Source organism: Methylobacterium sp. HMF5984 (assembly GCF_045033435.1).
Lineage (GTDB): Bacteria > Pseudomonadota > Alphaproteobacteria > Rhizobiales > Beijerinckiaceae > Methylobacterium.
The window spans coordinates 2,694,401-2,735,000 of sequence record NZ_JBJFLN010000001.1; the positions used below are offsets into that span (position 1 = coordinate 2,694,401).

At 67.3% G+C, this 40,600-nt stretch carries 47 protein-coding genes and 1 tRNA gene (2 of these 48 cut by a window edge); 16 read left to right on the top strand and 32 right to left on the bottom strand.

The annotated features are described in order from the left end of the window. Window positions 1-124 carry the 3' end of a hypothetical protein gene (locus ACFZ8E_RS13050; protein ID WP_147859539.1) on the top strand. Its footprint begins 299 nt before the window's first position, so 124 of the gene's 423 nt are visible here — the last part of the coding sequence; its start codon lies off the left edge, out of view; its stop codon occupies window positions 122-124. Between the two features lie 159 nt (window positions 125-283). Beyond that, window positions 284-457: a metallothionein gene (locus tag ACFZ8E_RS13055; RefSeq protein ID WP_147843076.1), complete on the top strand. Its 174-nt coding sequence runs from the start codon at window positions 284-286 to the stop codon at window positions 455-457. A gap of 21 nt (window positions 458-478) precedes the next feature. Here ACFZ8E_RS13055 and ACFZ8E_RS13060 read toward each other — a convergent pair whose 3' ends face one another. Beyond that, on the bottom strand, window positions 479-2,611 hold the full coding sequence (locus ACFZ8E_RS13060; RefSeq protein ID WP_405042924.1) for a TonB-dependent receptor: 2,133 nt from the start codon (window positions 2,609-2,611) through the stop codon (window positions 479-481). Between the two features lie 126 nt (window positions 2,612-2,737). Beyond that, on the bottom strand, window positions 2,738-3,670 hold the full coding sequence (locus ACFZ8E_RS13065; protein WP_147843074.1) for an AEC family transporter: 933 nt from the start codon (window positions 3,668-3,670) through the stop codon (window positions 2,738-2,740). 471 nt (window positions 3,671-4,141) lie between these two features. Here ACFZ8E_RS13065 and ACFZ8E_RS13070 point away from each other — a divergent pair, with 471 nt between their 5' ends. Further along, the gene (locus ACFZ8E_RS13070) at window positions 4,142-4,315 is read left to right on the top strand and encodes a hypothetical protein (RefSeq protein WP_405042925.1); all 174 of its coding nucleotides are present in this window, start codon (window positions 4,142-4,144) and stop codon (window positions 4,313-4,315) included. Window positions 4,316-4,458: 143 nt separating this feature from the next. Here ACFZ8E_RS13070 and ACFZ8E_RS13075 read toward each other — a convergent pair whose 3' ends face one another. From ACFZ8E_RS13075 to ACFZ8E_RS13090, 4 genes are read right to left on the bottom strand one after another with little or no spacing between them, the layout of a single operon-like run. Beyond that, window positions 4,459-4,650, bottom strand: a complete 192-nt coding sequence (locus ACFZ8E_RS13075; protein WP_405042926.1) for a hypothetical protein — start codon at window positions 4,648-4,650, stop codon at window positions 4,459-4,461. Further along, window positions 4,647-4,859, bottom strand: a complete 213-nt coding sequence (locus ACFZ8E_RS13080; RefSeq protein ID WP_405042927.1) for a hypothetical protein — start codon at window positions 4,857-4,859, stop codon at window positions 4,647-4,649. Before ACFZ8E_RS13080 ends, ACFZ8E_RS13075 begins: the two co-directional genes overlap by 4 nt. Next, window positions 4,856-5,212, bottom strand: coding sequence for a hypothetical protein (locus ACFZ8E_RS13085; protein WP_405042928.1), 357 nt, complete (start codon window positions 5,210-5,212; stop codon window positions 4,856-4,858). The genes ACFZ8E_RS13080 and ACFZ8E_RS13085 overlap by 4 nt, the downstream gene beginning before the upstream one ends. After that, window positions 5,209-5,487: a hypothetical protein gene (locus ACFZ8E_RS13090; RefSeq protein WP_405042929.1), complete on the bottom strand. Its 279-nt coding sequence runs from the start codon at window positions 5,485-5,487 to the stop codon at window positions 5,209-5,211. Before ACFZ8E_RS13090 ends, ACFZ8E_RS13085 begins: the two co-directional genes overlap by 4 nt. 118 nt (window positions 5,488-5,605) lie before the next feature. Between ACFZ8E_RS13090 and ACFZ8E_RS13095 the strand changes: the two genes are divergently transcribed. From ACFZ8E_RS13095 to ACFZ8E_RS13105, 3 genes are read left to right on the top strand one after another with little or no spacing between them, the layout of a single operon-like run. Continuing rightward, entirely contained in the window at window positions 5,606-5,932 is a 327-nt protein-coding gene (locus tag ACFZ8E_RS13095) for a hypothetical protein (RefSeq protein ID WP_405042930.1), read from the top strand. A gap of 12 nt (window positions 5,933-5,944) precedes the next feature. Beyond that, window positions 5,945-6,439, top strand: a complete 495-nt coding sequence (locus ACFZ8E_RS13100) for a hypothetical protein (RefSeq protein WP_405042931.1) — start codon at window positions 5,945-5,947, stop codon at window positions 6,437-6,439. Further along, window positions 6,436-6,720: a hypothetical protein gene (locus tag ACFZ8E_RS13105; RefSeq protein WP_405042932.1), complete on the top strand. Its 285-nt coding sequence runs from the start codon at window positions 6,436-6,438 to the stop codon at window positions 6,718-6,720. Before ACFZ8E_RS13100 ends, ACFZ8E_RS13105 begins: the two co-directional genes overlap by 4 nt. Before the next feature lie 120 nt (window positions 6,721-6,840). On the opposite strand, the gene ACFZ8E_RS13110 is transcribed toward ACFZ8E_RS13105, so the two are convergent. The 3 genes from ACFZ8E_RS13110 to ACFZ8E_RS13120 form a co-directional block, all read right to left on the bottom strand. Next, the gene (locus tag ACFZ8E_RS13110; RefSeq protein ID WP_405042933.1) at window positions 6,841-7,116 is read right to left on the bottom strand and encodes a hypothetical protein; all 276 of its coding nucleotides are present in this window, start codon (window positions 7,114-7,116) and stop codon (window positions 6,841-6,843) included. A gap of 1 nt (window position 7,117) precedes the next feature. Next, complete coding sequence (locus ACFZ8E_RS13115; protein ID WP_405042934.1) at window positions 7,118-8,167, bottom strand: hypothetical protein; 1,050 nt, start codon at window positions 8,165-8,167, stop codon at window positions 7,118-7,120. Between the two features lie 128 nt (window positions 8,168-8,295). Continuing rightward, a complete protein-coding gene (locus tag ACFZ8E_RS13120) occupies window positions 8,296-8,496 on the bottom strand; it encodes a hypothetical protein (protein ID WP_405042935.1) in 201 nt (66 codons plus the stop codon). A 21-nt stretch (window positions 8,497-8,517) separates the two neighbouring features. Here ACFZ8E_RS13120 and ACFZ8E_RS13125 point away from each other — a divergent pair. Beyond that, window positions 8,518-9,869, top strand: a protein-coding gene (locus ACFZ8E_RS13125) for an IS3-like element ISMex16 family transposase (protein WP_405041759.1) whose coding sequence is annotated in 2 segments (ribosomal slippage) — window positions 8,518-8,854 and window positions 8,854-9,869 — 1,353 coding nt in all. Because the reading frame shifts where the segments join, the coding sequence is not laid out codon by codon here. A 138-nt stretch (window positions 9,870-10,007) separates the two neighbouring features. On the opposite strand, the gene ACFZ8E_RS13130 is transcribed toward ACFZ8E_RS13125, so the two are convergent. Further along, the gene (locus tag ACFZ8E_RS13130; RefSeq protein ID WP_405042936.1) at window positions 10,008-10,187 is read right to left on the bottom strand and encodes a hypothetical protein; all 180 of its coding nucleotides are present in this window, start codon (window positions 10,185-10,187) and stop codon (window positions 10,008-10,010) included. 235 nt (window positions 10,188-10,422) lie between these two features. Between ACFZ8E_RS13130 and ACFZ8E_RS13135 the strand changes: the two genes are divergently transcribed. Next, complete coding sequence (locus tag ACFZ8E_RS13135; protein ID WP_405042937.1) at window positions 10,423-10,617, top strand: hypothetical protein; 195 nt, start codon at window positions 10,423-10,425, stop codon at window positions 10,615-10,617. Window positions 10,618-11,534: 917 nt separating this feature from the next. Here ACFZ8E_RS13135 and ACFZ8E_RS13140 read toward each other — a convergent pair. The 3 genes from ACFZ8E_RS13140 to ACFZ8E_RS13150 are packed head-to-tail and all read right to left on the bottom strand — an operon-like array spanning window position 11,535 to window position 15,409. Next, window positions 11,535-12,641 carry a phage baseplate assembly protein gene (locus ACFZ8E_RS13140; protein WP_405042938.1) on the bottom strand — a complete coding sequence of 369 codons (1,107 nt, stop codon included), beginning with the start codon at window positions 12,639-12,641 and terminating at the stop codon, window positions 11,535-11,537. Between the two features lies 1 nt (window position 12,642). After that, a complete protein-coding gene (locus tag ACFZ8E_RS13145) occupies window positions 12,643-14,775 on the bottom strand; it encodes a hypothetical protein (protein WP_405042939.1) in 2,133 nt (710 codons plus the stop codon). Beyond that, a complete protein-coding gene (locus ACFZ8E_RS13150) occupies window positions 14,768-15,409 on the bottom strand; it encodes a hypothetical protein (protein WP_405042940.1) in 642 nt (213 codons plus the stop codon). Before ACFZ8E_RS13150 ends, ACFZ8E_RS13145 begins: the two co-directional genes overlap by 8 nt. Window positions 15,410-15,668: 259 nt before the next feature. Here ACFZ8E_RS13150 and ACFZ8E_RS13155 point away from each other — a divergent pair, with 259 nt between their 5' ends. Further along, window positions 15,669-15,947, top strand: coding sequence for a PilZ domain-containing protein (locus ACFZ8E_RS13155; RefSeq protein WP_405044379.1), 279 nt, complete (start codon window positions 15,669-15,671; stop codon window positions 15,945-15,947). Here ACFZ8E_RS13155 and ACFZ8E_RS13160 read toward each other — a convergent pair. The 5 genes from ACFZ8E_RS13160 to ACFZ8E_RS13180 all read right to left on the bottom strand — a co-directional run bounded on the left by ACFZ8E_RS13160 (window position 15,934) and on the right by ACFZ8E_RS13180 (window position 18,027). Continuing rightward, window positions 15,934-16,128, bottom strand: a complete 195-nt coding sequence (locus ACFZ8E_RS13160) for a hypothetical protein (protein WP_405042941.1) — start codon at window positions 16,126-16,128, stop codon at window positions 15,934-15,936. The two genes, ACFZ8E_RS13155 and ACFZ8E_RS13160, sit on opposite strands and share 14 nt — an antisense overlap. Beyond that, entirely contained in the window at window positions 16,128-16,478 is a 351-nt protein-coding gene (locus ACFZ8E_RS13165; RefSeq protein WP_405042942.1) for a hypothetical protein, read from the bottom strand. The genes ACFZ8E_RS13160 and ACFZ8E_RS13165 overlap by 1 nt, the downstream gene beginning before the upstream one ends. A 231-nt stretch (window positions 16,479-16,709) precedes the next feature. Beyond that, complete coding sequence (locus ACFZ8E_RS13170; protein WP_405042943.1) at window positions 16,710-16,982, bottom strand: hypothetical protein; 273 nt, start codon at window positions 16,980-16,982, stop codon at window positions 16,710-16,712. Beyond that, entirely contained in the window at window positions 16,979-17,800 is an 822-nt protein-coding gene (locus ACFZ8E_RS13175) for a hypothetical protein (protein WP_405042944.1), read from the bottom strand. The genes ACFZ8E_RS13170 and ACFZ8E_RS13175 overlap by 4 nt, the downstream gene beginning before the upstream one ends. Further along, window positions 17,800-18,027 (bottom strand): CopG family transcriptional regulator, encoded by a 228-nt coding sequence (locus tag ACFZ8E_RS13180; RefSeq protein WP_405044380.1) that lies wholly within the window; start codon window positions 18,025-18,027, stop codon window positions 17,800-17,802. Before ACFZ8E_RS13180 ends, ACFZ8E_RS13175 begins: the two co-directional genes overlap by 1 nt. A gap of 323 nt (window positions 18,028-18,350) precedes the next feature. On the opposite strand from ACFZ8E_RS13180, the gene ACFZ8E_RS13185 reads away from it, so the two are divergent. Then, on the top strand, window positions 18,351-18,620 hold the full coding sequence (locus ACFZ8E_RS13185; protein WP_405042945.1) for a DUF6894 family protein: 270 nt from the start codon (window positions 18,351-18,353) through the stop codon (window positions 18,618-18,620). A 47-nt stretch (window positions 18,621-18,667) separates the two neighbouring features. On the opposite strand, the gene ACFZ8E_RS13190 is transcribed toward ACFZ8E_RS13185, so the two are convergent. The 7 genes from ACFZ8E_RS13190 to ACFZ8E_RS13220 all read right to left on the bottom strand — a co-directional run bounded on the left by ACFZ8E_RS13190 (window position 18,668) and on the right by ACFZ8E_RS13220 (window position 24,014). Then, window positions 18,668-19,393, bottom strand: coding sequence for a hypothetical protein (locus tag ACFZ8E_RS13190; RefSeq protein ID WP_405042946.1), 726 nt, complete (start codon window positions 19,391-19,393; stop codon window positions 18,668-18,670). Further along, the gene (locus ACFZ8E_RS13195) at window positions 19,390-21,153 is read right to left on the bottom strand and encodes a DUF3987 domain-containing protein (RefSeq protein ID WP_405042947.1); all 1,764 of its coding nucleotides are present in this window, start codon (window positions 21,151-21,153) and stop codon (window positions 19,390-19,392) included. The genes ACFZ8E_RS13190 and ACFZ8E_RS13195 overlap by 4 nt, the downstream gene beginning before the upstream one ends. After that, entirely contained in the window at window positions 21,150-21,443 is a 294-nt protein-coding gene (locus ACFZ8E_RS13200; RefSeq protein ID WP_405042948.1) for a hypothetical protein, read from the bottom strand. Before ACFZ8E_RS13200 ends, ACFZ8E_RS13195 begins: the two co-directional genes overlap by 4 nt. After that, complete coding sequence (locus ACFZ8E_RS13205; protein WP_405042949.1) at window positions 21,440-21,643, bottom strand: hypothetical protein; 204 nt, start codon at window positions 21,641-21,643, stop codon at window positions 21,440-21,442. The genes ACFZ8E_RS13200 and ACFZ8E_RS13205 overlap by 4 nt, the downstream gene beginning before the upstream one ends. Window positions 21,644-21,646: 3 nt before the next feature. Then, a complete protein-coding gene (locus ACFZ8E_RS13210) occupies window positions 21,647-21,874 on the bottom strand; it encodes an excisionase family DNA-binding protein (protein WP_405042950.1) in 228 nt (75 codons plus the stop codon). A gap of 726 nt (window positions 21,875-22,600) precedes the next feature. Further along, window positions 22,601-23,779: a tyrosine-type recombinase/integrase gene (locus tag ACFZ8E_RS13215; RefSeq protein ID WP_405044381.1), complete on the bottom strand. Its 1,179-nt coding sequence runs from the start codon at window positions 23,777-23,779 to the stop codon at window positions 22,601-22,603. Between the two features lie 142 nt (window positions 23,780-23,921). After that, window positions 23,922-24,014: transfer RNA gene (locus tag ACFZ8E_RS13220), tRNA-Sec, on the bottom strand. Between the two features lie 146 nt (window positions 24,015-24,160). On the opposite strand from ACFZ8E_RS13220, the gene ACFZ8E_RS13225 reads away from it, so the two are divergent. The 5 genes from ACFZ8E_RS13225 to ACFZ8E_RS13245 all read left to right on the top strand — a co-directional run bounded on the left by ACFZ8E_RS13225 (window position 24,161) and on the right by ACFZ8E_RS13245 (window position 31,207). Next, complete coding sequence (locus ACFZ8E_RS13225; RefSeq protein WP_147843073.1) at window positions 24,161-26,512, top strand: PAS domain-containing sensor histidine kinase; 2,352 nt, start codon at window positions 24,161-24,163, stop codon at window positions 26,510-26,512. Continuing rightward, entirely contained in the window at window positions 26,509-27,879 is a 1,371-nt protein-coding gene (locus ACFZ8E_RS13230) for a sigma-54 dependent transcriptional regulator (protein ID WP_147726345.1), read from the top strand. Before ACFZ8E_RS13225 ends, ACFZ8E_RS13230 begins: the two co-directional genes overlap by 4 nt. A gap of 222 nt (window positions 27,880-28,101) precedes the next feature. Further along, window positions 28,102-28,356, top strand: a complete 255-nt coding sequence (hfq, locus tag ACFZ8E_RS13235) for an RNA chaperone Hfq (RefSeq protein ID WP_066925253.1) — start codon at window positions 28,102-28,104, stop codon at window positions 28,354-28,356. Window positions 28,357-28,499: 143 nt separating this feature from the next. After that, window positions 28,500-29,906 (top strand): GTPase HflX, encoded by a 1,407-nt coding sequence (gene hflX / locus ACFZ8E_RS13240; RefSeq protein ID WP_147843072.1) that lies wholly within the window; start codon window positions 28,500-28,502, stop codon window positions 29,904-29,906. A 26-nt stretch (window positions 29,907-29,932) separates the two neighbouring features. Continuing rightward, window positions 29,933-31,207, top strand: coding sequence for an adenylate/guanylate cyclase domain-containing protein (locus tag ACFZ8E_RS13245; protein WP_405042951.1), 1,275 nt, complete (start codon window positions 29,933-29,935; stop codon window positions 31,205-31,207). Between the two features lie 96 nt (window positions 31,208-31,303). Here the strand turns inward: ACFZ8E_RS13245 and ACFZ8E_RS13250 are convergent, their stop codons facing one another. The 6 genes from ACFZ8E_RS13250 to ACFZ8E_RS13275 form a co-directional block, all read right to left on the bottom strand. Continuing rightward, the gene (locus ACFZ8E_RS13250) at window positions 31,304-32,860 is read right to left on the bottom strand and encodes a SulP family inorganic anion transporter (RefSeq protein WP_405042952.1); all 1,557 of its coding nucleotides are present in this window, start codon (window positions 32,858-32,860) and stop codon (window positions 31,304-31,306) included. Between the two features lie 11 nt (window positions 32,861-32,871). Further along, window positions 32,872-33,582: a carbonic anhydrase gene (locus ACFZ8E_RS13255; RefSeq protein ID WP_243932908.1), complete on the bottom strand. Its 711-nt coding sequence runs from the start codon at window positions 33,580-33,582 to the stop codon at window positions 32,872-32,874. Between the two features lie 187 nt (window positions 33,583-33,769). Beyond that, a complete protein-coding gene (locus ACFZ8E_RS13260) occupies window positions 33,770-34,063 on the bottom strand; it encodes a hypothetical protein (protein ID WP_147729318.1) in 294 nt (97 codons plus the stop codon). 366 nt (window positions 34,064-34,429) lie between these two features. Then, window positions 34,430-36,685, bottom strand: coding sequence for a xanthine dehydrogenase family protein molybdopterin-binding subunit (locus ACFZ8E_RS13265; RefSeq protein ID WP_405042953.1), 2,256 nt, complete (start codon window positions 36,683-36,685; stop codon window positions 34,430-34,432). Then, complete coding sequence (locus ACFZ8E_RS13270) at window positions 36,678-37,760, bottom strand: FAD binding domain-containing protein (protein WP_405042954.1); 1,083 nt, start codon at window positions 37,758-37,760, stop codon at window positions 36,678-36,680. The genes ACFZ8E_RS13265 and ACFZ8E_RS13270 overlap by 8 nt, the downstream gene beginning before the upstream one ends. After that, entirely contained in the window at window positions 37,757-38,254 is a 498-nt protein-coding gene (locus ACFZ8E_RS13275; protein ID WP_405042955.1) for a (2Fe-2S)-binding protein, read from the bottom strand. Before ACFZ8E_RS13275 ends, ACFZ8E_RS13270 begins: the two co-directional genes overlap by 4 nt. Before the next feature lie 225 nt (window positions 38,255-38,479). Between ACFZ8E_RS13275 and ACFZ8E_RS13280 the strand changes: the two genes are divergently transcribed. Continuing rightward, window positions 38,480-39,625 (top strand): sensor histidine kinase, encoded by a 1,146-nt coding sequence (locus ACFZ8E_RS13280; protein ID WP_243946762.1) that lies wholly within the window; start codon window positions 38,480-38,482, stop codon window positions 39,623-39,625. A gap of 476 nt (window positions 39,626-40,101) precedes the next feature. On the opposite strand, the gene ACFZ8E_RS13285 is transcribed toward ACFZ8E_RS13280, so the two are convergent. After that, window positions 40,102-40,600 carry the end of a DEAD/DEAH box helicase gene (locus tag ACFZ8E_RS13285; RefSeq protein ID WP_405042956.1) on the bottom strand. 1,139 nt of this gene lie beyond the right edge of the window, so the window shows 499 of its 1,638 coding nt (coding positions 1,140-1,638); its start codon lies beyond the right edge, outside the window; the stop codon is at window positions 40,102-40,104.

Sequence of the window (40,600 nt, forward strand, 5' to 3'; positions counted from 1 at the left end):
GTACGATTGCCTGGCCCTGCAGGGCACCGCGATCTGCCAGTGGACGGCGACCGGCACCGTCGACCTGCCGGTGCCGGCCAAGTCGCAGCCGAAGCCGTCGGCCGCCGACAGGGGCCGACGCTGAGGCACCGTCCGGCGCGCGCGGCGGCGATGCCGGGGACGGCGCCGGGAGCGCGTTCGCGACCGGGCCCGGCTGCGCTCGCGTCCTGGACCGGATGCACGCGCCGGTTGTAACGTTCCGGTCCCGGCCGCATTCCGCGGCGCGGATCAGGACGCGAGACCGATGGCACCGACCGACTCCGAGACCGTCCCCTGCGCCTGCCCCGACTGCGTCTGCGAGGTCGCGCCGGGCCATGGCATCGCGCGCGCGGGCAAGACCTTCTGCTGCGAGGACTGCGCCGCCGGCCACCCGGACCATGCCGGCTGCGGCCATTCGGGCTGCGCCTGCCACGGCTGAGGCCGCGGGTTCCTGAGCCGGTCAGAACCGCGCGGTCAGGAAGATCCGGACGTTGCGCCCGGCGAGCAGGATCTCGTCCTTCTTGAACGAGGCCGAGTTGCGGATGCGGTCGTCGAGCAGGTTGCGGCCGGCAAGGCCGAGCGTCACCGCGCTCGCGCCGTAGACCGCCGGGTCGAGGGGCTTGGTGTAGCTCACCTCGGCGCGCAGGTCGTCGAAGCCGGGCGTCGTCGTCTCCAGCGGCGCGACCTCGGTGTGGGCGAAGGCGTGCAGCAGGAAGACGCGGGCGTACCAGCCGTCCGCCCGCACGAACGCGCCGCCGCCGACCCGGTGGGGCGGGATCCGCGGCACGTAGGTGTCGTCGTCGAACTGCGCGCGGACGAAGTCGTACTGCGCCTCGAGGCCGGCCCAGCCGTCGCCCACCGGGATCAGGTCGAGCTGCGCGCCGATCTCGGCACCGTAGAAGGTGGCGTTGCGCTGGGAGTAGACGATCTGCTGCAGCGCGTCGTCGGAGCCGCAGGAGGCGAAGTCGTCGCCGCAGCGGGTGCCGGTCTCGCGCTTGTAGATGAAGCCGGTGTAGCGGGTGTAGTAGCCCGTCGCGTCGAGGCGCAGCGGACCTTCCGCCCGGCGGATGCTGGCCTCGACGGTGCGCGCCCGCTCCTTCTTGAGGTCGGGATCGCCGATCTCGAAGGTCGCGGTCGCGTCGTGCGCCCCGCGCGAGTACAGCTCGAAGGCGGTGGGCGCGCGCTCGACGTAGGACCCGTTCAGGCTCGCGACGAAGCCGTAGGGCAGGTCCTGCAGGGCGCCGAAGCTGAGGCTCTTGGGGGCGAACTTGCGCCGCCGGCCGAAGGCGAGCGGATCCTCGCCCTTGACCGGCAGGTAGCTCCCCGGGAACTGCGTCGCCGTGCCGGTGGAGCGGTCGCCCTCGATCCGCCCGGCGGCCTGGAAGCGCAGGCCGTGGCCGACGTTCAGCTCCTCGAACAGGTAGACGGCGTTCGAGCGGGAATCGGTCGGTGCCAGCAGGGTGCCGGCCTCGCCCGAGGTCCCGATCTCGCGCCGCCCGGCCTGGAGCCCGAGCGCCCCGGTCAGCGTGCCGAGGGCGGTGAAGACCGGCACGTGCTGCAGCTCGACGCGGCCCTCGGCCTCGCGGTTCTTGAAGGTCGCCTGCACCCCGTCGAGCCCGTCCTCGCCGAGGCCGATCTCCTGGTGCTTGTAGACCGAGCCCCCGGCCCAGAACCGGATCACCTCGAACGGTCCCTCGAGCGGCCGAACTTCGCCGCGCGCCAGCACCCGGTCCTGGTTCGGGTTCAGGCGCGTGCGGCTCTCGGCCGCCTCGCCGCCGGGGATCTGGTAGAGCGCGTCGTAGTGGCTGTACGAGATCCCGACGAAGCCGCGTTCGCCGATCACCGACATGCCGACCGCGCCGCCCTGCGAGCGGTTGGCGGAGTTGGCCTGGATGCCGGCGGGCGTGTCGTAGCTGTCGGCGCCGGTCCGGAAGCCGTCGGCATGGGCCGCGACGTTCTCCGAGCCCGCATCGACGGTGCCGGCCACGAGCCGGCCGTTGTCGACGCTGGAATAGCCGGTGGTGACCTGGCCGGCATAGCCGCGCGGCGGGATGAAGGTCGGCACGCGGTTGTTCTCGGAGGAGACCACGCCGCCGATCGCCTGGCTGCCGTAGCGCAGGGTCGCGGGCCCGCGGATCACCTCGATCCGGTCGGAGACCAGCGGATTGATCGGCACGCCGTGGTCCTCGCCGAGCTCCGAGACGTCCTGGATGCCGACGCCGTTCTCCTGGATCCGCACCCGGCTGTTGTCGAGGCCGCGGATGATCGGCCGGCTGGCCGCGCCCGGCGCGTAGGTCGAGGCCGAGATGCCGGGCCGGTCCATCAGCGCGTCGCCGAGCGTGCGCGGCTGCTCGCGGGCGATCTGGTCGCGCGTCACCACCGTCACCGGCGAGAAGGTGTCGACGGCCACCGGCAGGATGCCCGCCGGCAGGCTCGCCTCGGGCGCCGCCTTCGGCCCGGGCTGGATCGGGCTCGCCGTGGTGACGCTGAGCTCGGACAGGGCGACCGCGTCCTGCGCCCGCGCCGCACCCGGCAGCAGGCTCAGGCTCAGTCCCAACAGCGTCGCCCGGAATCTCGCTTGCCCGCTTCGCATCACGCCTCGTCACATCATGTTATAATGTTTCATTATGCGGATGTAACACAATAACAAGACAGGAATCGAACCGTAGCGCCGCTCGCGCCCCGGGCGTTGCGGTGCGGCCACAGCCGTATCCCCCGGTCAGCGGATGGCGGCGAGGTAGCCCGAGACGGTGAGGATCGAGACGATCGTCGAGACCAGCACGACGTTCGAGGTCACGGCGGCCTCGCGCCGGTAGAACTCGGCGAGCATGAACGGCCCGGTCCCGGTCGGCAAAGCCGCCATCAGCACGGCGGTGTGCAGCAGCAGCGGCGGCAGGCCGAAGGCACGCGCGAGGCCGTAGGCCAGCAGCGGATGCGCCACGAGCTTGAGCCCGACGAGCAGGGCGGTCGCGGCGACCGGGCGTTCGTCCGACACCCTCGGGCGGGCGAGGAACAGGCCGAGCGCGACGAGCGCGCACGGGGCGGCCGAGCCGCCGAGCAGCTTCAGGAAGGTCTCGGCGGGAAGCGGCACGGCCGCGCCCGAGAGCGGGACCAGCGCGCCGAGGGCGGGCGCGATCAGCAGCGGGTTGCGCACGAGCGAGCGGGCGACCTTCAGGGCCAGGTCGGAGCGCCGCCCCTCGGCCTGAAGCCCGATCTCGATCAGGACGATGGCGAGCGCGAACACCACGCAGACGGTCATGATCGCGGCGATGGTGGTCGGCGCCAGCGCCGCCGGGCCGAGCGCCACCAGCGCCAGGGGAAAGCCCATGAACCCGGTGTTGGCGTAGGCCGCGTTGAGGCCGTCGATCGCCGCGTCCGCGAGCGGCAGCGGCCGGCGCAGGCGGAACGTCACGGTGGCGGCGAAGACGATCACGCTGCTCAGGCCGAACACCGCGATGAAGCCGGGCTGCCAGATCTCGGCGGCATGGGTGTGGGCGATCACGTCGAAGAGCAGCGCCGGCAGCGCCAGGTAGACGACGTAGCGGTTGAGCTCCGCCGTGGCGCCGTCGCCGAGCACGTCGAGCCGCCGCACCAGCCACCCCGCGAAGATCAGCGCGAAGATCGGCAGCACGACCATCAGGGTCGAGAACATCAGGAAAACCGCGTCCGGGACAGGTCCGTCGCGTCCTAGCCGCGACGGCCGTCCGCACCAAGGCGCGAGCCCCGTCCGGAGGGGCGCGTGGATCGATACGGGGGAGGGCGGTTGGCGGAAGCGGATGTCCGCCGAACTAGATGAATAACTCCTTTCTCTATCCATACTTAGCTCCTTCAACTTCAATCCTACCCACGGCTATATCCACGCTATCATCGAGAATTTGGCCGTTCGCCAGCGGACGACTGCGGACAATTTCGCGCCTTCAGTCTGCCAGACCGGCGCTCAGGACATCCGCTCGCCGCGGCATCGAACCGCCGCCTCGAACAAAGGGCCTAGGCCCGGCTTTCCCATGCGTCGGTCCGAGGATCGACCGTCCACGCCCCCATGCTCAGCTTCCCCGCGTTTCTGGGCGGGCGTGGACGACAGGTTCAGATCGCAACACGCGATCGGCCTCGGACGAGGTGCGTGATGACCCCACGGACGGTTGCGATCCTCTTCGGTGCCGGGGGTGCCTTGATCGGGCCTGCGGTGGCTAGGGCCTTCACCAGTGATCCGACGGATCAGCTCACGCTGTCGCTGATCATCGCCGGCTCGGTGGTGGTGACAATCTTGGTGTGCGGGCTTCGGTCCTGGGAGGATTGATCGAACCGGCGCGGCAATACGACCAATTGGTGATTTCAGGGAAACAACCGTCTGGTAAGTGTCGCCTGTCAGACCTCGGTCAGACCGTCCGCGCCCATTCTTGAGATGGGCCCCTTCCTGCTTCACCTTGGGCGCGGACGTCACTACTTACCGGGCGCTGTTCGGAACATGCTGTCGAGGCCGGCGCGGCGAGCCAAGCCCTCCGCGCGTCGCCGACGCGCCTCCGCCAGTTCGAGCGCAGCGTCCGACTCATCGGCTAGCCGTTCGGCTCGCGCGAGGTCGGCGACGGCCCATCGGATGTTCGCGATGGCGAGAGCGGCGAGGATGGCTTTCATCGCCTGTCCCCCTGCCGTGCGGCATCGAGGGCCGCCTCCCATTGTGCCGTCAGTTTTTTGCCGAGGTCCATGATGGCAGAGGCGACCGTGATTAACGGCTCCGACCCTTGCGCCTCCGCCAATGTGACGACGACTTGGCCCCAGCGCGCTACGTCGCGCACGTCAGGTTCAAGGTCGGCGATGGCCTCCCACGCGGACGGATTGCTCATCGGCGAGCCTCCCGCCAATCGCATCCGACCGTCGCTAGAACGACCGGGGCTCGCGCCATGGCCTCGGCGCCGACCCGCTGCCACCAGCCCTCGTTCCCGAACCGATCATCAAAATGGAACGTTGCGCCGGGACAGGTTTGCGGGATGTAATACCCCTCGCCGATCCCAGGATAGAGAGCGTTCTGCAAAGCCCTCTGTTCGTAGTGGAGCCACGCCGCATAGTTCTCGGCGCACGGGAGCGAGGTGGCTTCGGCCGCCTGTGTCGGCTTGCCAATGAGCGTCACGCCGCCGCCGATCAGCGGGAGCGAGACGAGGCCGCGGAGGAAGCCGCGGCGATCGGAGGGGGCGCTCATGCGAAGTGCCCCATGCGCGCCATGTTGAACCACATAAGCCCGTCGGCATCGCCAAGGCCTTGTTCGGCATGGTCGTGCTCGCGGTCGTCGTCTTCGAGGTCCGTGTCGCCTGCAAGTGCATCGAGCAAGGCGATATCCGCCTCGATGCGGTCGGCGACGCGCCTGCGCAGTGCCCCCAGCCGCAGCCGGTCAGCCTCAGTGAAGTGGCGATCCAAACCCTGCTGGATCGCCTCGATGGCATCGTGGGCGGCCTGGTTGGGATCGGCTGTCCGCATAGCGCGGAGGGCCAGCGTGACGGGGCCAGGCTGCCTGCCAGCCCCGCGGGGTAATAAGGCCGACGGAGCGCCAGCTAGGGGTAATAAGGGCGTGCGTGTGCTATGGGCGTGTTTAGCCATGAACAGCATCCTCCAGATGCGGTTGGTGGTCAGGGCCGGCAAGAGCACCACCTCTTGTCCGGCCCGACAGTTTCTGACACTATCAATCCAGTTGGGGTTGTCAATGTCAGAAATTGCGAAACCGAAAGTTGGGCGCCCCCGCGTAGACGCGATCCCCATCACGGTTCGGGCGCCACCAGCGCTCGTCACGCCCCTCGACGCATGGATCGCAGATCAGCCCGAGCCGAAGCCGTCACGTCCGGAGGCGATCCGACACGCGCTCACGGACTGGCTCACCGGCCAGGGCTACGTGCGGCATCGCGAAGATCCTGAAGGCGCGAACTGACGGAGACGACCGGTGGCTGTCATTCCAGGACCGGAGATCGAGTCGTCCCCGCTCAGCGGGGACATCGAGTGCGCCGACCACACTGTGCACGTGCATATCTATCGGTTCGCTGGGACCCAAGATGGATGGACCCTGAAGGTCATCGATCACGAGGGTTCGCCTATCGTGTTGCCCGAAGCCTTCGGGAGCGATGATGCTGCCTATCAGGCTTTCGAGGACGCTGTGATCAAGGATGGCCTCGGCTCATCCGTTGAAATGTCCGTCTTAAACCGCCGATCCGACGTAGAAGCCGGCGCAATCCACCCCGAGGAACACCCCCTGTCTGAACAGCAGAGCAAAGAGTGGAAGCAAGCGGACGCTGCTTTCGCCAGGCCGCAGAGCCAGCCCATCCCCATGCCTGCCGATGAGTCGCCAGCGGACGTAGCCGAGACGAAGATTGCCCGGCAGAAGGCTGCTCGCTTAGCCAGAGATGCCGAGCCACCGAAGCCGAAGGGTAGTCGGAAATGAGCGACACGCTGGATCCTGACCGCGCCGCCCGGGTGATTGCCGAGAACGTCTACGCAGCGTTCTGCCGCCAAGCGACGATGCCGGCGCATCCTCTTGAGGAGCAGACAGTCGTCACGCGGCTGGTTGAGGCAATCCGTCCGCAGATCGGTATCGGCTCCACGGGGGCAATCGTTGAAGCTGCCAACGCTACCTTGTCGGCCTGGGAGCAGCGCGATCCGGATGTCCGCGGTCCGCGCATCGTAGCGGTCAATCAGACCGACGGCTCGGTAACCTTAGGTTAATTGTTCGACACGCTCTTGCGGATCGATGGAATGGTAGGGCTACGTTCAGCACCGTCATGGCATTGGGGGGCGCCGCTAACTAAACTGACCTCTATTCTCTTTGTAAGCTAGCAAATATACTCATTGGGCATTTATATGTGCGTCATATTGTTTTTGATCAAGCGTACAATCAACGAGCTCCAGGAATAGTTTTTTATTTAATCCGACTTGTCTAGCCATTTTCCCAATCAAATCATCGCCAATGTTTTTATAAGAAGTCCCTCTACTCACTTTTGTTTTATACATCGTCTTCTTGCCGTCAAGATTATGGTAGATATAATACTCATGATCGCCGCCCCTACATTTAAATCCTTTTCTTTCTAAGGCATCGACTATTGCGACTCTCTCCCGCATCATCTTAAATTGCCTTGAACCGCTCGTTAAGGGCGCGCTTGACCATCTTTGCATCAGAAGCAAGAGCGTCATCTGCTTCCATGGCATAGTCGATCCACAGCATTTTTAGCTCATCTACCACGCTATCTCGAAGCTCACTATAAGTTTCGCTCCAAGCGTCTATGCCAAGCTTCGCGTCCTGAAATATAAATAATTTGTCTTCAAAATCGTACGAGGCTTGGATTTTGATAGGCCGATTTGTTACAACCCTATAAGCATCAACTTCAAACTGTGCAATTTCTTCGAATGGAGAGTCGATTTCAGTAATCTTATCCACCCGCTCAAACCCTACGATATCGCCCGTGCTGTTTACGTCCGGGATCCCATGGATTGAAAATCTGCGGCGCGCGTTAGACTGGACCATTTGCTCAGCCGCTGGTGGGTACCACACCCGAAAAGCACGTCCAGTTGAAGGCTGTAAAGTTATCTGTGATGTAGTAAAATCGATCGCCTTCAACTTTCCAGGGATGACCACAGAGCCTGCTCTAGGAGGCTTACCTGATCTAAGTTTTTCTATAACTAAACGAGCGCGATCCGCTGAAAAACTGAAAGGCCCGTGAGTTCCGGCGCGTACGGTTAATTGTATTTCGCTATCTGCAGGGGGCAGTAAGCCATAAGCTGCATCAGCGAAAAACCACCTTTCTCTATCATCTGGGATTGCTCCTTTGACTGCGTTTTCGTCGCCGCTATCAAATGCCTTCAAAGTGTTTAGAAGATGATGCCTAGCATTAATAGCTGCATTGGTAATTTCCCCCATCCCTGACACAACGTCAAATGCCTGAATATGGCTGCCAGCCTTAGGAGATCTGCAGACTATACTAAAATCACGTCGGACTCGGGCGCTTGGCTTAATTCTTTGTCCAAAAACGCGATTTTCTGATTTCATTCCTATTAAATGGACAAGCCTTTGCAGCGCGGTCAACGAGCTGATCACGAGATCGGCCGGAGCGCCGCCTGCTTGCTTGATGGGCCCCCCATCAAACTTCAGTTGGATGTCTTTGTGATCGTCGCTCACGGGTGCTCACGATCCTCTAGAGTCAGAGGACAAGATTGCTCATCTTAGGTTGCTGCTGGCTTAACGTTTTTAGAGGCAACCACAATGCATTCCGACCCTCCTTAGCGCATTTTCCGCGAAGGCCAGCCTTACGTCGCCGCCTCGGGCTGCGCAGGCGCGTTGCCCAGGTCGTAGAAGCCGTCGTTCTTCGTCGCGTCGCCCTTGCGCTGCTCCCAGGCCAGCGTGTTGATTAGGTAGAGCGTCGTCGCATGACGTGTGTCTCGATTGTCCGACGTCAGCACCTGTGGGACAGAATGAGGGTCTTCACGAACGGAGGATGGCTGGTTCATCGTAGCCCCTGAGGAGCGAAGATGAAGCAGACATCCGGACCGGCCAAGAAGCCGGCAGAAGCGGTGATCAAGGACATCCGTCGGGCCACACGTCGGCAGTTCTCGTCCGAGGAGAAGATCCGTGTGGTGCTGGAAGGCTTGCGTGGCGAGGACAGCATCGCGGAGTTGTGCCGACGTGAGGGGATTGCCGCCTCGATGTACTACGGCTGGTCCAAGGAGTTCCTGGAGGCTGGCAAGAAGCGCCTGTCCGGTGACACGTCTCGTGCGGCCACCACGGATGAGGTGCGGGATCTCCGTCGCGAAGCGGGGGCGCTGAAGGAGGTCGTAGCTGATCTCGTCCTGGAGAACCGTTTGCTTAAAAAAAGCATGAGCGGGGCTGGGGGCGACGAGGCATGAGGTACCCGGCCCCCGAGAAGCTGGAGATCATCCGGCTGGTCGAGCAATCCCACCTGCCGGTGCGTGCCACCCTGGACAAGCTCGGCATCACGCGCTCGACGTTCTACCGCTGGTACGACGCCTACCAGCGCGGCGGCCCCGAGGCGTTGAATGACCATCCTTCGCAGCCGAGCCGGGTCTGGAACCGTCTACCTGCAGAGATCCGCGAGCAGATCGTTGCCTTGGCTCTGGAGCAGCCTGAACTCAGTCCGCGTGAGCTGGCGGTGCGCTTCACCGACGAGCGGCGCTACTTCGTCTCGGAAGCGACCGTCTACCGGTTGCTCAAGTCTCAGAACCTGATCACCAGCCCGGCCTATATCGTCATCAAGGCCGCCGACGAGTTCCGCGATAAAACCACCGCGCCCAACCAGCTTTGGCAGACGGACTTCACCTACTTGAAGGTCGTTGGCTGGGGCTGGTACTACCTGTCGACGGTCCTGGACGACTTCTCACGCTACATCGTCGCCTGGAAGCTGTGCACGACGATGCAGGCCAGCGACGTCACCGCCACGCTCGACCTGGCGCTGGGTGCGGCTGGGCTCGATCAGGCGCGGGTGATGCCGCGGCCACGCCTGCTCTCCGACAACGGTCCAAGCTACGTCGCCAGCGACCTGGCTGACTGGCTCGGCATTCGGGGCATGACCCACATCCGCGGTGCGCCATGCCATCCGCAAACGCAGGGCAAGATCGAGCGTTGGCATCAGACACTCAAGAACCGCATCCTGCTCGAACACGCGTACTTGCCCGGCGAGTTGGAGACGCAGGTTGCCGACTTCGTCGAACACTACAACCATGCCCGAGCCCATGAGAGCCTGAGCAACCTCACGCCCGCCGACGTCTACTTCGGACGCGGCGAAGGGATCCTGGCCGAGCGGGAACGCATCAAGCGCCAGACCCTGATGGATCGCCGCTTGCGCCACCACGCGCAGGCTGCCTAACCTCTTACCCCAGATGAACCAGAGCCTCCGCTCCTGAACACCGCTGAATGTCCCAAATCATCTGACGACGGACATGTCTCGATGCGGTTGCAGCACAGCTCGACGACTCTATCACTGCGGCTGTCCTGCCGAGGCCTACTACCGTCGACGGTTTCGCTGTTCGTCCGCCACGGCCTCAACCGCTGCAATCGCATTCTCAAGCTCGGCGATCCGCTTCAGCGTGCTGTCGGCTGGCATATTGTCGTACTGCGCCGCTTCCATGATGAGGTCGCGTTGACGAGCTTTGAGGCGGTCTAGAAGGGCGTCGAGCTTTTCCATGGCGCGCTGTAGCGGCGAGCGGCTGTCTCGACAACCGAACCTCGGCGGGCAGTCAGGCCGACCAGCAAGATCCCCTCGGCATGCCAGGCCCAATCAGACGAACGATCAATTGAGGAGGCCAGCAGCCATCGAAGCTGCGGTCACGGAAGAGATCTGTGCAACTTGAACGTTTTTAAGGGTCAGTGAGTTTAGGGCACCGAAGCGTCTTAGCATTAAAGCAAGATGCCGTGTGCCGATGGTCAAAGCCATGAGCCCTGAATTTGAAGGCTTGTTCGAGCCCGATGAGGCTACGCCGCTGGAGCGCCTTCGTGAACGCTTAGCGACGTGGGCGGCGCTTGCACTGCTCATGGCGTTCTTCTTTGTCACCATCGCCTTGTGGGGCTATGCGGCGTGGTGGGCCATGATGAAGTTGATCGGCCTATTCGCCTGACACGCCAGCTTCTGGTGCCTCATGGCACCAAGCCGCGAACTCGACGACGCCAGCAAGCCAAACGGTGCTGAGCAGGATCGCGGTGTTGAATGTAAGATGCATTCCCGCATCCACCCCCATTTTCGTTAAGGAAGCTGTGGCCAGGGACTACGTAAGTAGCAACGAAATTCGTTGCTGCACTGCGACGCGACGCCCCTCTCGGTGCTATATCGTCGACCGGAGCGCACCGCTTTCAACAGATTGCGAGCAGGGTCCGCCGCGCCCTTGCGCTGCTCCCAAGCCAGCGAGTCGGTCAGGTCGACCGTTGCTAAATGATGCGTGTCTCAAGGTGGCGCGGCCCACAGAGAGCTAAGCCTTCCGCTCACCTACCCGGGTTACCAGCGAGGATATCCAACCGGGCCGAGGCCCCTATAAGCCATCAACACACTTGGACTCATTGTTGCATGTTGCATCGCACTCGGATTTCTGTTCGGTGCGGGGCTTGAGAGCATGCTCGAATTGATGAGGCAAATGGCCGTCAGCATAGCGGAACTCGAAGCTATGGCGGATCGGCAAGCAGCACTCGCTGATAGTCTCAACACACATGATGCGGCGGATGCCATACGACGGGCTGCACAGCATCATCGGCTACAGGCTGACGAACTCCGTCTAGAACTCGCCTCCCTTGGCTCACACTGCGTTGCCGAGAACGTGCCGACGCCATCTGTCTGCCTCAGCTCGTTTGCTCGCTAAGGCCGCAAGGAGCTGCCGACCGCAAATGCGCCGGCCGCGCTCAGGCGTGATGTAACTGAGCCGCCGGCTCTCGCTGTTTTCGACCACCGTGCGAGTGGGTCAGAGCAACGCCTTCGCAGCGCACTCTGATGCTCAAATTGGAGTTGGGTGGCGAAGCACGTCAATCCCTTGCCACTTCTAAAGGATCAAGTTGGTGCATCCGGTTGCGCCTCGGTCGCCCCTGGCCGGTACCAACCGTCATCGGCTTTCGCATCTGGATTGCGGATTGCGAAGGCTCCCGCGTTCACCAGCTCGATCGTGGTCGTCGTGCCAGCCTCATTCTGACTGTAGACGTAGCCCCAGAGCTTCAACTCCATCTGCCCGCTCTCGGTCGGGAACAGCATGGGGGACTTCACCGACACCTTATCCGTCAGAGACCAGAGGGTGCCGTCCGGTTTGAGCCAGCCGGCGTAGGTTAGGGATACCCGCAGTCGAGACGACTCGATCGCTTGAGCATCCATGTTGGTGCGAAGCTGGACGCCCTTTGCGTCGGCTGGCATCTCTGCGAGGCCTTTGCGGACGATCCCGGGGATACCGCCCGAGAGCGTCGAGCCGGCCTGGATCTCCGCGGCCTTCTTCCCGAACAGGCTGTCCGAACCCGGCTGCTGGCTGTTGTAGATCGTCTTCGAGACGGCCGGCATCTGGATCGAGCACGCCGCCGCGAGGATGTTCTGGCCCTCTACGAAGGTCGCGGCCGTGCCGTCGGGCTTGGTGCCGGCGACCATCGTTCCATCAGCATCCGCTCGAAGCCAGAGCCCGCGCATATTACAGAGACGGGAGATCAGGCTGAAGGGCGACTCGCCGTACCGGACCATGACGTTGGGGAACGGTTCGTTCGCACCCTCTGGCGGGTTCTCCAGCCGGAACTTGATCCCGTATGGCTTCAGCACGCTGTTCGCGATGGCATTCAATCGATAGCCTCGGAACTGCCCCGTGCCGCTGTCGACCGAACCCTCGGCGGCAACACCCGCCTTCGAGTAACCGTCCACCTTCACGCCGTGCCGGTTTGCGTCGTAGCTCGCCTCCCGGTTCACGATGTAGCCCTCGCGGATCACCACCTGACCGGCGATGGTGACATCGACCCGATCGCCCGGCTTCAGGCGGAAGTTGGCCACCGCGTTCGGCTCGGCACAGATCAGGGAGAAGTTGCGCTGCCAGGCGGCATCGAAGGACTGTGCGATCACCACCTGCATCCAGTTGCGGTAGGTGCCGCCCGCGGTGCGGACCTCGCAGAAAAGTTCGGGTGCCGGCATCTCATACCCTTTCGCCAACCGGCATCTGCCGGGATTTCGAGATCGTCGTCTCGCGGAACAGGTCGCCCATGCTGGTGCGAGCACGCGTGCCGGGCGGGAAGCCTTGCAGGTCGATCGATAGCCGGTGTTCCTGCGGGGGCGCCTTCGCGACCGGAGCCTCGTCGCCATAGAGCCGGCGCATCATCTGATCGCCCGAGCGATCGCCGGAGCCAGGGACATCCCGCTGATTGGCATCGGCCACACGGTTACCGGGCATCGTGGACGCGGACGGGTCCACCTGCCGCATCAGTTCGACTGCGCGGGCTAACCGCGGGCCTCTAAGCGAGGCCCACTCTTGGCCAAGCCCGGTAGAGTTCGCGCCTCGCTGGCGAGCCAGTTCCGCGCCCATGCGGTCCTGCATCTTCTCGTCGAAGAGTTCGTCGCCCTTCAAGCCCATCTTGCGCATGAGACTGCGCATGGTGTTGCCAACGATCTGGTAGCGGCCGAGGGCTGAGGAGTTCGGGTTGCCAGGCTGACGCCGCATGTGATTGCCGAGGGCGCTGATCTCGTTCAGCGTCTTGCCGGTTAGGTTCTGCTCCTGGCCGCCGGGCAGATACCGTCCGTAGCCGAGGGATGTGTTGTAGCCGCCACCTGCGCGGTTCGCCGTCCCCTCAGACCGGGCGATATGGTCGAGGACATCCTTGTAGGCGCCGGGATTAGCCTCAATGACGGGGCCGCGCCCAAGCGGACCTGAAGGTATGTCCTGCATGGCTGGCGCACGGCCTGACCCAGTGCTACCGCGCATAATCGGCCGGTTGCTATCCCCGGCCCCGTACCCACTGCCCGACAACGGCGGCCCGAGATTGTTGACGCCAGCGAACCCGCCGCCGCCGCTTCCACCGGCACCGCCTCCGCCGAAGTTGGCCTTCTGGATCAAGCCACCGAGGCCACCTGTCACGCCGCCGTAGCTCTGCTGCTGAACGCTGGCGCCACCCTGCGTTCGCAGCTTCTCAAGCTCGTCGCCGACGCGACGAAGCTCCTCGGTCATCCGATCGCGCTTGCGAGCGTAGTCCGGGGCAGTAGGGTTCTGGTCGAGGAGCTTCATCTGCTGCTGGATCGAGGTCTGGCGGCCTTCAAGGTTGGGGCGACTGAGCGGCGCGGAGCCGCCGAGCAGCGGGACAAATTCCTTGTTCAGTGCCTGATCGCCGCGGCCGAAGTAGTCCTTCAGCTGCCCCCAGACGCGGACGATCGCCTCGAACTCTTCCTTTGTCGTCCGTGCAAACTTGCCGATCTCCGCAAGCTGGTCGGAGAACGCCTTCATCGCGTCCGGTGCCTGGAAGCGCTCGATTAGATCCTTCAACTCAACGAGCAGCGGGCTCAGCGCCTCATTGCGCAGTCCGGTCATGCTCTGCTGCAGCCGGCTTAAGCTGTCCTCGAAGCGCTTGGCGGCTTGCACCTGCGCCTCGGAGGTCTTGCCCTGCCGGCGCTCGATGTCGTCCATCATCTGCCGGTAGCGGCTGCCGACCTCGCCCGCGACGGCGCCGATCTGGTCGGTTCCGAACAGCTGCTCAGCCACCTTCCGGCGGGTGACCGGATCACCCATCTTGGTCAGCGCCTCCATCGCCGTGTCGAGGGCGGCCTTCATGTTCGGGGCAGAGACCAGCTTCTCAACGAGCTCGCCGAGGTTCATGGCCTGCAAGGCGCTGTAGCTGTCGCCGTAGCGCTTCCGCATCTGGCTCATCTCATCGGCGAACTTGCGGACGCCGCCGCCCATCGTCTCGGTCGAGACGCCGAACTGCTGACCCAGCGCACCGAAAGCCCGGAGGCGGTCGATCGCCAAGCCCGTCTCCCGGCTCATGATCGAAAGTTGCTGCGTGCCGGAGGAGAAATTGCGTAGCGCCGCCGTGATGCTGCCGAGCGACAGACTTGCGGCGAGGCTACCGGCTCCGAGTGCGGTGAGCGGGGCCTGCATGCCCTGAAGGGCGGCCTGCGATTTGCCGAGCACCCCATGGAAGGCGCCGAAGTCCTTCTGCATCTCACCGGCCACGGCCTTCGCTGACGTGCCCGTGCGCCGTAGGGCTGTCTCCAGCTTCCCGAGCGGGCCCGTGAACTGGTCGGTGACCTCTGCGACAAGGCGCAGGCGTTCGTCAGCCATAGGAGGCATCCTTCGGCGGGTCGAAGTTCGGGAGGGCGCAGAACCAGGCTTCCAGCGCCGGAAGGTCGAGCGGTTCGCCGGCAGCCATCGCTAGAGCCGGCCAATCGGCCTCGACGATCCCGTTGTGTTGCGAGTCTGCGATCTCGACGAGGCTCATGCCGTCGGGGATTGGTGAGCCGATGCTGGCTAGGAAGCGCTCGCCGATCTCGCCGGCATCGAGGCTCACGCCCACGTCGAGAGCGAAGGCCGTCTGGAGGGTGGCGCCGAACTCGATTGCGCGCCGAGCGGCACGGGCCCCGATCTCGCGGACGACCGTGCTGAGCGCGGCGATCACCACATCGGCGGCATCGGGCTGTGGCAGTGTCCCCAAATCTGGAGAGACCTGGCGCACGACCTCAGCGGCAACCGGACCCTTCGCCGTCCCGCCGCGATAGGCCACCGGCCGCTTGGTGAGCAGGTCGTCGGACGCCTCAACGTTGATTAGGCCATCGACCGTCATCACGAGGTGACCGCGCGCCTCCCACTTGTTCACCGTCGAGCGGTTCACCTTGTGACGCCGTGCGAACGCTGCCTTGGTTGCCGTTGTTGCCACTGCTGCCGTTGCCTGTTGCGTGTTGCGCGTTGCGAGTTGCATGGTTTTTGGCATTCGCACCTAGACAGAAGTGGAACTCGCGCTGACCCTCGACCCTCCGCGGGGCCTCAGAAGGACCCAGGCTAAAAATCTGCGTGATCTAAGAACTCTATAGGGTTGGTTTAGGCCGCTATTAATGAGCGCCCCCCCAAAGATCAGCAGCAGAATATCGAACCAAGCGCACTGCCTGATGCCTCTGCCCAACGATACGACGAAGGTTAAGGCGCCCGATAAGCGTGCGAACGGCGAGAGACGCACCACCATGCGGTTGGCCCACATCACTTTGTCCGATGGGGAGGTCATACACTGCGTCATCCGCGATCTATCCGTGTCGGGAGCGAAGCTTGCTGTTGCTCGTCGATATGCGCTGCCTGAACACTTCGATCTCAACATCTCCGGATCGGACCTGCCGTTCCCCATGCGACGGGTATGGAGGCGAGGCGACTTCGCTGGCGTCATGCTGGTCTGCGGTTCCGCAACGCCACGGGAACTCCCGAAGCCTGATGCGTCACCGTTGACGACAGAGGTCACCGCCGAATGAGATCCCCGCCGCGAGCCTTCACATCCTCTGCGGTCTCGTGGAGCGTGCCAGGGACGATCACGCGCTCGGCGGTGTTGCCCACGCCTCCGGCGTCACCGGGGTCGATAGGCGGGGACCAGATCACCGGTAGCGTCTCCGGCTCCTCAGCGGCGGCAGCCTGCGGGCTCTTCGCGCCGGCCATTACGCGACACTCGCGAAGGCGATGCGGTCGGTCGGACCGATCTCGATGGTGAAGGGCTGGATCAGGCCGATGTTGGAGAAGGTGAGCAGGTGGCGCGGTTCCTTGGACGGGTCCGGCGCTTTGCCCACCGAGCACCACAACGCGGGTTCGGAAAACGATGGCGTGACGAACGCTACGCAGGGGCCGTTAAGGCCGCCCGGCACCAAGGACTGCACGGTCGGGAGTGCGTTCGGATCGGTCGGCGTAGTGCCGGTGATCGTGAGCGTAGCGCTAGCCAGCGGCGCGGGGCCTCGATGCTGAGGCGTGGTGCCGGGCGGGTGGATCTCGACGCGAATGGTACCGGTGGTCATGAAGCTCTCCTGAAGCTCTGAGGGAGGAGACCGCAGCGAGGTGACCCCTCCGCCGCGATCTCCGATGATCCCGCTGGCTTGGAGAGCGGGCGGTCTTGCCGGCCTTGGTATTCATCGCTCTCGTGATCGTGGATCAGGCAATGAACAGGCTGGCTTGTCGCTGTTGGGCTGACCGGATCGCCCTCAATGGCGCGGCTGGAGGCCCTCGCGGGTCGGCCGCGCAATCTCGTGTCAGGCCACGCGGCGCCAGAGCGTCCCGTCGGCGGCGTGGCGCTGATCACCCACCTCGTAGGCGGTGAAAGCGGTGGCGCGAGGAACAGCGACGACCGTGCGCGCGTCGCTCGCGGGTGCCTGACGCTCAGTCGCGCGGACTGAGGCAGACCATGCCGCAAAGCGCTCGGCCTGCGTGGGCGTGCGTTCTGCCACTGCGGGAGCGCGGTCCTTGCCCAGCACGCGACGCCAGTGCGCCTGATTGGCCTCGGTGTTCTCTCGGGTAATGGTCATGCGCGGTATCCCGTGTTGGATCTGAGGGGCTGAGGAAGGCTGCGCCAGATCGGCGGGGCATCCCGACCGAGACCGGGCAACGTCACCCGATGCGAGAGCGGGACGTGGGGCTCGCCGGGTATGCTGGGCACTGAGACCTGGCGCTCGATCTCCTTGGCGACCCGATGCCGGAGATCGTTGCCGGCCATAATGCCGGCGGGTCCGCCGGTTCGGGCGTCGATCCAAACGAAGTCGCGCATGGTCTCGGTGCGCATCGGGATGGTCTCGGTGCCGTTGAACGGCTCACCCGGCGGTACCGGCTCTGCGCCGTCTGGCAGGGCTGCGTTGGCGTCGGCGATCCGGCCTTCCTGCTCGCGAAGCTGGCCGAGTACGCCAGCCAGTTCCTTCGCCAGGACGACGTACCGATCGGCGAGTTTGGCCGCCTCGGTGCTGGCCTTCATGCCGGCCTTGCGCAGGCCTTTTCGACGGGTCTGCTCGGCGTCTTTGTCGGAGCGAGCCCTGGCCTCGGCGATGACCGCCGCCGCGTGCTGCATCTCGGCTGCATCGATCCGGATCTTGGCCACGGCAATGCGCTGGTCGAGATTGGCCACGTCGTCAGCGGTGCCGGTCAACATCAGGTCGGCGCGGCTAGCCTCAAGCGCGGTGCGTTCGGCGACAGCAGCGTCACGATCGGCCGCAATCTCAGCCGAGGTGCGCGGAGCGAGACGAGCGGCATCAGCTGCTACGGGATCGCGCCGCGGCAGCCCGAGCGTGACGCGGGGATGCACGGTGCGAGTCTCGCGCACGTTCACCGTGGGAAGAGTGATGCCGGCGCTCATCAGGCAGCCTGCCGCATCGCGGGGGCAGACGGAGCGGGGCCGGGACCGTCGTCGGTGCTGGTCGGGCTGAGGCGAACACCGTGTGCGGTGAGCTGAGCCCGGACAGACTGACGGACGAACTCCGACATGGTCTGACCGCGCTGGCGCGCAGCGGTATCGACGGCATCGGCGAGTTCGGTCTCGACCTTGAGACGAAGCGTGCTGGGACGAGGAATTGCGGTAGGCATCGGGGCACCACGGCATTGCGATTGCGTGAGCACCACAGTGTTCGCTTAATTCTGATCAGGCAATACTGGAGGTATTATCATTTCATTGGATCCGTATCGAATGGTAGTCCGCTGTTATGCGCTGTTGTTCTTAGTTATACATCTTCCTAACGCGGTGCGACAATTTGACGTATCATAGCGCTCACCACAAAGCATTTTAGCGCGCTCTACATGCCCAATAGCACGGCGGAGCTGGGCTAGCTTAATCGGGTACAAGTACCCCTTGAAACTTAGCGGATCCCAGTTGCGTAGCGCGCCTGACGAAGGACGCTCAGGAGCAGCACGTGGCCCGGTACTTCTTCGACTTTCACGATGGCGAGATGCACCGCGATCCAGTTGGGCAAGAGTGCGAAGGACCAGATGAGGTTCGCTCGGAGGCGATGCACGCCCTCCCAGCTATCGCTAAAGAAAAGGTGCCGAAGGACGGCAACAAGCAGGCCTACACCATCCTCGTTCGCAACGAGAGGAACGTTACCGTCTACACCGCGACCCTGACGTTCGCGGGGATCTGGTTGGGCGAGAATGAGCCGCCTATTGAGGAACAGGCCGATTGAGCCGCAATATGCCGTCCCGGTTCGGCTCCCGATCTGGGCGATGTCGGTCATGGCTGTCGCGCCTTCGCTAGCGCTTCTCGGAGCGTCCACGGATCGCATTTGCCAAGCAATTCGTAGACAGCTGCATAGCTCTCATCATCCAGCCGAGGCGCGAGGATCTCAGCCAGCGCGTTCGTCGCCTCCGTCTTACGCACCATTCGCTCGTCCTGCGCCTGCCGCCATTTCTCGGCGTGACGGCGATCGCGGGCAGTAGCGTCTCGCTTCGCCTTCGCCTGGCGCCTCTTCTCCTCGGGCGTCAGTTTGGCTTGCTCCGCTTCCTTGCGGGCTTGGTAGAGGCGCGCATCGATTTGCCGAGGCGTGATAGCCTCACCCGCTTCTAGCCGGCTGACGATCTCTTCACGGACCGGAGCCGGTGTTGAGGATGCGGCCAACCGATAGAGAGCGGTCGGGGGCAAATGCGAAACGATTTCGCTTATGTGCCCGAGCTGGACGGCCGCCTGCATCATGTATTGCGCAGACCGAGCCGTCATCCGCATCTCGGCCTCGACCCATTGCACGAAGAGGCCGCGCTCCAGGCGCTCCTTCACGCCGAGCAGATCGCGGCCGGTATCGATCACATAGGCTTTCACCCGGCCGCGGTAGCGATCCACCACGGCCTTGGCATCTAGCGCCGCGGCATCGTCCAATTGCTCGTAGTCAAAGCCGAGTGCGACAGGGGCCTCAAATGGAGCGGAAATCTCGGGCAAATGGGAAGATTGGTTCTGACCGCTCATCTGCTGCCTCCCGCTCTGTTTTGGGCTCCACTCCCCACGGCCGAAAATATCTTACCCCCCTGTGCCGTTTGTGCCTTTGGCGCCAATAGCTCTGTTTTTGGCGCTATTGGCGCCAATGACACTACCGGCACAGGGGTCCCCATCTTTCTACGGATGGGGGTTTCGGCAAAAGGGCGGTCGGCAATCACCTCCGGGTGGACCTCGTAGTTCTGTGCCTTGCGCCCCTTGCGCTCGCCAGCACGGGCGAAGCGCTGCCGGATGAGGTTGGCCTCCAGAAGCTGCTTGCAGGCCGCCTCCATGTCAGCGGCGTCCCGCAACATGCCGCCGACCTGACGCCGGACATCCCGCGCGTTGAACTCGCCGATCCGGTTCTGCCGCAGGTGCCGGGCGAGCAGCATGCCGCGCCGCTCGACGACTGGGATCGACGCGTCGCCGAACACGCGCTCGGCCATCGGCAGGAAGTAGGCGTTCAGGAGATCAGCAGCGGCGGTGACGGCATCCGGGGAGATCTCTCTCGGCTCCGCTACGCTCGGCGCTCCGCCGCACCACCATAAGTGCTCCAGGACAGCCGAAAGCCGGAGCGCGTGTCCGCGCGCCTTGCCGAGCGTACCGGCGAGCAGTCCGCTGGCCTCATGGCAGCGCTCGACCATGTCGCGGGCGAACGCCTCCAGGCGATCCTCCGCTTCCGGTGTCAGTCGCAGCTTCACCGGCTCCGGCTGACCAAACTCGTCGATGCCTTGGGCAAGATCGGTGAGCCGCGCGAAGGCTGACTGCATCGGCCCGTCGTCCTGAACGCCGCGCGCAAGCGTGAACTCGGGCTTGGTGTCCGGCCATGCCCAGAGCAGGCGCGAGGCCAGGCCGTCGTCGGGGCCGTTGAGGATCATCTCCAACTTATCAGGCTGGACACCGCCGAGCACGCCGATGCTGAGGTGCCGGATATGAAGCGGCTCCGGGTTCTTCATTCGGTCGACGACGTAGGACCGGCCACCGTACGACTCGATTGCGAAGGCGCGATCGGACCCGCCGCCACCGTACTTATCGAAAGCGCCGAGCCAGCCAGCCAACTCGTCGCGCACGAGGAGCAGGCCGCGCGGTAGGCCCGCTGCCAATGCGCCCAGCGCCTCGACGGTGGCGTCGGCTACGCGGATGCGAGGCCGAACCGGCGCCGGCGGTTCGCGGGCATTGTCCGGCATCGGCGGCACGTCCGCATCGCCGCTCTTCACGGCGTTTTTGACCTCGATCTTCCAAGCCTCGACCCGTGCGTCGCAGGCTTGCTTCAGGGTCGCATATTCCTGCTGCACCTCTTCGAAGCCGTAGGCCATGCGGTCCTCGGCGAAGCGCACCAGCGTGAAGGCCGCGTCCATGCTGGGAGACTTTGACGAGGACGGCGGCCCAACCTCAGCGCACCACAAGACGGGCGGCTCAGCCCACGCGGCGCCGGCCTGGGGCCAGCGCACGTTGGCGATCGTCGCGCCGACGCTCGCGAGCAGCGCCACCGCAACGTAGTCCGGCGGCGCCGATGCGCTCCGAGCCTTGCGCTCGCACCATCCGGCCCACGGTCCAAGAAGATGGAGCGGGAAGGCCGGAGCGGGGCGGCGTCCGGTCCCGAGCAGGCTGAGATCCGGCTCGCCCCACGAACCATACCCCCCTGTGCCGGTAGTGCCGATAGTGCCGGTTGCGCTCGAATGGGGATCTTTCTGGTAGTCGTCGGCCGGGAAGCCGAGGCGATCGATCTCTTCGGCGAAGTGGTTCGACCTCATGGCCGCACCTCCATTTCAGGGTGAGGCTGAGCGGCAGGCTGAGGCTGCCGCCGTTTGCGATCGCGTTCGACCTGCTCGGTCAGATCGCCGAGCAGGTTGAGGGCAGTACGGAACTCGGCAGCCGCGCAGCGGAGTGTGTAGCGAAAGCCGGCATCGTCACGCAGTAAGGCGTAATCCGCCACGATGTTCGAGCGCATGCCGACAGCTGCCATCAGCGCAGCGATCTCGGCCCGAAGCCGGTCCGGATCGCCATAGGCGAAGTCGTCGGGATTGAGAGGGGGGGCGCTCATGCGCGCCTCCCGTCAGTCTGCCCAAAGGCAAGGTCGGCCACAGCCGCCGCGAGTGCGGGGCTGAAGGCGAAGCGCGAAAGGATGCGCGAAGTCTGGATTTTGCGGGTATCGAGTGCTATCTGGAAATCGTCAGCCGCCAAGCAGACATTTTCCAGAGCCCTCGCCGTGCCCGCGGCGGGGGTTCTGTTGTTATAGGCCATGCGCTATGCGGCCTCCTGCTCAAGAGAGGCGAGGTACCCGCGCAGGCTGTCGGCCGGGATGAGGGTGCGCGAGCCCACCTTGATCGCGCGGAGCTTCCTCTCGGCGATCAGCGCGTAGATGGTCGTCCGGCCCAGTCCGGTGACGTACAGCGCCTGGGGTACCGTGTAGGCAAGCTTCTCCGGCGACGCGCGCAGGTCTCCCTGCGGCGCCTGAACTGTGTGAAGACTCATGACTGCTGTCCTTTCGAGTCCGCCGGAACGTCAGCGGATGATCAGAACCTGACGCGTCTGAAGCGCCCGAAAAAGGCCGCCCAATATTTTCATTTTGGGCGAGGTTCTGGGCGTTTCCTCTGCTCGACGCTCAGGACCAAACCCTTCAAGCGCGACCGGAAGCTATTGATAATAGTCTTTGAAGTAGCAGACGGCCCTTTGCCGCAATAAGCATCGTTGTACCATTTCTCCAGAACATCCCCCCACTCTTTTAATGTTTTGTATCGTTCACCCTCTAACGCACGCCTCTCTATCTCCGCCCCAATAAAGTCCCTGCCGGATGGTCTGCCCACCAACCCCGTCCTATTGATTTCCATTTGCTCAGAGGTGAGTCGATCCGGAATATTAGGAAAAAATCTCTTAAGTGCATTACGAGAGAGTATTATTTGAAAATACTCCGTTAGATAAAAATTTATGGCAGGTAATTCGGGCTTTGAACGGTAGAAGCCTCTTGGCAAGATACCTCTTGAATGAACCCAATCGTACGAGATAGGGCTTTCATCCAGCGGCCATTCTTTGCTTGTAACTACCGAAATTTCATTCTGAAGCTTTCCATTCACGAAGGCCCTTTTACTTACGCAAGGCAGCGAGCCGTTCCATAGCAGTGGAACAAGCAGTCTTTGGACGAGCAATTCATCTTTCTCTACGAACAGCAGAAGGTGGTAAGCTTCCGAAAGATCTATTCGGTCATCCGACACAATACACCGCCCATGTTCGCATAAGCTCTTGCCGTTTTTCGAATAGATCACCCCGCCGGTATGCCCGCTCGACCTTGGACTCGACGGTATGCGCCAAGGCCATCTCAACGACCTCGGACGGGAAGTGCGTCGTCTCGGAAGCCCAATCGCGGAACGACGACCGGAAGCCGTGCACGGTCAGGTCGCTGCGCTCCATTCGTCGGAGCAGCACAAGCATCGCCATGTTGGACAGCGGTTTGCCGCGCCGGCCGCCGGGGAACACGAATGTCTCGTCGAGACCGCGCATCTGCGCCAGGACGACCAAGGCTGCAGCCGACAGCGGCACGCGGTGTTCCGTGCCGCCCTTCATCCGCTCCGCCGGCACAATCCAAACTCCGGCCTCTATGTCGATCTCGGACCAGCGAGCGCCGAGTGCTTCACCTGTGCGGGCTGCCGTCAGGATCGTGAATGCCATCAGCTTGGAGGCGATGCCGGGCTGACATTCCAGCAGCTGCATGAATGCCGGCACCTCGACGAAGGGGAGGGCGGCGTGGTGCGAGACACGCTGGATCTTCGCACGCCGTGGGAGAAGGTTCTGAAGGTGCCCGCGCCAACGGGCCGGGTTTTCGCCCACTCGAAATCCCCGAGCCTTCGCCCAGTCGAGAATGGACTCGATCCGGCCGCGGACTCGCACAGCGGTTTCGGGCTTCGTGGTCCAGATCGGCTCGATCGCCTTGGTCACGAGCGCAGTGTCGATCGCCTGAACCGACCGATCGCCAAACACCGGATAGACGTAGGCTTCGAGCGTCGCGGCCCACTGCGCGCCGTGCTTGGCGTTGCGCCAGCCAGCCTTATGCGCCTCGATGTACGCCTCTCCGCACTGCCGGAAAGTCATAGCGCGAGCCGCCTCAATGTCGGCCTCGCGACGCTGCTGCTGCCTAGCTTCGATCGGGTCGACGTTGTCGAAGCAGAGCTTGCGGCAGACTAGGGCTTTGTGACGCGCCTCGACGAGGGAAAATGTGTTCGCAGATCCGAGGCCCATCTCACGCGATTTGCCGCGCAGGGTGTACCGAAAGACCCAGCTTTTCCCGCCCTTGCCAGACACCTGGAGCCACAGCCCGCCGCCGTCTCCATACAGTCCGGGAGTTTTCAGGCGGGCAACGGCGAGGGCGGTGAGCTTGCCTTGCATGGTATTCGCATCCACGACGCTATCCACATCGTAGGCGTGAATTTGGGAGAACGCCAGCGGCTGCTGACGAACGGCTGGATCTGATAAATGCTTGTTTTTCCGGAGGTTAGCGACCGGCAGCGAATGGCTGCGAATGGGTCGTTGGCGGAAGCGGATGGGAATCGAACCCACCGTACGCTTTGGGCGTACCACTGGTTTTGAAGACCAGGAGGGCCACCAGACCCCGTTCGCCTCCGCCGACCGGGATAGCATCGTCCGGTCCGGGGTCCAAGCGGGCGCGGAGGCCGAAGCGTCGCAGCCGGAGCGCCGGGCCCGCGGCGCGACCGGGCGAATGCCCGATTCGTAATAATTTCGCCACACTGTGGTGGCTCTGCATCAGCCATGCCGTTTCTGCGATCCAGGACTTCGGAGGCCCCGTCGGCGAGGCCCGACGAGGGCGGTGCCTCCGTCCCCGACGCGCTGCGGGCGGGGCCGCGCGGGCCCGGCTGGATCGGCGCCGGGGTGGTCGTCACCGCCCTGATCTCGGCGATCGCCACCTTCCTGGTGCTGGCCGGCGTCATCCGCGTGACGCCGACGCCGACGATCGGCGTCACCCTGCTCGCCATCAACGTCGCCCTGGTGCTCGGGCTCGCGGTGATCATCGCCTGGGAGGCGCGGGTCTTCCTGCATGCGCGGCGCGCCAACGCGGCGGTGGCCCGGCTCCACACCCGCATCGTCGGCCTGTTCTCGCTGATCGCGATCCTGCCGACCTGCCTGCTGGCCGTCGTCGCCTCGGTGACGATCGACCGCGGCCTCTCCCTCGGCTTCACCGACCGGGTCCGCGACGTGGTGCTGAAATCCGTCGAGGTGGCCGACGCCTACCAGGAGAACCAGTGCCAGTCGCTGGCGCGCGAGATCCGCATCCTCAACGACGACCTGACGCGGGCGCGGCCGAACTTCGACGTCAACCGCGACTGGTTCGAGGGCTTCCTCACCACCCGCGCGACCAATCTCGGCCTCCCGGTCGCCCAGATCATGCGCGGGCCGAACGAGGTGGTGGCGCGCGCCAAGATCGACGTGCTCAAGACGACGCGCCTGCCCTCGGCTGCCGCCTTCGAGGACGCCGCCAAGTCCAGCGACCCGATCTGCCTGCTGCCGACCGAGGGCCGCGTCTTCGCGGCGATGTTCCGGATGCCGGCCTACGACGACGCGGTGCTGCTGGTGCAGCGCGAGGTCAACCAGCTCGCCATCGACTTCCCCGGCGTGTCGCGCGCGGCGGCGGCCGAGTACCTCACCTATGATTCGCTGCGCACCTCGATCCAGGTGACCTTCGCCTCGATCTTCGTGCTGATCGCGCTGATCGCGCTGCTCTCGGCGGTGTGGTTCGGGATGAACTTCGCCAACCGCTTCGTCGCCCCGATCCGCCGCCTGATCAACGCCGCCGACCAGGTCGCCTCGGGCAACTTCTACGCTCAAGTTCCGGCGCGGAAGACCGACGGCGACCTCGCCCATCTCGGCGAGAGCTTCAACAAGATGACGCAGGAGCTGCGCCGTCAGCATGCCGGGCTGACCGCGGCGAGCGACCTGATCGACCGCCGCCGGCGCTTCACCGAGGCCGTGCTGTCGGGGGTCTCGCCCGGCGTCGTCGGCGTCGATGCCGCTGGCTTCGTCACCATCGCGAACCCGGCCGCCGAGCGGATGCTCGATCTCGCCGACGGCGCGCTCGTCGGCCAGCGCCTGTCCGATGCGGTGCCGGAGCTCGCCCCGCTCCTGCCCGGCGCCGAGGGGCGCCAGCGCGCGCAGGCGCACCAGATCCAGCTCACGCGGGGCGGGCGCGAGCGCACCATCGCGGTGCGGGTCACCAGCGAGCAGGCGCAGGGCGGCGCACGCGGCTTCGTGGTGACGGCCGACGACATCACCGACCTCGTCTCGGCCCAGCGCACCTCCGCCTGGGCGGACGTCGCGCGCCGCATCGCCCACGAGATCAAGAACCCGCTGACCCCGATCCAGCTCTCGGCCGAGCGCATCCGGCGCAAGTACGGCAAGGTCATCACCGCCGACAAGGAGGTGTTCGACCAGTGCACCGCGACGATCATCCGCCAGGTCGACGAGATCAAGCGCATGGTCGACGAGTTCTCCTCCTTCGCCCGGATGCCCAAGCCCGCGATCGCCGAGAACGACCTCACCGAGATCGCCAAGCAGAACCTGTTCATGATGCGGGTGGCGCACCCCGACATCGACTTCGCCTTCACCGCGCACGGCCTCGGCGGCACCGGCACGGCGGAGGCCGAGAAGATCACCGCGGCCTTCGACATCCGCCTGCTGAGCCAGGTGATCACCAACATCCTCAAGAACGCCGTCGAGGCGGTGGCCGAGGTGCCGGAGGCCGAGCTCGGCAAGGGCAAGATCGGCTTGAGCCTCACCGTCGAGGAGGGCTTCGCCACGATCGCGGTGACCGACAACGGCAAGGGATTTCCCGTCGAGGGGCGCCAGCGCCTGCTGGAGCCCTACATGACGACCCGCGAGGGCGGCACCGGCCTCGGGCTGGCGATCGTGAGCAAGGTGCTGGAAGAGCACGGCGGCGGGATCGAGCTGAACGACAACCCCGCCGGCCGCGGCGGCCAGGTGCGCATGCGCGTGCCCCGCGCGCTGTCGCCCGCGGACGACGCGGTCGCGGGCCCGGCCCGCCCCAACCCTGACGAGAAGGGCGCCGCGACGACGGCCCCCCGAGAGATTGCGGAGATGCAGCCATGAGCGCCGATATCCTGGTGGTCGACGACGAGGCCGACATCCGCGACCTGGTCGCCGGCATCCTCGACGACGAAGGCCACCGCTCGCGCACCGCGGGCAGCTCCGACGAGGCGCTCGCCGCGATCGAGGCGCGCCGCCCCCACCTCGTCTTCCTCGACATCTGGCTGCAGGGCTCGCGCCTCGACGGCCTGCAGGTGCTCGACCTGATCAAGGCGTCCCACCCGGACCTGCCGGTGGTGATGATCTCGGGCCACGGCAACATCGAGACCGCGGTCTCGGCGATCAAGGCGGGCGCCTACGACTTCATCGAGAAGCCGTTCAAGGCCGACCGGCTGATCCTGGTGGCCGAGCGCGCGCTCGAGGCCTCGCGCCTGCGGCGCGAGGTCCGCGACCTCACCGCGCGCTCCGGCACCGCCAACCGCATCGTCGGCGGCTCGGTGGCGATCAACCAGCTGCGCCAAACGCTGGACCGCGTCGCCCCGACCAACGCCCGGGTGATGATCACCGGGGCGCTGGGCTCCGGCAAGGAGCTCGCCGCGCGCGGCCTGCACAAGGCCTCGGCCCGGGCGAGCGGGCCGTTCGTGCTGCTCAACGCGGCCGCGATCCTGCCGGAGACGATGGAATCGGAGCTGTTCGGGGTCGAGGCCGGCGGCGAGCAGGGGAGGCGGGTCGGCGCGCTGGAGGAGGCGCATGGCGGCACCCTCTACCTCGACGAGGTCGCCGACATGCCGCGGGAGACGCAAGGCCGGATCCTGCGCGTCCTCGTCGACCAGAACTTCCAGCGCGTCGGCGGCACCACCCGCGTCCACGTCGACGTCCGCATCATCTCATCCTCCTCCCGCGACCTCGCCGAGGAGATCGCCGCCGGGCGCTTCCGCGAGGACCTGTTCCACCGGCTCTCGGTGGTGCCGATCCGCGTGCCCTCGCTCTCGGAGCGCCGCGAGGACGTGCCGGAGCTGATCCAGTTCTTCATGGACAACATCTCGGCCCAGACCGGGCTGCCGCGCCGGGTCATCGGGCAGGACGCGATGGCGGTGCTGCAGTCGCACAACTGGCCGGGCAACGTGCGCCAGCTCAAGAACAACGTCGAGCGGCTGATGATCCTGACGCAGGCCGACCCGGACCAGGAGATCACCTCGGAGATGCTGCCCTCCGAGATCGGCGCCCTGGTGCCGACGACCCCGAACGGCGCCGGCGGCGAGAAGCTGATGAGCCTGGCGCTGCGCGAGGCGCGCGAGATCTTCGAGCGCGAATACCTCGTGGCGCAGATCGCCCGCTTCTCGGGAAACATTTCCCGGACCGCCGAATTCATCGGCATGGAGCGCTCGGCCCTGCACCGCAAGCTGAAGTCCCTGGGGATCGGCCCCTGAGCGCCTTGCGGGCGGATGACGGAAGCGGTGAGAAGCAACCCCCGTTCGTCGCGTGCGGAGCCGGTTCGGGTCTTGCATCGGCGCCGGAATTGAACCTGTAATGCACGATTCCGCTCCGCGGCGGGCTCCTCAAGACCAGCGCTGCGGCGGCAGGATCGATGCCGCGGATAGAACGAAAACCCGCTCCCGAAGGCGGGCGCCAAGACAACAAAGGACAAGAAGATGGCGGCCGAACGCGCACAGAACCTGCAAGACACCTTCCTCAACCATGTCCGCAAGAACAAGATTCCGTTGACGATCTTCCTCGTCAACGGCGTCAAGCTGCAGGGCGTGGTGACCTGGTTCGACAACTTCTGCGTGCTGCTTCGCCGCGACGGCCATTCCCAGCTCGTCTACAAGCACGCGATCTCGACGATCATGCCGGGCCATCCCGTGCAGCTGTTCGAGCCGGACGAGACCGCCCCCGAGAAGGCGTGACCGGGCGCTCCTGACGCGCGGCCGGCCCCCGGTCCGCACGAGCGTGTTCCGCGCCATCTTGGTTCGCCGGCTGCTCAGCCCCATCTGAAGGGTTCCGAAACGCATCACGCCGCCGCCCCGACGGGCGCCGGCTCAAGGATTCCATGACCGAGACGCTGACCTCCGGCGAGGCCCGACTGCAGGCGATGGCCGCGCCGGAAGGCGAGATCGCCGCCGCGACCCACACCCTCGTCATCGGTCCCTACCTCAGCCGCACTGCGGCCGCGTCGCCGCACGGGCCGGCGCCGGTCTCGCGCTCGACGCAGGCGCGGCTGGAGGAGGCGGTGGGGCTGGCCGCCGCGATCGAGCTCGACGTGGTCGAGGCGATCCCGCTCAGCCTCGCCCGCATCCGGCCCTCGACCTATCTCGGCAAGGGCCGCGTCGAGGAGATCGCCGGCCTGATCAAGGCGAGCGAGATCGGCCTCGTGGTGATGGATTGCGCCCTGTCGCCGGTGCAGCAGCGCAACCTCGAGAAGGAATTCGGCGCCAAGGTCATCGACCGTACCGGCCTGATCCTCGAGATCTTCGGCCGCCGCGCCTCGACGCGCGAGGGCACGCTCCAGGTCGAGCACGCCCACCTCGCCTACCAGAAGTCGCGGCTGGTGCGGTCCTGGACCCACCTGGAGCGCCAGCGCGGCGGCTTCGGCTTCCTCGGCGGCCCCGGCGAGACCCAGATCGAGGCCGACCGGCGCATGATCCAGGAGCGCATGACGCGGATCGAGCGCGACCTCGACGCCGTCACCCGCACCCGCGGCCTGCACCGGCAAAGCCGGGCGCGCGTGCCCTACCCGATCGTGGCGCTGGTCGGCTACACCAATGCCGGCAAGTCGACGCTGTTCAACGCCCTGACCAAGGCGCAGGTGGTGGCGCAGGACATGCTGTTCGCCACCCTCGACCCCACCGCCCGCGCCACCAAGCTGCCGCACGGCGAGACCGTGATCCTGTCCGACACCGTCGGCTTCATCTCCGACCTGCCGACCGCCCTGATCGCCGCCTTCCGCGCCACGCTGGAAGACGTGATCGAGGCCGACATCCTGCTCCACGTGCGCGACGTCGCCCACGTCGATTCCGAGGCGCAGGCCGAGGATGTCGGCACGGTGCTGGGCGAGCTCGGAATCGAGATGTCGGCCGACCGGATCATCGAGGTCTGGAACAAGGCGGACCTGCTCGACGAGGGCGAGCGCACGCGCCTCGCCAACCTCTCGGCCCACGACCGCAACGACCGCGACGGCGCCGCACCGGTGCTGGTCTCGTCGCTGACGGGGGAGGGGCTGTCGGCGCTGACCGCGCGGATCGAGGCGCGCATCGCCCGCGCGCGCTCGACCTTCGCGGTCATCCTCGGCCCCGAGGAGGGCGCGGCCCTGCACTGGCTCTACGAGAACGCCGAGGTGCTCGACCGGCGCATGGAGGAGGGCGGCACGCTGCACCTCGCCATCCGGATCGCGCCGGAGAAGGAGCCGCGCTTCCTCAACCGCTTCGGCGGCGCCCGCCGGCTCAGCCGGGCCGGGTAGTCCCGACCCGCGCGGGCACCCGCCTCATGCTCGACGACAGGGCCGCACAGCGCGCGCAGGACGAGAACACCGTCCTGCGGCTGATGCAGCGCGCCACCGGCGGTCGCCTGCTGGTCCTGCGCGTGGTGATCGTGCTCGTGCTGCTGATGGCGGCGCAGGTCTACGACGGCTCGCTGCACGCGCTGAGCCACTGGTTCATCCTCGGCCTCTATGCGGCGGGCTCGGTCTGGTTCGGCCGGGCCGAGCGCGGGGAGGGGCGCCACGCGGAAGGCTTCGCCTGGGCCGGCACCGGGCTGAACGCCGGGCTGGCGATCTACGTCCTCGTCGAGCACATGCTGGCGGGCGCCGCCGACGATGGCGGGGCCGCCGACGCGGTGAGCCGGCTGCCGGCCTTCCTGCTGCTGCTGCAGACCGCGCTCAGCATGCGCGTGTGGCACGCGGCCCTGTTCTCCGGCACGGTCGTCTTCGCCTGGGGCGCCGCGATCCTCGTCGGCCTCGTCAACCCGGCCGGCTTCCTCGGCCCGCATGTCGATCTCGGCGAGCAGGTGCCGGGGCTGCTGACCTTCCTGGCCGCGAGCGTCGTGGTGGTCGACGGGGTCGCGCGCCTGCGCCACGCCGCCGGCGAGGCCGTGCGCCTCGAGCACGAGCGCACGCAGCTCGCCCGCTTCGTTCCCGACGGCGTCGCGACCGAGCTCGCCCGCGACGGCGACCTCGGAACGGCACGCCGGCGCCATGCCTGCCTGCTGGCCCTCGACGTTCGCGGGTTCTCGCGCCTGAGCCGCGAGCACCCGCCCGAGGCGATGGTGCGCGCGCTGCTCGCCATCCGCGCCCTGGCGCATGCGGCCGTGACCGAGCACGACGGCATCGTCGATAAGTATGTCGGCGACGCCGTGCTGGCGCAGTTCGTGGTCGGCGGCCCCGTGGCGCAGGCCCGCGGCGCGCTGGCCTGCGCCCGCGCGATCCGCACCCGGCTGTCCGCCCTGAACCGCACCCGCGCCGAGGCCGGCGACTTCCCGCTCCGCGTCGTCGTCGCGCTCCATGCCGGCGACCTCCTCGTCGGCGTCTTCGACGATGGGCTGCGCGCCGAGTACACCGTGCTCGGCCCGGCGATGAACACCCTCGCCCGCCTCGAGACCCGCGCCAAGGCGGCCGATCTCGACGTCGCCGCCTCCGAGGATTTCCTGCGCCTCCTGGGGCCCGCCCTCCCGGACGGGGCGCGGGCGGTGCCGGTGGCGGAGGCGGGGGGCCTGCAGCCACCCCTCTTCGCGATCGCGGATGCCGCCGTCCCGGCGGACGCGTAAGGCCGGAACGCGCGGGCTCGGGCACGCGATGAGCCGGCACCGCTCGCGCGATGCCGGCCCCGTCGTTCCGTCCCCTCGTTCCCGCGTGTCCGCCGCTCAGTCCTTGGACGGTGCCGCCACGGCCGCGACGAGCTTCTCGTGCGGCCGGCCGAACCCGCCGACGACCGACACCCGCGTGCCCGAGGCGGCGCGCCGTCCCGCCCAGTCCCCGATCATCTCCAGGCAGGTGTGGTCGATGTGGGCGAGGTCCTTCGTCCCGAGGCGGACCTCGCCGCCCTCCGGGGTCCGCTCCAGCGCCTCGGTGAGGTGCGGGAGCTGCAGGAAGGTGGCCGAGCCCGAGAGGCGCAGTTCCGGCACCCCCGCCACCTCCGTCGCCGCCGCGTGCTCGATCCGCAGGCGGCCCTTGCGCAGCGTAGGAATGACCTGGAGCAGGCTGAGCCCGAGCCCGACCAGCACGCCGGTGAGCAGGTCGGTGGCCACCACCATCACCATCGTCGCGAGCCAGATCGCGGCGGTGAGCCAGCCGTAGCGCGCGTGCAGGTGGACGGCGTGGTGGGGCCCGATCAGGCGCCAGCCGGTGACCACCAGGATGCCGGCGAGCGCGGCCGTCGGCACCAGCTTCAGCACCCAGGGGAGGGCGAGCAGGAAGGCGAGGAGCCACGTCCCGTGCATCACCGTCGAGGCCCGCGTCGCCGCGCCGGCCTGGACGTTGGCCGAGGAGCGCACGATCACCCCGGTCATCGGCAGGCCGCCGATCAGGCCGCAGATCAGGTTGCCGACGCCCTGCGCGCCGAGCTCGCGGTTGTACTGCGTGCGCGGCCCGTCGTGCATCCGGTCGACGGCGGCCGCCGACAGCAGGCTCTCGGCGCTGGCGACGGCGGCGATGGTCAACGCCATCACGATCATCGTCGGCTCGAGCAGCCGGCCCCACTCCGCCGCCCCCGGCATCGACAGGGTGGACAGGATCGCGTCCGGGACCTCGATCCGCTTGACCGCGAGGCCGCCGAGCCCGGCGACCGCGGTGCCGGCGAGGACGCCGATCAGCGCGCCGGGCACCATCCTCATCCGCGCCGGCCGCAGGCGTTCCCAGGCGATCATCGCCGCGATGGTGGCGAGGCCGACCGTGACGGCGCCGACGCGGTTGCCCTCGCCCGTGACGAAGTCGAAGAACGCGGCCGGGATCGCCACGAGGTTGTCGAGGCCCGAAGCCAGCGGCAGGGCGTCGGTGAGCACGTGGACCTGGCCGAGCACGATCAGCAGGCCGATGCCGGCGAGCATCCCGTGCACCACCGCCGGCGAGATCGCGCGGAACCAGCCTCCGACCCGGAGCGCGCCGGAGGCGACCTGGACCGCGCCGGCGAGCACGAGCACCGGGCCGAGCATCCCGAGCCCGTGCTGGCGCACGAACTCGAACACGATGACGGCAAGCCCCGCCGCCGGCCCGCTGACCTGCAGCGGCGAGCCCGCGAGCAGTCCGACGACGATGCCGCCGACGATCCCGGTGATCAGCCCGCGCTCGGGCGGCACACCCGAGGCCAGGGCGATGCCCATGCACAGCGGCAGCGCCACGAGGAACACGACGAAGGAGGCCGGCAGGTCCCGCGCGAGGGAGGCCGGGAGGATGCGCGCGGGGGGCGTTTGGGTGGGTCGCATCGGCCCGGCCCCTACGCGGCCGCCTGCGGCGGCGCGTATTCCGGCGCCGCCATGCGCACGGCCGAGCCTTGGGCAACGGGGAAGTCGCCGGCGGAATCGAGGGCGTCGAGCGGCAGGAAGCGGCCGGCCTCGCCGTCATAGGCCAGCAGGGTGCCGGTCTCGATCTCGAAGAACCAGCCGTGCAGCCGCAGCTGGCCCTTGGCGAGGCCCGCGGCCACGCTCGGGTGGGTGCGCAGGTTCGCGAGCTGGACGATCACGTTCTCCAGGGCGAGCGCCCGGTGGCGCTCCTTCGGGTCCATGTCGGCGGGATAGGCCTCGCAGACGATCCGCTCGGCCGCGTGGCTGTGCCGGAGCCAGGCGGCGACGTTGGGCATCCTCGCCAGGGCCTCGGGGCTCATCAGCCCCTTCATCGCGCCGCAATCGGAATGGCCGCAGACCACCACGTCGCGGACGCCGAGCGCCACGACGGCGTACTCGATCGCCGAGGAGACGCCGCCGGTGGCGGTCGAGAACGGCGGCACGATGTTGCCGGCGTTGCGGCAGACGAACAGCTCGCCCGGGCCGGCCTGGGTGATGTGCTCGGGCGAGACGCGGGAATCGGCGCAGGCGATGATCAGGGCCTTGGGCTGCTGCCCGTCCCTGACCAGCCGCTGGTACATCGCCTGCTGCCCCGGGAAGACCTTGTCCTGAAACTCGGAGATGCCTTGGATGATGTTGTCCACGAAGGATCCTCTTGCGCTGAAACGATGTGGGCGCCGACTCGCGGCGATCGCTGCGATGCCGGCACGGCGGGGCGCCTGCCGTCGAGCGGCGCGGCGCGGACGCGAGCGAGCCCGCGCGGGGGCGGCCGTGCGGGCTCGGATGTCGGGCGGGGCGGCGCCGGATGCCGGCGCCGGTCGGCGGATCGGATCAGCGGCGGCCGCGGGGGGCCGCGCTTCCGGACGCCCAGTGCGGCGAGACCACGTCGCGGCGCGCGACGGTGGCGCCGGGCATGTCGGAATACATCGGTGCGCCCAGAAGCTGCCCGGTGCGGTTGCGCTGCGAATGGGCGGAGCGGGGGTCGTGGTAGGGGTCGTTCACGTAGGAGCTCATGTGGCCGCCGCCAGCCGGCTGGCGGTCGCCGCCACCGCCCTCGCCGGCCCGAGCCGCGACGGGGAGGGCGAGAACGGCGGCGAAGAGCGCCGAGGCAACGATGCGCGTCATGAGATAATCCTTCCTCTCGAAGTTTTCTTCTGCAGGACATGCCGCCCTGCGCCAACGAGAAGAACATAACCAATGTCGTTCGACGAATATGTGTGCGAATGCACAAGTATAGCAAACTATATTTAATCCGTTTCTCTTTCGACTTGGGTGCGGCGGCGCACGCGGACCGTCCGCTGCGTCGAACGGAGCGGGATTAGACGCTGGCCGGCACCGCCGCAGCCCTTCGGGAGCGCAGGCGACCTGCGGATCGCGGGTCGGGCCGAACGACGACGGAGGCCGCGCCGCTGAGCGACGGGCCTCCGGGAGGGCAGGGCGGTCGGGACCGGGTTCGCGCCGGCGTGGGCTGCCGGATCGCGACGGCGGGCGCTACCCGAGCAGCTTGTCCAGCGTGATCGGGATCTCACGCACCCGGATGCCGGTGGCGTGCCAGACCGCGTTGGCGATGGCGCCGGCCGAGCCGGTGATGCCGATCTCGCCGACGCCCTTGATGCCGAGCGCGTTCACGTGAGCGTCGTCCTCGTGCACCAGGATCGCCTCCATGGCCGGCGTGTCCGCGTTCACCGGCACGTGGTATTCGCCGAGGTTGTCGTTGAGGAAGCGGCCGGTGCGGGCGTCCATCGCCGCGTGCTCGTGCAGCGCGAACGACATTCCCCAGATCATCCCGCCGTAATACTGGCTTGTGACCAGGCGCGGGTTGACGATGCGGCCGGCCGCGAACGCGCCGACGAGGCGGGTGACGCGGATCTGGCCGAGATCGGGGTCGACCTTCACCTCGGCGAAGACCGCGCCGTGGGCGTGCATGGCGTAGGTCTTGGCCGCCGCCGGATCGGTCGAGGCCTTCCCGGTCGCGGTGAGGCTCGCCCGTCCGGCGCGTGCCAGGATGTCGGAATACGCCTCGCTGCGGCTCTCGTCGTCGCGCCGGAAGAGTCGTCCGTCGCGGGCGACGAATCCGGCATTGCCCGCGCCGTAGAGCGGGGAGGCGGAATCGTTGGTGGCGAGGTCGGCGAGCTGCGCGATCACCGCCTGGCCCGCCGCGTGGATCGCCCCGCCCGCGGTGGCGGTGTGGGCCGAGCCGCCGGCGATGCCGGCGTTCGGCAGGTCGGAGGAGCCCATCCGGAAGGTCAGCCTGTCGAGGCCGATCCCGAGCCCGTCGGCGGCGATCTGGCCGAGCGCGGTCCAGGCGCCCTGCCCCATGTCGTGCGCGCCGGTCTCGATCAGGCCGGTGCCGTCGGCCCGCAGCTCGGCCTTCGCCTGCGCCTCGAACATCAGCGCCGGGAAGGTCGCGGTGCCCATGCCCCAGCCGACGAGGAGGCCGTTCGCGTCGCGGGTCTGCCGCGGCGCTCTCGGCCGCGCCGACCAGCCGAAGCGCTCGGCGCCGCGGGTGTAGCACTCGCGCAGGGCTTTGGAGGAGAACGGCTTTCCGGAGATCGGCTCGACCTCGGCATAGTTCGCCAGGCGGAATTCCAGCGGGTCCATGCCGCAGGCCAGCGCCATCTCGTCGATCGCGCTCTCCAGCGCGACGCTGCCCGAGGCCTCGCCGGGCGCGCGCATGAACAGCGGCGTGCCGGTGTCGACCCGCACCGCCTGGTGCCGGACCGCGATGGCCGGGCTGGCGTAGAGGGTGTGCGAGACGCCGCCGGCCGGCTCGAAGAAGTCGTCGAACCGGCTCGAGGCCGTCAGCGTCTCGTGCTCCAGCGCCGTCAGCTTGCCGGCGTCGTCGGCGCCGAGGCGGAAGCTCTGCCGGGTCTCGGCGCGGTGGCCGACCGGGCCGTACATCTGCGCGCGCGCGAGCACCAGCTTGACCGGCCGGCCGACGAGGCGCGCGGCCATGCAGGCCAGGATCTGCGGGCCGGAGATCAGGCCCTTCGAGCCGAAGCCGCCGCCGAGGAACGGACTCTCGATCCGGATGTTCTCCGGCGCGATCCCGAACAGCCCGGCGAGGCGCCCCTGGGCCATCGACATGCCCTGGCTCGGCGTGTGCAGCGTGAGCCGGTCGCCGTCCCAGGAGGCCACCGCCGCGTGCGGCTCCATGGCGTTGTGGTACTGGGCCGGGGTCTCGTAGGTCGCCGCGATCCGCCGGCTCGCGGCGGCGAGGCCGGCCTCGACGTCGCCGTGGGTCTCCTCCGGCGGCTGGCCGACGCCGATGCCGGGGGGCGTGAACGGCGGCTCGGCGTCGAGGCCGATGCGCGGCGTCTCGGCCTCGTAGCGCGGGCTCAGCAGGCGCGCGCCCTCGGTGGCCGCCTCCAGCGTCTCGGCGATCACCACCGCGATCGGCTGGTTGGCGTAGCGGACGGCCGAATCCTGCAGCAGGTCGAGGCGGAAGATGAAGCCGTGGGGCTTGTCGTCCGGGTGCTGGGCGAGGGCGGGAGCGTTGTCCGGCGTCATCACCGCGACGACGCCCGGATGGGCCTCGGCCGCCGCCACGTCGAGATGGGTGACGCGCCCGCGGGCGATCCGGGCGACGCAGAGCGCCGCATGGAGGGTGCCGTCCGCGACGTTGTCGGCCGCGAAGGTCGCCCGGCCGGTGACCTTCAGCGGCCCGTCGCGCCGGGTCAGGGGCTGGCCCATGCTCGATCCGTGGCGGGCCCGCTGCGGCGCGGACGTCAATGCGATCTCAGCCATGGGCGGCTCCTGCCGGCGAAGAGGAGGGGACGGCGAAAGGGGCCGCGAACGGCGAGGCCGGCAGCGCCGGCAGGCGCTCCGGCGTGCCGGCGGCCGCCAGCGTCAGGGCCCGCACGAGGATGCGGCGGGCGAGCTCGATCTTGAAGACGTTGGCTTCGCCCGACGGCTTGGCCCCGGCGAGCGCCGCGTCGGCGGCCTTTCGGAACACATCCGGGTCCGGCGCCTGGCCGGCGAGCAGGTGTTCCGCCTCCCGCGCCCGCCACGGCTTCAGCGCCACCCCGCCGAGCGCGAGGCGGGCCTCGCCGATCCGGTCGCCGTCGAGGCGCAGGCCGGCCGCGGCGGAGACCACCGCGAAGGCGTAGGAGGTGCGGTCGCGGACCTTGAGGTAGCGGGCATGGGCCGAAAACCCGGCCGCCTCCGGCGGCAGGCGCACCGCGACGATCAGCTCGCCCGGCGCCAGGTCGGTCTCGCGCTCCGGCGCATCGCCGGGCAGGCGATGGAAGTCGACCAGCGCCACCGCACGCCGGCCGCCCGCGCCCTCGATCTCGACGACGGCGTCGAAGGCCGCCAGCGGCACGCAGAAATCCGATGGGTTGGTGGCGATGCAATGCTCGCTCCAGCCGAGCACCGCGTGCAGCCGCGTCGCCCCGCCGATCGCGGCGCATCCCGAGCCCGGCGCGCGCTTGTTGCAGGGGGAGGTGGCATCCGCGAAGTACGGGCAGCGGGTACGCTGCATCAGGTTGCCGGCGGCGGTCGCGGCGTTGCGCAGCTGCGCCGAGGCGCCCGCGAGAAGCGCCTCGGCCACCGCGGGATAGGTCTTGGCGAAGCGCGGATCGTGGGCGAGGTCGCTGTTGCGCACCAGCGCGCCGATGCGCACGCCGCCGTCGTCCAGGAACTCGATCCGGTCGAGGCCGGGGAGGCGGGTGACGTCAACGAGGCGGGCCGGCGTCACGACGCCGCCCTTCATCAGGTCGAGCAGGTTGGTGCCGGCGCCAAGATAGGCCGCTCCGGGCGCCTGCGCCGCCGCGATCGCCTCGGCGACGCTGGCGGGACGGGTGTAGTCGAACAGGTTCACGCCGCGTCCTCCCGCATCGCCGCGCCGTCGCCGGCGCCCTGCGCGGCCAGCACCGCCTCACTGATGCCGGCATAGGCGCCGCAGCGGCAGAGGTTGCCGCTCATGCCCTCACGGATCCGCTCGGGATCGGTCCCCGCCTGCCCCTCCGTGATCAGCCCGACCGCGCTCATGATCTGGCCCGGCGTGCAGAAGCCGCACTGGAAGCCGTCATGCGCGATGAACGCCGCCTGCACCGGGTGCAGAGCGTCGCCGTCCGCCAGCCCCTCGATGGTGGTGACGGAGGCGCCGTCGAGGCCGACGGCGAGCGCGAGGCAGGCGTTGATCCGCCGGCCGTCGACCAGCACCGTGCAGGCGCCGCACTGGCCGCGGTCGCAGCCCTTCTTCGATCCGGTGAGATGGAGGCGCTCGCGCAGCAGGTCGAGCAGGGTCACGCGGGGATCCTCCAAGAGGACCTCGCGCACCGTGCCGTTCACGGTGAGCCTGAGAGGTATCATGCGATCTCCGGGCATGGCGCAGCTGGGATGGCGCAGCTTGGAATGAAACCAGATAGGATCGTGCGGTGCGAAGGCCAGGGGACGGACCTTCGCGCGGCGAGGGCAGGGGGCGCGGCAGCGCGCAGGGCGGGGGCAGGGAAGGGGGCGCGAACGGGGACGGCGCGGGCAGGGCGGTCCGCAACGCGCGTCGCCTCCCGCACCCATCCCTGCTACCCTCCCCGCGTCATGAGCGATCACCATCCGGACCTGAGCTACCGCCTCCGCCAGCAGGCGATCCTGTCCGAGTTCGGCGTCGAGGCCCTGCGCGGCGAGGACGTCGACGCGCTGCTGCAGCGGGCGACCGAACTCTGCGCCGAGGGCATGGGCGCCGAGTTCTGCAAGGCGCTGGAGCACCTGCACGACGAGGACATGCTGCTGGTGCGCGCCGGCGTCGGCTGGGGACCGAACGTCGTCGGCCACGCCCGCGTCGGCGCCGACCTCGCCTCGCCCGCGGGCTTCGCCCTCAAGACCGGCCGGCCGGTGATCTCCAACCACCTCGAGAACGAGAACCGCTTCCGCACGCCGCAGATCATGGCCGAGCACGGCATCCGCCGGGCGATCAACGTGCTGATCGAGAACCGCGAAGGCGCCTTCGGGGTGCTCGAGGTCGACGATACCCGCGAGGGCATGTTCACCGAGGCCGACATCGCCTTTATGCAGGGCTTCGCCAACCTGCTCGGCGGCGCGATCGAGCGGCAGCGCACGGAGGGGCTGCTCAAGCAGGCGCTGGCGCGGCAGGACCTGCTCGTCCGCGAGATGAGCCACCGGGTGAAGAACAGCCTGGCCATCGTCGCGAGCCTGCTCGCGCTGCAGGCGCGCAACGCCGACGACCCGGCCGTGCGCGACGCCCTGATCGACGCCCGCACCCGGGTCGAGGCCATCGCCGGGGTCCACGACCAGCTCTGGCGCCAGGGCGACACCACGCCGGGCGAGATCGACCTCGCGCAGTTCCTGGAGACGTTGACGGCCAACCTGCAGAGCAGCGCGCCGAACCACCGCATCCGCTGCAGCGCCGAGCCGCTGCGGGTCTCGGCCGACCGGGCGATCCCGATGGGATTGATGGTCAACGAGCTCGTCACCAACGCGATCAAGTACGCCTATCCCGACAGGACCGGGGAGGTGCGCGTGGGCGCCGCCTGCACCGGCGCGGCGCTCGTCCTCGACGTGTCGGACGACGGCGTCGGCCTGCCGGCGGATTTCGACATCGGCCGGGCCTCGGGCAGCCTGGGCATGCGCGTGATCGCGAACCTCGCCCGCCAGCTCGACGCCCGGATCGCGACGCCGCGCGGGCAGGGCGCCCGCTTCCACATCGAGATCCCGCTGGAGGCGTGAGACCGGTTCCGGCACGGTGGGCGCCGGAGGGCGCTGCGCGACCGCACGAAGATTTGCATCGGGGCGGCCGGTCATGCGTCACTACACCTCGGAGGAGGGGTTCGAGGGGCTCGACACCTTCCGCATCTTCGTCATCAACGCCGACGGCACCGGCTACGAGTCCGACGTGCGCGTCACGGTGCGCTGACCGCACTCGATTCCGGCCGCCGACCGCCCGGGATCGCCTGCGGAAACACGCCCCTAAAGGGCACATCCGTCATTCGCATAAGATATATTATGGAACTTAATAGACCGATGTCCCGGGGCGAGGGGGCTTCGGCCGGTCCCGAACCAGCTGGCATGCCAGCATCCGGCAGGATCGCCTTCACGGCCTCGGCGATCCGGGCCCGGCGGATCCAGGCTCGCGTCGTCCCAGGCGAGGGCGCTCCGAGCCCCCTGCCCTCTACGCTTGCCCCGAGTCACGAACGCCCTCGGCATCAGGCGGCCAGCGCATCGGCCAGGCGGCGGACATCGGAGACGATGCGTCCGTCGGGGAAGCGGCAGGCCACCTCCTCCGAGGCCCGGCCGATCGGGCGGATGCGGATCGCCGCCGGACACACCAGCTCGTCGCGGCGGTCCAGGGCTTCGGCGGCATCCATCGGCGCCGCGCGGCCGCCGCCGAGCCCGCGCCACCACTGCACCGCCTTGTCGCGGGCAAAGCCCGTCCGCTCCAGCGCGAGCCGGATGCGATGGGCGCCGTCGGAGCAGCGCAGCACGATGTCGAGGCCGTCCGCCCCGCGCTCGAAGCGCCAATCCGAGACCGGCCGCCAGCCGTCCGCGCGCTTGGACAGGATCGGCAATTCGTCGTCGGCCGCGGCCTCGTGCTTGGCGGACGCCGCGTCGTCCTCCGGTTCGATCCAGCAAGGCTCGCAGGTCGAGGCGTTGAGCGCGATCAGCGCGCCGCAGCCGGGGCAGGGCTTGGCCCGCGCCAGCCCT

Excerpts from the sequence above, each read along its gene's own strand:
- ACFZ8E_RS13055 (WP_147843076.1), top strand. The coding sequence starts at position 284 with ATGGCACCGACCGACTCCGAGACCGTCCCCTGCGCCTGCCCCGACTGC.
- ACFZ8E_RS13060 (WP_405042924.1), bottom strand. The coding sequence starts at position 2,611 with ATGCGAAGCGGGCAAGCGAGATTCCGGGCGACGCTGTTGGGACTGAGC.
- ACFZ8E_RS13065 (WP_147843074.1), bottom strand. The coding sequence starts at position 3,670 with ATGTTCTCGACCCTGATGGTCGTGCTGCCGATCTTCGCGCTGATCTTC.
- ACFZ8E_RS13070 (WP_405042925.1), top strand. The coding sequence starts at position 4,142 with ATGACCCCACGGACGGTTGCGATCCTCTTCGGTGCCGGGGGTGCCTTG.
- ACFZ8E_RS13075 (WP_405042926.1), bottom strand. The coding sequence starts at position 4,650 with ATGAAAGCCATCCTCGCCGCTCTCGCCATCGCGAACATCCGATGGGCC.
- ACFZ8E_RS13080 (WP_405042927.1), bottom strand. The coding sequence starts at position 4,859 with ATGAGCAATCCGTCCGCGTGGGAGGCCATCGCCGACCTTGAACCTGAC.
- ACFZ8E_RS13085 (WP_405042928.1), bottom strand. The coding sequence starts at position 5,212 with ATGAGCGCCCCCTCCGATCGCCGCGGCTTCCTCCGCGGCCTCGTCTCG.
- ACFZ8E_RS13090 (WP_405042929.1), bottom strand. The coding sequence starts at position 5,487 with ATGCGGACAGCCGATCCCAACCAGGCCGCCCACGATGCCATCGAGGCG.
- ACFZ8E_RS13095 (WP_405042930.1), top strand. The coding sequence starts at position 5,606 with ATGAACAGCATCCTCCAGATGCGGTTGGTGGTCAGGGCCGGCAAGAGC.
- ACFZ8E_RS13105 (WP_405042932.1), top strand. The coding sequence starts at position 6,436 with ATGAGCGACACGCTGGATCCTGACCGCGCCGCCCGGGTGATTGCCGAG.
- ACFZ8E_RS13110 (WP_405042933.1), bottom strand. The coding sequence starts at position 7,116 with ATGATGCGGGAGAGAGTCGCAATAGTCGATGCCTTAGAAAGAAAAGGA.
- ACFZ8E_RS13120 (WP_405042935.1), bottom strand. The coding sequence starts at position 8,496 with ATGAACCAGCCATCCTCCGTTCGTGAAGACCCTCATTCTGTCCCACAG.
- ACFZ8E_RS13130 (WP_405042936.1), bottom strand. The coding sequence starts at position 10,187 with ATGGAAAAGCTCGACGCCCTTCTAGACCGCCTCAAAGCTCGTCAACGC.
- ACFZ8E_RS13135 (WP_405042937.1), top strand. The coding sequence starts at position 10,423 with ATGGTCAAAGCCATGAGCCCTGAATTTGAAGGCTTGTTCGAGCCCGAT.
- ACFZ8E_RS13140 (WP_405042938.1), bottom strand. The coding sequence starts at position 12,641 with ATGCCGGCACCCGAACTTTTCTGCGAGGTCCGCACCGCGGGCGGCACC.
- ACFZ8E_RS13145 (WP_405042939.1), bottom strand. The coding sequence starts at position 14,775 with ATGGCTGACGAACGCCTGCGCCTTGTCGCAGAGGTCACCGACCAGTTC.
- ACFZ8E_RS13150 (WP_405042940.1), bottom strand. The coding sequence starts at position 15,409 with ATGCAACTCGCAACGCGCAACACGCAACAGGCAACGGCAGCAGTGGCA.
- ACFZ8E_RS13155 (WP_405044379.1), top strand. The coding sequence starts at position 15,669 with ATGCGGTTGGCCCACATCACTTTGTCCGATGGGGAGGTCATACACTGC.
- ACFZ8E_RS13160 (WP_405042941.1), bottom strand. The coding sequence starts at position 16,128 with ATGGCCGGCGCGAAGAGCCCGCAGGCTGCCGCCGCTGAGGAGCCGGAG.
- ACFZ8E_RS13165 (WP_405042942.1), bottom strand. The coding sequence starts at position 16,478 with ATGACCACCGGTACCATTCGCGTCGAGATCCACCCGCCCGGCACCACG.
- ACFZ8E_RS13170 (WP_405042943.1), bottom strand. The coding sequence starts at position 16,982 with ATGACCATTACCCGAGAGAACACCGAGGCCAATCAGGCGCACTGGCGT.
- ACFZ8E_RS13175 (WP_405042944.1), bottom strand. The coding sequence starts at position 17,800 with ATGAGCGCCGGCATCACTCTTCCCACGGTGAACGTGCGCGAGACTCGC.
- ACFZ8E_RS13180 (WP_405044380.1), bottom strand. The coding sequence starts at position 18,027 with ATGCCTACCGCAATTCCTCGTCCCAGCACGCTTCGTCTCAAGGTCGAG.
- ACFZ8E_RS13190 (WP_405042946.1), bottom strand. The coding sequence starts at position 19,393 with ATGAGCGGTCAGAACCAATCTTCCCATTTGCCCGAGATTTCCGCTCCA.
- ACFZ8E_RS13195 (WP_405042947.1), bottom strand. The coding sequence starts at position 21,153 with ATGAGGTCGAACCACTTCGCCGAAGAGATCGATCGCCTCGGCTTCCCG.
- ACFZ8E_RS13200 (WP_405042948.1), bottom strand. The coding sequence starts at position 21,443 with ATGAGCGCCCCCCCTCTCAATCCCGACGACTTCGCCTATGGCGATCCG.
- ACFZ8E_RS13205 (WP_405042949.1), bottom strand. The coding sequence starts at position 21,643 with ATGGCCTATAACAACAGAACCCCCGCCGCGGGCACGGCGAGGGCTCTG.
- ACFZ8E_RS13210 (WP_405042950.1), bottom strand. The coding sequence starts at position 21,874 with ATGAGTCTTCACACAGTTCAGGCGCCGCAGGGAGACCTGCGCGCGTCG.
- ACFZ8E_RS13215 (WP_405044381.1), bottom strand. The coding sequence starts at position 23,779 with ATGCAAGGCAAGCTCACCGCCCTCGCCGTTGCCCGCCTGAAAACTCCC.
- ACFZ8E_RS13225 (WP_147843073.1), top strand. The coding sequence starts at position 24,161 with ATGCCGTTTCTGCGATCCAGGACTTCGGAGGCCCCGTCGGCGAGGCCC.
- ACFZ8E_RS13230 (WP_147726345.1), top strand. The coding sequence starts at position 26,509 with ATGAGCGCCGATATCCTGGTGGTCGACGACGAGGCCGACATCCGCGAC.
- hfq (WP_066925253.1), top strand. The coding sequence starts at position 28,102 with ATGGCGGCCGAACGCGCACAGAACCTGCAAGACACCTTCCTCAACCAT.
- hflX (WP_147843072.1), top strand. The coding sequence starts at position 28,500 with ATGACCGAGACGCTGACCTCCGGCGAGGCCCGACTGCAGGCGATGGCC.
- ACFZ8E_RS13245 (WP_405042951.1), top strand. The coding sequence starts at position 29,933 with ATGCTCGACGACAGGGCCGCACAGCGCGCGCAGGACGAGAACACCGTC.
- ACFZ8E_RS13250 (WP_405042952.1), bottom strand. The coding sequence starts at position 32,860 with ATGCGACCCACCCAAACGCCCCCCGCGCGCATCCTCCCGGCCTCCCTC.
- ACFZ8E_RS13260 (WP_147729318.1), bottom strand. The coding sequence starts at position 34,063 with ATGACGCGCATCGTTGCCTCGGCGCTCTTCGCCGCCGTTCTCGCCCTC.
- ACFZ8E_RS13265 (WP_405042953.1), bottom strand. The coding sequence starts at position 36,685 with ATGGCTGAGATCGCATTGACGTCCGCGCCGCAGCGGGCCCGCCACGGA.
- ACFZ8E_RS13275 (WP_405042955.1), bottom strand. The coding sequence starts at position 38,254 with ATGATACCTCTCAGGCTCACCGTGAACGGCACGGTGCGCGAGGTCCTC.
- ACFZ8E_RS13280 (WP_243946762.1), top strand. The coding sequence starts at position 38,480 with ATGAGCGATCACCATCCGGACCTGAGCTACCGCCTCCGCCAGCAGGCG.